The 51,866-nt window shown below is 72.5% G+C and carries 46 protein-coding genes; 19 read left to right on the top strand and 27 right to left on the bottom strand.

Going from position 1 to position 51,866, the window contains the following annotated elements; all coding sequences use genetic code 11:
• Positions 1-125 precede the first annotated feature (125 nt).
• Positions 126-1,688, bottom strand: coding sequence for a dGTP triphosphohydrolase (dgt, locus tag ABZ215_RS24225; RefSeq protein WP_027936326.1), 1,563 nt, complete (start codon positions 1,686-1,688; stop codon positions 126-128).
• 110 nt (positions 1,689-1,798) lie between these two features.
• Between dgt and ABZ215_RS24220 the strand changes: the two genes are divergently transcribed.
• The 3 genes from ABZ215_RS24220 to ABZ215_RS24210 all read left to right on the top strand — a co-directional run bounded on the left by ABZ215_RS24220 (position 1,799) and on the right by ABZ215_RS24210 (position 4,951).
• Positions 1,799-3,502: a GGDEF domain-containing protein gene (locus tag ABZ215_RS24220; RefSeq protein WP_354951775.1), complete on the top strand. Its 1,704-nt coding sequence runs from the start codon at positions 1,799-1,801 to the stop codon at positions 3,500-3,502.
• Positions 3,503-3,795: 293 nt separating this feature from the next.
• A complete protein-coding gene (locus tag ABZ215_RS24215) occupies positions 3,796-4,263 on the top strand; it encodes a hypothetical protein (RefSeq protein ID WP_354951773.1) in 468 nt (155 codons plus the stop codon).
• 295 nt (positions 4,264-4,558) lie between these two features.
• Positions 4,559-4,951 carry a hypothetical protein gene (locus ABZ215_RS24210; RefSeq protein ID WP_354951771.1) on the top strand — a complete coding sequence of 131 codons (393 nt, stop codon included), beginning with the start codon at positions 4,559-4,561 and terminating at the stop codon, positions 4,949-4,951.
• Here ABZ215_RS24210 and ABZ215_RS24205 read toward each other — a convergent pair.
• From ABZ215_RS24205 to ABZ215_RS24175, 7 genes are all read right to left on the bottom strand, one after another.
• Complete coding sequence (locus ABZ215_RS24205; protein ID WP_020421256.1) at positions 4,948-5,340, bottom strand: metal-sulfur cluster assembly factor; 393 nt, start codon at positions 5,338-5,340, stop codon at positions 4,948-4,950. The genes ABZ215_RS24210 and ABZ215_RS24205 overlap by 4 nt on opposite strands.
• Positions 5,337-5,780 (bottom strand): Fe-S cluster assembly sulfur transfer protein SufU, encoded by a 444-nt coding sequence (gene sufU, locus ABZ215_RS24200; protein ID WP_017982994.1) that lies wholly within the window; start codon positions 5,778-5,780, stop codon positions 5,337-5,339. Before sufU ends, ABZ215_RS24205 begins: the two co-directional genes overlap by 4 nt.
• Complete coding sequence (locus ABZ215_RS24195; protein ID WP_020421257.1) at positions 5,781-7,067, bottom strand: cysteine desulfurase; 1,287 nt, start codon at positions 7,065-7,067, stop codon at positions 5,781-5,783.
• A gap of 120 nt (positions 7,068-7,187) precedes the next feature.
• A complete protein-coding gene (gene sufC / locus ABZ215_RS24190) occupies positions 7,188-7,958 on the bottom strand; it encodes a Fe-S cluster assembly ATPase SufC (RefSeq protein WP_237339016.1) in 771 nt (256 codons plus the stop codon).
• Between the two features lie 41 nt (positions 7,959-7,999).
• Entirely contained in the window at positions 8,000-9,220 is a 1,221-nt protein-coding gene (gene sufD, locus ABZ215_RS24185; RefSeq protein WP_354951769.1) for a Fe-S cluster assembly protein SufD, read from the bottom strand.
• Between the two features lie 2 nt (positions 9,221-9,222).
• On the bottom strand, positions 9,223-10,671 hold the full coding sequence (gene sufB, locus ABZ215_RS24180) for a Fe-S cluster assembly protein SufB (RefSeq protein ID WP_020421260.1): 1,449 nt from the start codon (positions 10,669-10,671) through the stop codon (positions 9,223-9,225).
• The gene (locus ABZ215_RS24175; protein ID WP_354951767.1) at positions 10,668-11,435 is read right to left on the bottom strand and encodes a metalloregulator ArsR/SmtB family transcription factor; all 768 of its coding nucleotides are present in this window, start codon (positions 11,433-11,435) and stop codon (positions 10,668-10,670) included. The genes sufB and ABZ215_RS24175 overlap by 4 nt, the downstream gene beginning before the upstream one ends.
• 372 nt (positions 11,436-11,807) lie before the next feature.
• On the opposite strand from ABZ215_RS24175, the gene mptB reads away from it, so the two are divergent.
• The 5 genes from mptB to ABZ215_RS24150 all read left to right on the top strand — a co-directional run bounded on the left by mptB (position 11,808) and on the right by ABZ215_RS24150 (position 17,179).
• A complete protein-coding gene (gene mptB / locus ABZ215_RS24170) occupies positions 11,808-13,418 on the top strand; it encodes a polyprenol phosphomannose-dependent alpha 1,6 mannosyltransferase MptB (protein WP_354951777.1) in 1,611 nt (536 codons plus the stop codon).
• Positions 13,419-13,442: 24 nt separating this feature from the next.
• Positions 13,443-14,369, top strand: coding sequence for an ABC transporter ATP-binding protein (locus ABZ215_RS24165; RefSeq protein ID WP_020421263.1), 927 nt, complete (start codon positions 13,443-13,445; stop codon positions 14,367-14,369).
• A 65-nt stretch (positions 14,370-14,434) separates the two neighbouring features.
• Positions 14,435-15,160, top strand: coding sequence for an ABC transporter permease (locus ABZ215_RS24160; RefSeq protein ID WP_157358747.1), 726 nt, complete (start codon positions 14,435-14,437; stop codon positions 15,158-15,160).
• A 15-nt stretch (positions 15,161-15,175) separates the two neighbouring features.
• Positions 15,176-16,153 (top strand): COX15/CtaA family protein, encoded by a 978-nt coding sequence (locus ABZ215_RS24155; RefSeq protein ID WP_354951765.1) that lies wholly within the window; start codon positions 15,176-15,178, stop codon positions 16,151-16,153.
• A gap of 111 nt (positions 16,154-16,264) precedes the next feature.
• Positions 16,265-17,179 carry an acyl-CoA desaturase gene (locus ABZ215_RS24150; protein WP_020421266.1) on the top strand — a complete coding sequence of 305 codons (915 nt, stop codon included), beginning with the start codon at positions 16,265-16,267 and terminating at the stop codon, positions 17,177-17,179.
• Positions 17,180-17,182: 3 nt separating this feature from the next.
• On the opposite strand, the gene ABZ215_RS24145 is transcribed toward ABZ215_RS24150, so the two are convergent.
• The gene (locus tag ABZ215_RS24145; RefSeq protein WP_020421267.1) at positions 17,183-17,488 is read right to left on the bottom strand and encodes a hypothetical protein; all 306 of its coding nucleotides are present in this window, start codon (positions 17,486-17,488) and stop codon (positions 17,183-17,185) included.
• Between the two features lie 78 nt (positions 17,489-17,566).
• Between ABZ215_RS24145 and ABZ215_RS24140 the strand changes: the two genes are divergently transcribed.
• Positions 17,567-18,538, top strand: coding sequence for a quinone oxidoreductase (locus ABZ215_RS24140; protein WP_354951763.1), 972 nt, complete (start codon positions 17,567-17,569; stop codon positions 18,536-18,538).
• Here the strand turns inward: ABZ215_RS24140 and ABZ215_RS24135 are convergent, their stop codons facing one another.
• The 3 genes from ABZ215_RS24135 to ABZ215_RS24125 are packed head-to-tail and all read right to left on the bottom strand — an operon-like array spanning position 18,539 to position 21,768.
• Complete coding sequence (locus ABZ215_RS24135; RefSeq protein WP_354951761.1) at positions 18,539-19,795, bottom strand: MFS transporter; 1,257 nt, start codon at positions 19,793-19,795, stop codon at positions 18,539-18,541.
• The gene (locus tag ABZ215_RS24130) at positions 19,753-21,108 is read right to left on the bottom strand and encodes an MBL fold metallo-hydrolase (RefSeq protein ID WP_354951759.1); all 1,356 of its coding nucleotides are present in this window, start codon (positions 21,106-21,108) and stop codon (positions 19,753-19,755) included. The genes ABZ215_RS24135 and ABZ215_RS24130 overlap by 43 nt, the downstream gene beginning before the upstream one ends.
• A gap of 6 nt (positions 21,109-21,114) precedes the next feature.
• Positions 21,115-21,768: a methyltransferase domain-containing protein gene (locus ABZ215_RS24125; protein WP_354951757.1), complete on the bottom strand. Its 654-nt coding sequence runs from the start codon at positions 21,766-21,768 to the stop codon at positions 21,115-21,117.
• A 90-nt stretch (positions 21,769-21,858) separates the two neighbouring features.
• Here ABZ215_RS24125 and ABZ215_RS24120 point away from each other — a divergent pair, with 90 nt between their 5' ends.
• Positions 21,859-22,506, top strand: coding sequence for a metalloregulator ArsR/SmtB family transcription factor (locus ABZ215_RS24120; protein WP_354951755.1), 648 nt, complete (start codon positions 21,859-21,861; stop codon positions 22,504-22,506).
• 49 nt (positions 22,507-22,555) lie between these two features.
• The gene (locus ABZ215_RS24115; RefSeq protein ID WP_354951753.1) at positions 22,556-22,957 is read left to right on the top strand and encodes a hypothetical protein; all 402 of its coding nucleotides are present in this window, start codon (positions 22,556-22,558) and stop codon (positions 22,955-22,957) included.
• Between the two features lie 36 nt (positions 22,958-22,993).
• Here the strand turns inward: ABZ215_RS24115 and hpnH are convergent, their stop codons facing one another.
• From hpnH to hpnC, 7 genes are read right to left on the bottom strand one after another with little or no spacing between them, the layout of a single operon-like run.
• Entirely contained in the window at positions 22,994-23,998 is a 1,005-nt protein-coding gene (gene hpnH, locus ABZ215_RS24110) for an adenosyl-hopene transferase HpnH (protein WP_020421274.1), read from the bottom strand.
• 3 nt (positions 23,999-24,001) lie between these two features.
• Positions 24,002-25,474 (bottom strand): 4-hydroxy-3-methylbut-2-enyl diphosphate reductase, encoded by a 1,473-nt coding sequence (gene ispH, locus ABZ215_RS24105; protein WP_354951751.1) that lies wholly within the window; start codon positions 25,472-25,474, stop codon positions 24,002-24,004.
• Entirely contained in the window at positions 25,471-27,372 is a 1,902-nt protein-coding gene (gene shc, locus ABZ215_RS24100) for a squalene--hopene cyclase (RefSeq protein ID WP_354951749.1), read from the bottom strand. The genes ispH and shc overlap by 4 nt, the downstream gene beginning before the upstream one ends.
• Positions 27,373-28,383 (bottom strand): polyprenyl synthetase family protein, encoded by a 1,011-nt coding sequence (locus ABZ215_RS24095; protein WP_020421277.1) that lies wholly within the window; start codon positions 28,381-28,383, stop codon positions 27,373-27,375.
• Positions 28,380-29,735: a hydroxysqualene dehydroxylase HpnE gene (gene hpnE, locus ABZ215_RS24090; protein WP_354951747.1), complete on the bottom strand. Its 1,356-nt coding sequence runs from the start codon at positions 29,733-29,735 to the stop codon at positions 28,380-28,382. The genes ABZ215_RS24095 and hpnE overlap by 4 nt, the downstream gene beginning before the upstream one ends.
• Positions 29,732-30,592: a presqualene diphosphate synthase HpnD gene (hpnD, locus tag ABZ215_RS24085; protein ID WP_237339003.1), complete on the bottom strand. Its 861-nt coding sequence runs from the start codon at positions 30,590-30,592 to the stop codon at positions 29,732-29,734. Before hpnD ends, hpnE begins: the two co-directional genes overlap by 4 nt.
• The gene (gene hpnC / locus ABZ215_RS24080; protein ID WP_084506185.1) at positions 30,589-31,485 is read right to left on the bottom strand and encodes a squalene synthase HpnC; all 897 of its coding nucleotides are present in this window, start codon (positions 31,483-31,485) and stop codon (positions 30,589-30,591) included. The genes hpnD and hpnC overlap by 4 nt, the downstream gene beginning before the upstream one ends.
• Positions 31,486-31,621: 136 nt before the next feature.
• Here hpnC and ABZ215_RS24075 point away from each other — a divergent pair, with 136 nt between their 5' ends.
• Entirely contained in the window at positions 31,622-32,839 is a 1,218-nt protein-coding gene (locus ABZ215_RS24075) for a PucR family transcriptional regulator (RefSeq protein WP_235716248.1), read from the top strand.
• Between the two features lie 4 nt (positions 32,840-32,843).
• Here ABZ215_RS24075 and ABZ215_RS24070 read toward each other — a convergent pair whose 3' ends face one another.
• A complete protein-coding gene (locus tag ABZ215_RS24070) occupies positions 32,844-34,805 on the bottom strand; it encodes a phosphatase PAP2 family protein (RefSeq protein ID WP_354951745.1) in 1,962 nt (653 codons plus the stop codon).
• 75 nt (positions 34,806-34,880) lie between these two features.
• Positions 34,881-35,471: a dihydrofolate reductase family protein gene (locus tag ABZ215_RS24065; protein WP_354951743.1), complete on the bottom strand. Its 591-nt coding sequence runs from the start codon at positions 35,469-35,471 to the stop codon at positions 34,881-34,883.
• 89 nt (positions 35,472-35,560) lie between these two features.
• Between ABZ215_RS24065 and ABZ215_RS24060 the strand changes: the two genes are divergently transcribed.
• Positions 35,561-36,013 (top strand): helix-turn-helix domain-containing protein, encoded by a 453-nt coding sequence (locus tag ABZ215_RS24060; RefSeq protein WP_020421283.1) that lies wholly within the window; start codon positions 35,561-35,563, stop codon positions 36,011-36,013.
• Positions 36,014-36,762: 749 nt separating this feature from the next.
• On the opposite strand, the gene ABZ215_RS24055 is transcribed toward ABZ215_RS24060, so the two are convergent.
• The 6 genes from ABZ215_RS24055 to ABZ215_RS24030 all read right to left on the bottom strand — a co-directional run bounded on the left by ABZ215_RS24055 (position 36,763) and on the right by ABZ215_RS24030 (position 43,397).
• Positions 36,763-37,449 carry a hypothetical protein gene (locus ABZ215_RS24055; RefSeq protein ID WP_027936334.1) on the bottom strand — a complete coding sequence of 229 codons (687 nt, stop codon included), beginning with the start codon at positions 37,447-37,449 and terminating at the stop codon, positions 36,763-36,765.
• A gap of 110 nt (positions 37,450-37,559) precedes the next feature.
• The gene (locus ABZ215_RS24050) at positions 37,560-38,537 is read right to left on the bottom strand and encodes a DMT family transporter (protein ID WP_020421285.1); all 978 of its coding nucleotides are present in this window, start codon (positions 38,535-38,537) and stop codon (positions 37,560-37,562) included.
• A 42-nt stretch (positions 38,538-38,579) separates the two neighbouring features.
• Complete coding sequence (locus ABZ215_RS24045) at positions 38,580-39,341, bottom strand: SDR family NAD(P)-dependent oxidoreductase (RefSeq protein WP_020421286.1); 762 nt, start codon at positions 39,339-39,341, stop codon at positions 38,580-38,582.
• A gap of 105 nt (positions 39,342-39,446) precedes the next feature.
• Entirely contained in the window at positions 39,447-40,034 is a 588-nt protein-coding gene (locus tag ABZ215_RS24040; RefSeq protein ID WP_020421287.1) for an FKBP-type peptidyl-prolyl cis-trans isomerase, read from the bottom strand.
• A gap of 9 nt (positions 40,035-40,043) precedes the next feature.
• A complete protein-coding gene (locus ABZ215_RS24035) occupies positions 40,044-42,332 on the bottom strand; it encodes an AAA family ATPase (protein ID WP_354712003.1) in 2,289 nt (762 codons plus the stop codon).
• A gap of 87 nt (positions 42,333-42,419) precedes the next feature.
• On the bottom strand, positions 42,420-43,397 hold the full coding sequence (locus tag ABZ215_RS24030; protein ID WP_027936336.1) for a heme o synthase: 978 nt from the start codon (positions 43,395-43,397) through the stop codon (positions 42,420-42,422).
• Positions 43,398-43,694: 297 nt separating this feature from the next.
• Between ABZ215_RS24030 and tkt the strand changes: the two genes are divergently transcribed.
• From tkt to pgl, 6 genes are read left to right on the top strand one after another with little or no spacing between them, the layout of a single operon-like run.
• Complete coding sequence (gene tkt / locus ABZ215_RS24025; protein ID WP_020421290.1) at positions 43,695-45,800, top strand: transketolase; 2,106 nt, start codon at positions 43,695-43,697, stop codon at positions 45,798-45,800.
• Between the two features lie 23 nt (positions 45,801-45,823).
• The gene (gene tal, locus ABZ215_RS24020) at positions 45,824-46,933 is read left to right on the top strand and encodes a transaldolase (RefSeq protein ID WP_020421291.1); all 1,110 of its coding nucleotides are present in this window, start codon (positions 45,824-45,826) and stop codon (positions 46,931-46,933) included.
• A 4-nt stretch (positions 46,934-46,937) separates the two neighbouring features.
• The gene (locus ABZ215_RS24015; protein WP_354951739.1) at positions 46,938-48,554 is read left to right on the top strand and encodes a glucose-6-phosphate isomerase; all 1,617 of its coding nucleotides are present in this window, start codon (positions 46,938-46,940) and stop codon (positions 48,552-48,554) included.
• A complete protein-coding gene (gene zwf / locus ABZ215_RS24010) occupies positions 48,551-50,083 on the top strand; it encodes a glucose-6-phosphate dehydrogenase (RefSeq protein WP_020421293.1) in 1,533 nt (510 codons plus the stop codon). Before ABZ215_RS24015 ends, zwf begins: the two co-directional genes overlap by 4 nt.
• Positions 50,080-51,066 (top strand): glucose-6-phosphate dehydrogenase assembly protein OpcA, encoded by a 987-nt coding sequence (gene opcA, locus ABZ215_RS24005; RefSeq protein WP_020421294.1) that lies wholly within the window; start codon positions 50,080-50,082, stop codon positions 51,064-51,066. The genes zwf and opcA overlap by 4 nt, the downstream gene beginning before the upstream one ends.
• On the top strand, positions 51,066-51,845 hold the full coding sequence (gene pgl, locus ABZ215_RS24000) for a 6-phosphogluconolactonase (RefSeq protein WP_354951737.1): 780 nt from the start codon (positions 51,066-51,068) through the stop codon (positions 51,843-51,845). Before opcA ends, pgl begins: the two co-directional genes overlap by 1 nt.
• Positions 51,846-51,866: the final 21 nt, after the last annotated feature.

The following is a 51,866-nucleotide window of genomic DNA, read 5'->3' as shown; positions in this document are numbered from 1 at the left end:
CGTGCCTTGACAACCCTGGTCGGCGACTAAAGATCGGCTGTGGATCGGGGGCGGGGGAGGTCTGGTTGGGGTGGTCGGTGGCGTTGCGTTGCCGGCCGGCGGTTGGTTGCTGGGTGGTGTGCTGGTCAGAGCACGAAGCTGTCCGACCACGGCTGGCCGGATCGGCCGGACAGCGCGTCCAGCAGGCTGACCGCCTGCTTGTCCGTCAGCGACGACACGAAGTCGATCACCGCGCGGCCCCTCGCCAGCCCGCGCACGGCGTCGGCGCCCGCGACCGGCTCGCCCGTCGCTCCGACCAGCAGTTCGGGCGCGTTCCGGGCCAGGTCCTCGAACTCCGACTGCGCCAGCTCGACCAGGTCGTGCAGGCGCCGCGGCAGGCGCGACACCTCGTCCCGGTCGGCGAGCCACGCGTCGAGCGCGTCGACCAGCGTCGTCAGCAGCGAGGCCTGTCCGCGCTGGTGGAGGGCCAGTTCCGGGCGCAGCAGCACGAACCGGCGGTGCACGAATTTGAGCACCTGTACCTCGTGCCACTGCGCGGTCCGCAGCGACACGTGCCCGGCCCGGGTGGACGGCGACGGCAGCACGATCACGCCGTCCACCAGCCGGTGCGTCCACCGCGCGGAGAACGCCGCCGTGGCCTGCTCCGCCTCGATCGAACCGTCGAACGGCTCCGCGAGCAGGCCGTCGACCAGCTCGGCCCGGATCCGCGACACCGCGTGGGCGAACGCGTCGTCGTCGACGATCCACGCGTCCTTGGCGTGCATGCGGCGCCGCAGCTGCTCCAGTGACCGGCCGGGGCGGCGGATCTGCGCGGCGAGCGTCGCGTTGTCCAGTCCGGCCAGCTCCACCGCGTGATCGAGCCACTCCCCCAGCTCGGCGGCCACCGGCGCGTGCTGCAGGACCCCGATGCGGTGGAAGTCCTGGATGTCGTGGATCGCGTAGGCGAGGTCGTCGGCGGTGTCCATCACGGACGCCTCGACGGTCTGCTGCCACGGCTCGATCCGCCCGGCGAACGGCCTGCGCGCGGCCACCACGTCGTCCAGCTCGGTGCAGTACGCGGAGAACTTGCTCGACCCGGTGCCCGGCGCCTCGTCCGGCTCGGCGGCGCCCCGCGGCGGGATGCGCATCGCGGCCGGGTGCGGGTCGGGCCAGTGCAGCCGCGCCCACGGGTACTTCAGCACCGCCGCCCGCACGGCCGCGGTGAGGTCCAGCCCGACCGCCGCCGGGCCGCGCACGTCGGTCGTGGTGATGATCCGGAACGTCTGCGCGTTGCCCTCGAACCCGTCCGGCAGCGAGAACCGGTGCCGGGCGATGCGGTCCAGCACCTGCTCCCCCAGGTGCCCGAACGGCGGGTGCCCGAGGTCGTGGGCGAGCGCGGCGGCCTCGGCGACGTCCGGGTCGAGCCCGCCGAGCTTGCCGATCAGCTCGGCGGAGTCCACCGAGGACAGCAGCCGCTGCGAGATGGCGCGGGCGACCTGGGCGACCTTGAGGCTGTGCGTGAGCCGGTTGTGCAGCAGACCGGACCCGGCCGCGCTGACCACCTGGGTCACGCCGCCGAGCCGCGCGAAGAACGGCGACACCACGATGCGGTCCCGGTCGGCCCGGAAGGGGTTGTCGGCCAGGTCGGACCACGCCGGTTCGCTGGCGTTCTCCCGGCGTAGCGTCCGCGGATCGGGTTCCATGCGCATCACCGTATCTGTCCCGCCCGTACCCCCGCGGGAGTACGCTGACCGCCCCGCAGGTGAACATCAGTCGACATCTCTTTCAATACGACCACCTCACCAGCGAAGATCGGTCCGTGCGCCCAGTCCGGTTCGCCTTCCAGCCGCTCTACAGCCTGAACACCGGCGGCATGGTCGCGCTCGAAGCGCTGGCCCGCCCCGCCGAGGGGTCCGTGCACGAACTGCTCGACACCGCGCGCCGCGAACGGCGCCTCGTCGAGACCGACATCGCGCTGGCGTGCGACGCCGTCCGCGCGGAAGCCGACCAGCAGACGCTGCTGCCGCTGCACCTGAACATCACGGCCGCCACCGCGGCCGCGCCCGCAGTCGATCCCCTGCTCGACACCCTCGCCCGCGTCGGCAAGCGGCCGCGCGAGGTGGTGCTGGAGGTCGGGCCGCCGTTCTGCTCGGTGTGGCCCGAACAGCTGCTCGCCGGCCTGCACCGGCTCGGCGAGCTGGGTTTCCGGCTCGCGCTGGACGGCCTCGGCCGCGGCGACCTGCCGTTCGCGATGCTCGCGGCCGCGCCGGTGGACGTCCTCAAACTCGACCGCAGCGTGCTGCGCGGACTGCCCGGTGACGCCGGCTCGGTCGCGGTCGTCGAATCCCTGCTGCACTTCACGTCCCGGACCAACGCGCGACTGGTCGCGACCGGGGTCGAGACGGAAGCGCAGCTGGGAGCGGTGCGCCGCCTGGGGGTGCGCATCGCTCAGGGCAACCTGTTCGCCCCCGCCCGGGACGGGGTGAACCTCGGGCACCTGCTCACCCCGGCGATCCCGGACCCGGAGGAGCGCCTCACGCCGGGGCCGCTCACCACGCCGCGCGTGCGGGACTTCCTGCGCCCGGCGAGCACCCTGCCGCACGACGCGACCTGCGACGACGTCCGCACCGCGCTGGCCGCGGGCGACGCGCCGAGCGGCATCGTCGGGATCGACGCCGACGGTCGGCCGCGGTGGTCGATCGACCGCACCCGGTTCCTGGTGTCGGTCACCGGGCCGTACGGGCACGCCCTGCACGCGAAGCGCAGCGCGGAACGGCTCGCCGACAGCCCGCACACCATCCACGCCGACGCGGGCGCGCTGGAGCTGCTGGAGCTGGTGACCGACGCGGACTGGGGCCGCACCGGCGACGACGTGGTGGTGGTCGACGACGCGGGCCGCTGCCTCGGTGTGGTGCTGGTGACCGAGGTGGTGCGCGGGGTGGCCGAGGCGAAGGTCGAGGAGGCGGCGGCGCTGAACCCGCTGACGCGGCTGCCGGGCAGCGACACGGTGGCGCGGGACGTGGACCGGCGGATCGGCAGCCGGGAGGCGTTCGTCGCGGCGTGGCTGGACGTCGACTCGTTCAAGGCGGTCAACGACAACGCCGGTTTCGCCGCCGGGGACGACCTGATTCGCGCCATCGGCCGCACCCTGACGGACCTGGCGTCGCGGCTGCCGAGGATGGTGGTGAGCCACGTCGGCGGCGACGACTTCCTGATCGCCTGCGACGTGGACGAAATCGGCACGATCGCGGGGGCGCTGCTGGACACGCCGTGGAGCGCGGAGGGCAGGCCGGTGACGGTGTCGCTGGCGACGCTGGTCTGCGCCACGGCGACGATCGAGTCCTACCGCGAGGCGTCGCGGCTGCTGGCGCCGCTGAAGAAGCAGGCCAAGTCGGTGCCGGGGTCGAGCTGGGTGCTGGGCCGTCCTGGTTCGGAGCGGGTCGAGGTGCTGCGCGGCCGTTCGCGGCACGCGCTGCCGGAGCAACGCCCGGCGGGGCCAGTGGGGTTGAGCCGCGCCGGGTAGCGGTGCGGCGGCGGGACGGTGCTGCTCTGCACACGTGCGGCACCGCCGAAGCAGCGGCCGGGCGGTCCGGTCGAGTTGAGCCGCGCCGGGTAGCGGTGCGGCGGCGGATTGGCGCTGCAGAGGTGGTCGCGGTGCGAGCCAACGGCCAGCGGGGCCAGTCGGCTTGAGCCGCGCCGGGTAGGAGCGCAGCCCGTCAGCCGGTACTGCACAGGTGGTCGCGGTGGGCGTTGCCGGAGCAGTGCCGGGGAGGCGTGCAACCGGCGGGCCGCGTGGTCCGTCTGGGAAGCATGCGGATGTTGCCGGTGTTGGCGCTCGGGCTGGCTGTGCTGACGGCGTGCGGGGCGTCGGAGGGTGCGGCGGGCGGTGACCGGGCCTGCACGCTGATCGGTGCGATGCCGGGGATCAGTCTCGACGTCGCGCCGCGGGCGGATGTCGCGGGCGCTGAGGTGACCGCCTGCTGGGGCGCGGACTGCCGCACATGGCGGCCGGACCTGCACCGCGCCACGGCTGCCGAACCCCAGGGCTGCACCGGCACCGGGCCGGACGACACGTGCTCGGCGCGGGTGGTGGAGACCGGTGGCTGGTACGCCTTCGTCGACGTCGCCGACCTGCGGGAGGGGCCGGTGGAGATCACGGTGGTGCTGACGAACGCGGCCGGGGTGGAACTGGCCCGCACGACGCAGGCCACCGCCGCCGAGCTGGTGTACCCGAACGGCCCGGACTGCGGTGGCGGCGTTCCGCAGGCGAACATCCGGGTGTAGACGATGCGGAACCACCCGGCACTGCTGCTGGCCGCCCTGGCAGCCTGCAGCGGCGTTCCGCACGCGAACGTCGGGGGTAGACGGTGCGGAACTGCCCGGCACTGCCGGCCTGCGGCGGCGTTCCGCAGGCGAACATCCGGGTATAGACGATGCGGAACCACCCGGCACTGCTGCTGGCCGCCCTGGCAGCCTGCAGCGGCGTTCCGCACGCGAACGTCGGGGGTAGACGGTGCGGAACTGCCCGGCACTGCCTGCCTGTGGCAGCGCTCCGCAGGTGAACAACCGGGGGTAGACGATGCGCGGGGCACTCCTGCTGGCGCTGGCCGTCCTCGTGGGCTGCGGCGGAGCGCCGCACACCACTGAGGCCCTCCGGCGGCCGTGTCCCGCCGTGGCCCTGGTTCCCGGGATCTGGCTCGACGTGGGGCCACGGCCCGGCCAGGTCATCACGGCCGCGACGGTGACGGCGTGCCGCGACGGCGTCTGCCGGACCGAGCAGGCGTCACTCGCTCCGCAGGACACCGGGTGGGCGGGGTTCGCCGCGTTCGACGACCTTCGCGTCGGTCCCTACGAAGTCACCGTCGTCCTGCCGGGCGGCACCCCCACAACGCAGAACACCGCCGCGTGGCTCGAGTTCCCTGGTGGGCCCGAGTGCGGCGGCGGTGTTCCGCGGGTGACGCTCCAGCTCTAGACGGTGAAGCCCAGCGCCCGGAGCTGCTCCCGGCCGTCGTCGGTGATCTTTTCCGGGCCCCACGGCGGCATCCAGACCCAGTTGATCCGGAAGTCCTTCACCACGCCGGCCTGGCCGACCAGCACGGACGCCGTCTGGTCCTCGATCACGTCGGTCAGCGGGCAGGCCGCCGACGTCAGCGTCATGTCGATCGTGGCGGTGTTGTCCGGCTCCACGCGGATGTCGTAGACCAGCCCGAGGTCGACCACGTTGATGCCGAGCTCGGGGTCGACGACGTCCCGCATGGCCTCCTCGATGTCCTCGATCTTGGCCACGTCCGCGGCGGGCGGCTGCGCCTGCTCGGGCAGGTCCTCCGCGGTGCGGCCCTCGCGCGTCTGCTCCTCGGTCACTTCTCGGCTCCGTTCGTGCGGGTCAGCGCATCCTTGAACGCCATCCAGCCCAGCAGGGCGCACTTCACCCGCGCCGGGTACTTCGACACCCCGGCGAAGGCGACCGCGTCCTCCAGCACATCCTCGTCCGGCTCGATCTGGCCGCGGCTCTGCATCATCTCCACGAAGGTGTCCATCGTGGACAGTGCCTCCGACACGGTGTGACCGGTCACCAGATCGGTCAGCACCGACGCGGACGCCTGGCTGATCGAGCAGCCCTGCCCCTCGTAGGAGACGTCGGCGACCTTGTCGCCCTCGACCTTCAGCCGCAGGGTGATCTCGTCGCCGCAGGTCGGGTTCACCTGGAACGACTCCGCGTCGAAGGGCTCCCGCAGGCCGTGGCCGTGCGGGTTCTTGTAGTGGTCCAGGATGATCTCCTGGTACATGCTCTCCAGGTTCACCTACGCCACCCCGAAGAACTTCTGCGCCTCGCGGACACCACCGAGCAGCGCGTCCACTTCGGACAGATCGTTGTACAGGTAGAACGTCGCCCGCACGGTGGCGGGCACCTGGCAGACCCGGTGCAGCGGCCACGCGCAGTGGTGTCCCACGCGCACGGCGATGCCCAGGCTGTCCAGCACCTGGCCGGCGTCGTGCGGGTGCACGCCGTCGACGACGAACGCCACGGTCGCGCCGCGGTCGGCGCTGTCCCCGGGACCGATCAGCCGGACGCCGGGGATCTCGGCGATCCCGGCCAGCGCGGCCTCGACGAGCGCGTGCTCGTGCGCGGCCACCCGCTCCATGCCGATCGCGGTCAGGTAGTCCACCGCGGCGCCGAGCCCGACGGCCTGCGACGTCATCGGCACACCGGCCTCGAACTTCTGCGGCGGCGGCGCGAACGTGGTGCGCTCCATGGTGACCAGCTCGATCATCGACCCGCCGGTGAGGAACGGCGGCATCGCCTCGAGCAGCTCACGCCGTCCGTACAGCACGCCGATGCCGGACGGCGCCAGCATCTTGTGCCCGGAGAACACCGCGAAGTCCACCCCGAGGGCGTGGAAGTCGACCGGGAAGTGCGGCACCGACTGGCACGCGTCCAGCAGCGTCAGCGCGCCCACCTCGCGGGCCCGGCGGACGATCGGCTCGACCGGGTTGATCGTGCCGAGCACGTTGGACTGGTGCGCGAACGCGACGATCTTGGTGCGCTCGTTGACCAGCTCGTCCAGGTTGGACAGGTCCAGCCGGAACGTGTCGGTGAGGTCGAACCACCGCAGCGTCGCGCCGGTGCGCTGGCACAGCTGCTGCCAGGGCACCAGGTTCGCGTGGTGCTCCATCGCGGTGATGACGATCTCGTCGCCCGGCCCGATGCGGAACCGCTCGGCCTCGGGTCCCGCGGTGGCCGCGTTGCTCATCGCGTACGCGACCAGGTTGATGCCCTCGGTGGCGTTCTTGGTGAACACCAGCTCGCCCGGGTCCGCGCCGACGAACTCGCCGGTGCGGGCACGGGCGTACTCGTAGGCGTCGGTCGCCTCTTCGGCGAGCTGGTGCGCACCGCGGTGCACCGCCGCGTTCGAGGTCTCCAGGAACCGGCGCTCGGCGTCCAGCACCTGGGTGGGCCGCTGCGAGGTGGCGCCGGAGTCCAGGTACACCAGGGGTTTCCCGTCGCGCACGGTGCGCGACAGGATGGGGAAGTCGGCGCGCAGCGCAGCGACGTCCAAAGGCGTGTTGGCCGCGGCTGTGGTGGTCATGCGCGCCAACTCCTCTCTCGCGGTGTCAGTTCGGGCTCGGAGGCACATCCGGGCGAAAATTGCGAAGCCGCCTGGATGTGCCGACCGGGTGCGGGTGTCCCGCACAACACAGCAACAACGTCAGACCGCCGCGGCTTCCTTCTTGCCGGTGTACTTGACGTAGCCGTTCTCCTCCAGCTCGTCCGCCAGCTCCTTGCCGCCGGACTCGACGACCTTGCCGTCGGCGAAGACGTGCACGAAGTCGGGCGTGATGTGGCGCAGGATCCGCGTGTAGTGCGTGATCAGCATGACGCCGACCTCGTTGTTGGCCTTGTACTCGTTGACGCCCTCGGAGACGATCCGCAGCGCGTCGACGTCCAGGCCGGAGTCGGTCTCGTCCAGGATCGCGATCTTCGGCTTGAGCAGCGCCAGCTGCAGGATCTCGTGGCGCTTCTTCTCACCGCCGGAGAAGCCCTCGTTGACGCTGCGCTCGGCGAACTCGGCCGAGATCTCCAGCTTGGCCATCTCGTCCTTGACTTCCTTGACCCAGTGGCGCAGCTTCGGCGCCTCGCCGCGCACGGCGGTGGCCGCGGTGCGGAGGAAGTTCGACATGGACACGCCCGGCACCTCGACCGGGTACTGCATCGCCAGGAACAGCCCGGCGCGCGCACGCTCGTCGACGCTCATGTCGAGCACGTTCTCGCCGTCCAGCAGCACCTCGCCGGAGGTCACCTCGTACTTGGGGTGGCCGGCGATGGCGTAGGACAGGGTCGACTTGCCCGAGCCGTTCGGGCCCATGATCGCGTGCGTCTCACCCGAGCGGATCGTCAGGTTGACGCCCTTCAGGATCTCCTTGGCGCCCTCGTCGGTGGTGACGCTCGCGTGCAGGTCCTTGATTTCCAGTGTGGCCATGGCCCTTTTTCGTCTCTGTCTCTCGTGGTGGAAGGAGTGGCTCAGCTGCCGACGGCTTCGAGTTCGGCCTCGATCGCCTCGGCCAGGCGCTCGCGGACCTCGGGAACGTCGATCTTCATCAGGATCTCGTGGAAGAACCCGCGGACGACCAGACGCCGCGCCTGCTCCTCCTCGATCCCGCGCGACTGCAGGTAGAACAACTGCTCGTCGTCGAACCTTCCCGTGGCGCTCGCGTGCCCGGCGCCGGCGATCTCACCGGTCTCGATCTCCAGGTTCGGCACCGAGTCGGCGCGCGCGCCCGTGGTGAGCACGAGGTTGCGGTTGAGCTCGTAGGTCTCGGTGCCCTCGGCCGCGGCCCGGATCAGCACGTCGCCGATCCACACCGCGTGCGCGTCGTCGCCCTGCAGCGCGCCCTTGTACATCACGTTCGACTTGCAGTTCGGGACCGCGTGGTCGACGAAGAGGCGGTGCTCCTGGTGCTGCCCGGCGTCGGCGAAGTACAGGCCCAGCATTTCCACGTCGCCGCCGCGGTCGGCGAACGTCGCGGTCGGCGAGACGCGCACCAGGTCGCCGCCCAGGGTGACCACGATGTGCTTGACCGTGGCGTCCTTGCCGAGCCGCAGGTGCTGCTCGGAGACGTGCACCGCGTCGTCGGCCCAGTCCTGGACGCTGACCACGGTGAGCTTGGCGCCCTCGCCGACGACGAACTCGACGTTGTCGGCGTAGGTGCCCGAGCCGAGGTGGTCGAGCACGACCACGCCCTCGGCGTAGGCCTCGGCGCGCACCTGCACGTGGCCGTAGGCGGTGTTGCCCTCGCCGGGGCCGGTCAGCCGCAGCACGGTCGGCTTCGACGCCTTGGTCTCCTTGGGCAGGGTCACCAGGGTCGCCGCGGCGAACGAGCTGTACGCCTGCGCGGCGATCCGGTCGCTCGGGACGCCGGCCTGGCCGAGGCGCTCGTCCTCGCGGCCGACGGTCTCGACGCGCACCTCGGGGGCGGCGTCGACGTCGACCTTGACCTCGCCGGAGGCCGTGGCGGTGCCGTCGTGCAGCCCGCGCAGCCGCTTCATCGGGGTGAAGCGCCAGTTCTCCTCGCGGCCGCTGGGGACCTCGAAGGCCTGGACGTCGTACCCGGTGAAGCGCTCCGCGCGGGAGGCCGCCGGAACGACGGCCTCCGCGGCAGCGGCGGTGTTTTCAGCAGCCACCGTCCTCTGCCCCGCCCCCGCCCGCTCATGGTGGCGCTGGCGCGCCGCTGTGTTCCCCATGGTCAGCCGACGGCTCCTTCCATCTGCAGTTCGATCAGGCGGTTCAGCTCGAGCGCGTACTCCATGGGCAGCTCGCGCGCGATGGGCTCGACGAACCCGCGCACGACCATCGCCATGGCCTCGTCCTCGGTGAGACCGCGGGACATCAGGTAGAACAGCTGGTCCTCGGAGACCTTCGACACCGTCGCCTCGTGGCCCATCGACACCTCGTCGTTGCGGATGTCGACGTAGGGGTAGGTGTCCGAGCGGGAGATGGTGTCGACCAGCAGGGCGTCGCACTTCACCGTGGAGGCGGAGTGGTGCGCCCGCTTGGCGACCTTGACCAGGCCGCGGTAGGAGGTGCGGCCGCCGCCGCGCGCCACCGACTTCGACACGATGGTCGAGGAGGTGTGCGGCGCCAGGTGCTCCATCTTCGCGCCGGCGTCCTGGTGCTGGCCCTCGCCCGCGAAGGCGATCGAGAGGACCTCGCCCTTGGCGTGCTCGCCCATCAGGAAGACCGACGGGTACTTCATGGTCACCTTGGAGCCGATGTTGCCGTCGATCCACTCCATGGTCGCGCCCTCTTCGCACTTGGCGCGCTTGGTGACCAGGTTGTAGACGTTGTTCGACCAGTTCTGGATAGTCGTGTAGCGGCAGCGGCCGCCCTTCTTCACGATGATCTCGACGACGGCCGAGTGCAGCGAGTCCGACTTGTAGATCGGCGCGGTGCAGCCCTCGACGTAGTGCACGTAGGCACCCTCGTCGACGATGATCAGGGTCCGCTCGAACTGGCCCATGTTCTCGGTGTTGATCCGGAAGTAGGCCTGCAGCGGGATGTCCACGTGCACGCCCGGCGGCACGTAGATGAACGACCCGCCGGACCACACCGCGGTGTTCAGCGCGGAGAACTTGTTGTCACCGGCCGGGATGACCGAGCCGAAGTACTCCTGGAACAGCTCCGGGTGCTCCTTGAGGCCGGTGTCGGTGTCCAGGAAGATGACGCCCTGGGCCTCGAGGTCCTCGCGGATCTTGTGGTAGACGACCTCCGACTCGTACTGGGCCGCGACGCCGGCGATCAGGCGCTGCTTCTCCGCCTCCGGGATGCCCAGCTTGTCGTAGGTGTTCTTGATGTCCTCGGGCAGCTCGTCCCAGCTGGCGGCCTGCTGCTCGGTGGAGCGGACGAAGTACTTGATGTTGTCGAAGTCGATGCCCGACAGGTCCGCGCCCCAGTTCGGCATCGGCTTGCGCTCGAAGAGCTTCAGCGCCTTTTGGCGCGCCTCGAGCATCCACTCCGGCTCGCTCTTCTTCGCGGAGATGTCAGCCACCACGTCGGCGTTCAGCCCGCGGCGGGCGCTGGCGCCCGCGGCGTCCGGGTCGGCCCACCCGAACGCGTAGTTGCCCAGGGACTCGATGGTCTCTTCCTGGGACAGCGGCGTCGTGGTGGGATTGCGCTGCTCGGCAGCGGCAGTCATTCGCGTTCCCCTCCGTCCGGAGCTTTCGCTTGCAGACCCGGCGGATTTTCCGCAGGGACGTGTGTCGTGCACGCGGCGTCACCGCGTGCGATGGTCGCCAGCCGCTGGACGTGGGTGCCCAGCAGCTTGGCGAACGCCTCGGTCTCCGCCTCGCACAGCTGCGGGAACTCAGCGGCGACGTGGGCGACCGGGCAGTGGTGCTGGCACAGTTGCGCGCCGGCACCGGTGGCCGTTGCGCCCACCTGGCGGGTGGACGCAGCGTAGCCTTCCCTGGTCAGGGCGGCGGCCAGGGCCTCCGCCCGGTGTGCGGGGCCGTCGGCCGCGTTGACCGCGGCCCGGTGCGGCTCGACCAGGGCGGCCACCCGCCGCTCCGCGAACGCCCGCACCGCGTCCTCGCCCGCGTGCTCGGCGAGGAACCGGATGGCGGCGACCGCGAGGTCGTCGTAGGCGTGCCCGAACCGCGCCCGTCCCGTCTCGGTGAGCAGGAAGAGCTTGGCCGGGCGGCCCCGGCCACGCGGTCCGCGCCGGGGCGCGTCCCGCGTCTCGGCCTCCCCGTCGGCGACCAGGGCGTCCAGGTGGCGGCGCACGGCGGTCGGGCTGATGCCCAGCCGCTCGGCGACGACACCCGCCGTCATGGGGCCGTCCTCCAGCAGGAGGCGGGCGACCTCGTGGCGAGTCCGCCCTTCCGGGGTGGCCTGAGCGGGCACCACGGCACCGGGACGGCTCGCGCCGTCCTCGTGCTGGGTGGTCCCGCTGTTTTTCACAACATAAGTGTGTCGTATTTCGGGCGGGGAGGCAAAGAGTGGTCATCTCACGGTGAGCGGGGTCACTGCGCCGGAGGCGTAGGCGCTGGTCGGGGCCGGTCGGCGAGGTCGGCCGGATCACTCTGGTGGGTGAGCGCGGCGTGCCAACCGCCGCCGGACGTGCGCCCCGGCCGCTCGGCTCGCGCCCGCGCCCGCCGCGAGCTCCGCACCCAGGGGCGCGCGCCCGACCCACCACCGCAAGTCCCCCAGGGCTCGCGTACCGCGCCCGGAGCGGCGGCAGCCTGCTCCACCGCACGTCAGACACGGTGTTCGCGCTCGTGAACTGCCCTTCACCACAGCCCTTCGCGGCGTCGATACCCTCTCTGTGTGGCATTGGGCGAGCAGAGCACCGGTGGCGGTGCGGTGGCGGTACCGCTGTCCCCGGTGCGGCCCCCCGAGGCCGGGCCGCTGGAGCAGCGCGAACTGCGCGCGCTCGACATCATCCGCCGCCTCGGCACGATCGGCGCCCTGCTGCTCGCGCTCGGCTCGCTGGGCGCGGGGGCGGCCCCGGTGCTCAACCCGGTCCAGGACATCCCCGTCCTGCGCCTGTTCGCCCGCATCCCCACCGTCTCGCTGGCGATCTGCTTCGCCGGCATGGGCATGCTCGTCGTGGGCTGGCTGCTGCTCGGCCGGTTCGCGCGGCCGGGGCGCGCCCGCCTCGCCACGCGTGCGCAGCTCACCCGCACCCTCGTCATGTGGCTGACGCCGCTGATGTTCATCCCGCCGCTGTTCTCCCGCGACGTCTACAGCTACCTGGCGCAGAGCGAGATCGTGCACCGCGGCATGGACCCCTACTCGCTGGGCCCGGCGCAGGCCCTCGGCGTCGCCGACCCGCTCACCAGCGGCGTGTCCAACATGTGGCGCGAGACCCCGGCCCCCTACGGCCCGCTGTTCCTCAAGCTGGGCAGCTGGATCTCCGCCGTCGTCGGCGACAACATCGTCGCCGGGGTGCTGCTGCAGCGCGCGCTCGCCCTGGCCGGCGTCGCCCTGATCATCTGGGCCCTGCCGCGGCTGGCGCAGCGCTTCGGCGTCGAACCGGCCACCGCGCTGTGGCTGGGCGCGGCCAACCCGCTCGTGTTGTTCCACCTGGTCGCCGGCGCGCACAACGAAGCCCTCGGCATCGGCCTCATGGTCGCCGGCCTCGAGCTGGGCATCCGCCGCCTCCCGGTGCGCGTCACCGGTGACACGGCGCCGCCGCTGGCCCGCGGCGAGGTCCTGTTCATCGTGCTCGGCGCGGCCGTCATCACGCTCGGCGCGGCGGTGAAGATCAACGCCATCATCGCGCTGGGCTTCTTCGGCGTGATGATCGCCCGCCGCTGGCACGGCCGCATCACCGACCTGCTGCGCGCCGCGGCACTGGTCACGGGCGTGTTCGCGGTGGTCATGGTGGCCGTGTGCCTGGGCACCGGGCTGGGCTTCGGCTGGGTCGGCGCCCTCGGCACGCCGGGCCTGGTGCGCAGCTGGATCTCCCCCACCGCCGAGCTGGCCAACCTGGGCGGCGTGCTGGGCATCGCGCTCGGCCTGGGCAACCACACCAACGCGCTCGTGTCCATCCTGCAGCTGGCCGGCACCGCGCTGGCGGGGCTCATCACGGCCAAGTTCCTCTGGGACAGCTTCCGCTGGCGCTACCGGCCCATCATCGGCCTCGGAGTGTCGCTGGGCGCGTTCATGATGCTGCACGTCGCGATGCAGCCGTGGTGGCTGCTGTGGGCGGTCATCCCGCTCGCCGCCGCGGCGGGCACCTCCCGCTTCCGGGTCGCCGCCAGCGTCGCCAGCGTCGCGCTGGCGTTCCTCGCCGCGCCACCGGGGAGCACGTTCGACGGCCGCTCGTTCGTCGTGCCGCAGGCCTACCTGGCCGCGGCTCTCGTCGTCGCCGTCGCGGTGGTCGTCGTGTGGCGCAGGGCACCTCTTCTACTGAAGAGGGATCCGCAGCCGGTGGCCTGAGCCGAGGTCGTACGCTTGACAGTCGTGAGCACACCTGCCGTCGAGATCACCGGGCTGGTGAAGCGGTACGGCTCGAAGACCGCGGTCGACGGCCTGGACCTCAAGATGGACCGCGGGCGCCTGCTCGCGCTGCTCGGTCCCAACGGCGCCGGCAAGACCACCACCGTCGAGATCTGCGAGGGCTTCCGCCGCGCCGACTCCGGCTCGGTGCGGGTGCTGGGCCTGGACCCGGTCCGCGACGGCGCCGCGCTGCGCCCCCGCATCGGCGTGATGCCGCAGGGCGGCGGCGCCTACCCCGGCGTCCGCGCCGGCGAGATGCTGGGCCTGGTCGCCGCCTGCGCCGCCAACCCGCTCGACCCCGCGTGGCTGCTCGACGTCCTCGGCCTCGCCCCCGCGCGCCGCACCCCGTTCAAGCGCCTCTCCGGCGGCCAGCAGCAGCGCCTGTCGCTGGCCTGCGCCCTGGTCGGGCGGCCGGAGCTGGTGTTCCTCGACGAGCCGACCGCGGGCATGGACCCGCAGGCCCGCCGCCTGGTGTGGGAGCTGCTGGGCGCGTTGCGGGCCGACGGCGTCAGCGTGCTGCTCACCACGCACCTGATGGAGGAGGCCGAGGCGCTGGCCGACGACGTGGTGATCGTCGACCACGGCAAGGTCATCGCCGAGGGCACGCCGAGCGCGCTGACCGCCGACGACGCCGACACCGCGCAGCTGCGGTTCAAGGCCCGCGCCGGGCTGGACACCGACCTGCTCTCCGCCGCGCTGCCGGAGGGCTACCACGTCAAGGAGTCCGCGCCGGGCAGCTACCAGGTCTCCGGGAAGGTGAACCCGCAGGTGGTGTCCACGGTGACGGCGTGGTGCGCGCAGCAGGGCGTGCTGGCCGAGGAGCTGCACGTCGGCAAGCGCGACCTGGAAGAGGTCTTCCTCGAGCTGACCGGACGGGAGCTGCGCTCGTGACCGCACCGGCCCGGTTCCCCGCCGGCACCTTCACCCCCGCGCCCGGCGCGGGCAGCCGCGCGCGCATGCTGCTCACCCACGCGAAGCTGGAGACCAGCCTCACGCTGCGGCACGGCGAGCAGATCCTGCTCACCCTGCTCATCCCGCTGGCCCTGCTGATCGGCCTGACGCTGCTGGACATCCTGCCGTCCGGCGACCTCGCCGGAGTGTCCAAAGCGGACTGGGTGACGCCGCGGATCTTCGCGCTCGCGGTCATGTCGTCGGCGTTCACCGGGCAGGCCATCGCGCTCGGCTTCGACCGCCGCTACGGGGTGCTCAAGCGGCTGTCGGCCACCGCCATCCCCCGCTGGCTGCTGGTCGCGGGCCGGATCGTCGCGGCCCTGGTCGTGGTGCTGCTGCAGGTCGTCGTGCTCGGCGTGGTCGCCGCATTCCTCGGGTGGAGCCCGTCGCCTGCGGGCATCGCGGAGGCGGTGGTGCTGCTGGTGCTCGGCACGCTGAGCTTCGGCGCGCTGGGCGTGCTGCTCGGCGGGTCGCTGCGCGCGGAGGCGGTGCTGGCGCTGGCCAACATCGTGTGGTTCGTGCTGCTGCTCGCGGGCGGCATCCTGCTCGCGCCGTCCACGCTGCCGTCGGCCGCCGCGACCGTGATCGAACTCCTGCCGTCCGGAGCGCTGGCCGAGGGACTGCGCGCCGCGCTCGTCGACGGGCAGTTCGCCGTCGGCCCGGTTCTCGTGCTCGCCGTGTGGGGCGTGCTGGCGGCAGCGGTGGCCGCGAAAACGACAAAACTGACATAACTCTAGGATGTTGCTGTGGCCCTGAGCTCCCTGATCGCCCGTCTGCCCTACCCGTCGCGCCCGGTGCAGCGCGCGATCGCCGTCGCCGCGATCGTGGCCCAGGCGGGCATCGGGGTCACCGGCTCGGTCGTCCGGGTCACCGGTTCGGGCCTGGGCTGCCCCACCTGGCCGCAGTGCTTCCCGGGCAGCATGGTGCCGGTCGCGCACCCCGAGTTCGACACGCTCAACCAGTGGATCGAGTTCGGCAACCGGCTGCTCACCGTCGTGGTCGTGCTGGTCTCCGCGCTGGCGGTGCTCGCCGCGTGGCGCGTGCAGATCGCCCACCCCGAGCGCAAGCGCCTGGTGAAGCTCGCCTGGACGATGCCCGGCGGGGTCGTGCTGCAGGCCGTGGTCGGCGGCATCACGGTGCTCGCGAAGCTCGAGTGGTGGACCGTCGCGATCCACTTCCTCGCCTCCACCCCGCTGGTGTGGCTCGCGGTGCTGCTGCTGCGCGCGTTCAACGAGGGTGACCAGCCGGCCCGCTGGCTCATCCCGCCGCTGGCGAAGAAACTGCTGGTCACGCTCGTCGTGGCGCTGTGGGCGATCCTGATCGCCGGCACCACCGTGACCGGCGCGGGCCCGCACGGTGGCGACCCGGAGACCCACCGGCTGGACGCGCCGATCGAGGTCCTCGCGCAGGTCCACGGCGGCCTGCTGGTCGCCTACCTGCTGGTGCTCGCGACCTTCGGACTGGTGCTCATGCGCGGCGGCACGCCGGCCGCGCTGTGGCGGCGTTACGCGATCGTGTGGGTGGTCGCGCTGGCGCAGGGTGTGCTGGGATCGGTGCAATACGCCCTCGGCATCCCGGAGGCGCTGGTGTCGCTGCACGTCCTGGGCTCGGCGCTGGTGATCGTGGCGACCGCCGCACTGTGGTGCGGCTGCCGCGACCGCGGCCCGGTCACCTCGGCCGGCCCGGCGCCGCGCGAGCCGGAGCTGACCGCGGCCCGCAGCTGACCGCGGCTGGGGCGAGGTTTCGTCGCCCGTCATGCGGTAGTAACGCCCGAGGGGGGTATTCGCCAAGACGGCTCCGTACGGTGGGGCCGGAGAGAGAGGTTACTGCCGCCCATGACGAAACCGCTGATCTCGCATCGCCGGTCCTCCGGTCAGATGATCGTGCTCAAAGCGTTCCTGCTGATCCCGTTCCTCGCCCTGATCACCGCTGTTCCGCTGGCGTGGGGCTGGGGCCTGACCTGGCTCGACCTGGGCCTGGCGGTGTTCTTCTACGTCGTCGCGACCCTCGGGGTGACGGTCGGCTACCACCGGTACTTCACGCACGGCGCGTTCAAGACCGGCCGTCCGCTGCGCGTCGCCATGGCGATCGCCGGCAGCATGGCGGTGCAGGGGTCGGTCATCTTCTGGGTGGCCAGCCACCGCCGCCACCACGCGTTCGCCGACCGCGAGGGCGACCCGCACTCCCCCTGGCTGTTCGGCACGAGCCCGGCGGCGCTGCTGCGCGGCTTCTGGCACGCGCACATGGGGTGGATGTTCCAGCGTGAGGTGACCAACTACGAGCGGTTCGCGCCGGACCTGCTGGCCGACGACGACCTGCGCGTGGTCAACCGGCTGTTCTGGCTGTGGATCGTGCTGAGCCTGGGCCTGCCGACGCTGCTCGGCGGCCTGCTGAGCTGGTCGTGGTGGGGCGCGGTGACCGCGTTCTTCTGGGCCGGGCTCGTGCGGATCGCGTTCCTGCACCACGTGACGTGGTCGGTGAACTCGATCTGCCACATGATCGGCGACCGGCCGTTCGCCAGCCGGGACAAGGCGGCGAACTTCTGGCCGCTGGCGATCCTGTCGATGGGCGAGTCCTGGCACAACTCCCACCACGCGGACCCGACGTGCGCCCGGCACGGCGTGCTGCGCGGGCAGGTGGACGTGTCGGCGCGGGTGATCTGGATCTTCGAGAAGCTGGGCTGGGCGCGCGACGTGCGGTGGCCGCGCGCCGAGCGCCTCGCCGCGAAGCGGCTCGAACCCGCTTCCTAGTTCCTACAGGGCGTGCCCGGCCATCCGGCGACGGTGGCCGGGCCCGATCCGCGTGGAGTTGACGGTCTCGGCGTCCCACTCGGCCGGTTCCAGGTCCTCCACGGCCTCGACGAGCTTCTGACCGGTCTCCACGGACGGGACGACGACGTCGCCCATCGCGCCGTCGTGGCCGACGAGCACCACTCGTGCCCCGGCGCGGCCGATGTTCTCCACGACGGCCTTGGCCGGCTTGCCGTGCTCGGCGACGAAGCGGCGGGCGGTCGTAAGCTGCTTGGCGGTGGGCGCCGGTGCCTCGGTCTCTTCAGCCATGTCGGCATCTTAGGGAAGATCCGTGCGGCCCACCCGGTTGTGCGAGGTGAACCCGACCACGTCAGGAGGACACAGGCGATGCCCACGGCAGTGCAGATTCGGCAGACCGGCGGACCCGAGGTGCTGGAGGCCGGTGACGTCGAGGTCGGCGATCCCGGGCCGGGCGAGCTGCTGGTCGACGTGGCCGCCGCGGGCGTGAACTACATCGACACCTACCAGCGGAGCGGGATCTACAAGATCGACCTGCCGGTCACGCTGGGCATGGAGGGCGCCGGGACGGTCGCCGCGGTCGGCGAGGGCGTGACGGGCTTCTCGGCCGGTGACCGGGTGGCCTGGCAGGGCGTGCTCGGCGGGTACGCGCAGCGGGCCCGGATCCCGGCGAGCGCGGCGGTGCCGGTGCCCGAGGGCGTGTCGCTGGAGACCGCCGCGGCGACGATGCTGCAGGGCATCACCGCGCACTACCTGGTGCGGTCCACGTACGAGGTGCAGGAGGGCGACACGATCCTGCTGCACGCGGCCGCGGGCGGCGTCGGGCTGCTGCTGACGCAGCTGGCGAAGGCGCGTGGCGCGCGGGTGATCGGCACGGTGTCGACCGAGGAGAAGGCGGCGCTGGCCCGCGAGGCCGGTGTGGACGAGGTGATCCGGTACGACCAGGTCGATTTCGCCGAGGAGGTCCGGAAGCTGACCGGCGGCGAGGGTGTGGCCGCGGTGTACGACGGGGTCGGCAAGTCCACTTTCGACGGAAGCCTGGCGAGCCTGCGGGTGCGGGGTTTCCTGGTGCTGTTCGGGGCGGCGAGCGGGCCGGTCCCGCCGGTCGACCCGCAGCGGCTGAACTCGGCGGGCTCGGTCTACCTGACGCGCCCGACGTCGGCCCACTACGTGCGCACGCGCGAGGAGCTGGAGTGGCGCACGGGCGAGTTGTTCGAGGCAGTCACCTCGGGCGCGTTGCAGGTCCGTGTGGGCGCCAAGTATGCGCTGTCCGACGCCGCGAAGGCGCACGAGGACCTGCAGGGCCGCCGCACGACGGGCAAGGTGCTGCTGATCCCGTAGTCAACCGGGGCGGGTTTCGGGCATGCGGATCGCGACCGCGATCCCGGAGGCGGCGGTGAGCACGGCGACGAGCGCCACCGCCGCCCGCACGCCCCACAGATCGGCGGCCACCCCGGACACCACCGCCCCCACCGCGAAGCCGCTGTCCCGCCAGAGCCGGTAGACACCGACGGCGCGGGCCCGCCACGCGGGATGCGCGACGTCGCCGACCACCGCGAGCAGCGTCGGGTAGACCATCGCGGTGCCCGCGCCGAGCAGCACCATCGCCACCGCCCAGGTCGCGAAACCGGTGGCGAGCGCGGTCAGCCCGAGCGCGGCGGCCTGCACCAGCATGCCCGCGGTGATCAGGTGCCTGCGGCCCCAGCGGTCCGACAACGGGCCGGTGACGAGCTGCCCGGCGCCCCAGACCGCGGGGTAGAGCGCGGCGAGCACGCCGGCGCCGGCCACGGACAGCCCCGTGGCGACGAACAGGATCGGGAACAGGCCCATCGCGAGGCCGTCGTTGAGGTTGTTCACCAATCCGGCTTGGCTGGCCGCGGACAACGCGCGATCCCGCACGCTGGTGCGAGCGAACACGGCCCAGCCGCTCAGTTCTCCGGTGGCGGCGTGGGCGCGGGACTCGAAGCGGGCGTGGCCGCGTGTCTCCCGCACGAACACCGCGGTCAGGCCAAGGCCGAGCGCGACGTAGGCCGCGCCGAGGAGGAACGGGGCGGGGCGCAGGCCGTAGTGCGCGGCGAGGTAGCCGGTGGCGGCCGCGGTGATCGCCAGCGCGCCGTACCCGGCGGCCTCGTTGAGTCCCATCGCCAGTCCGCGCCGTCGCGGGCCGGCGAGGTCGATCTTCATGATCACGGTGGTCGACCAGGTCAGCCCCTGGCTGAGGCCGAGCAGGACGTTGGCGGCGACGATCCAGCCCCAGTCCGGGGCGAGAGCGAGCAGCGCCGGCGCCGGCACGGCGATCAGCCACCCGGCGAGCAGCACGGGTTTGCGCCCGTAGCGGTCGGACAGGGTGCCGGCGAGGTAGTTGGCGGCGGCCTTGGTGAGGCCGAACAGGAGCACGTAGGTGAGCAGGACGGTGTAGCCGGTCAGGCCGAACACCGGCCCCGCCAGCAGCGGGAGGACGGTCCGTTCCTGGCCCAGCACGCCGCCGACCAGCGCGTTGACCGCGACCAGGAGGCTGAACTGGGCGAGGTTGGCGCGCAGGCCCAGCCGGACCGTCACGCGCCGGTCACCAGGGCGTTCCCGGTCGCGCGGGCCCATTCGGCGGGGCCGCCGGCCAGCACCACCGAGATGTCCCGGTGGCCGGCCTGTTCGAGGAGGCTCGCGGCGCTCATCGCTCGTTCGCCGTGGCCGCACATCACCACCAGTGGTTCCCGCGGCAGCTCGCGCCCGTCGAGGCGGCCCAGCTCGCGGTGCCGGGCGCCGGGCAGGTGACCGGCGGCGAACTCGGCGTCCTGGCGCACGTCGAGCACCGGCCGCCCGCCGACCCCGTCGGCCGTGACGACCCGCGTGCGCCGCACCGGCTGCCCGGCGGCGGTCCACGCAGCGAGCCCGCCGTCGAGCTCGCCCGCCAGGTCGGTGCGGCCGATCTTGACCGCCTGCCAGGCGATTTCGGCCGCGTCCTGGTCGCCGCCGCGCACGACGACGATCGGACGGTCGGAGGGCACGAGCCAGCCGAGCCAGGACGCGAACGCCGGGCGCAGCGGGATCGACAGCGCACCCGGCACGTGCCCGGCGGCGAAGTCGGCGGCGGGACGCGCGTCGACCACCACCGCGCCGTCGGCGGCCAGCGCGCGCACCCGGTCCACGTCGAGGCCGGGCAGGACCGGATCACCGGGCAGGACCACGCCGCGGCGGTTGGTGTCGGCCAGTTCCCGGAAGTAGGACGGGAAGCTGCCCAGCGATCCCCGCAACGCGGCGACGAAGGCGTCCTCGTTTTCCGCGCGCAGCAAGGAGTTGCTCGCCTTCTCGGCGCCGATGGTGCTGGTGCGCCGCGCGCCGGGCGGTGCGGAGCAGAACGAGCCGGCGCCGTGGGTGGGCCACACCGCGACCTCGTCGGGCAGGGTCGCCAGCCGCCGCAGGGAGGCGTACTGCCGGCGGGCCAGCTCGTCGGTGCGGGCCGGGTCGACCAGGTCGGTGCGGGCCGCGGCCCCGACGATCAGGGAGCCGCCGGTGAACACCCCGACCGGGGCGGCGCCGTCGAGCAGGAGGAACGACAGGTGCTCGTGGGTGTGGCCCGGGGTGAACAGGGCACGCAGGCGCAGCCCGCCCAGGTCGGTTTCGTCGCCATCGCGCAGGCCGTCGTGGGTGAACTCGCGGTGCCCCGCGGCAGAGGCGAGGACGCGGGCGCCGTCGGTGGCCGCGAGCTGCCGGGCACCGGAGACGAAGTCGGCGTGCAGGTGCGTGTCGGCGGCGAAGGCGAGCCGCAGACCACGCCGCGCGGCCGCGCGCCGGGCGGCCCGCAGGTCCAGGCTCACGTCGACGACCAGCGCCCGGCCGTCACCGAGGTCGACCAGGTAGGCCGAGTTGCCGAGCCCTTCGTCCACGAGGGGCAGGACGTCTACAGTGGACATGATCGGTCACCGCCGGGGTTTGGTGGCCAGCACGGAAACGCTGCGCACGCCGTAGCTCGCGCCGGCGTCGCGATGGCGGTCCCGTGCGGCGGCGTTGCCCACCACGGATTCCGGCAGCGGCGGTTCGCTGACGATGTCGGCGACGCCCGGCCGCAGCACCCGGGCGGCCTCGGCGAAGACGGCTTCCTTGTTCGGGCACAGGTTGATCACACCGTTGGAGATCACGCAGTCGGCGCTGCCGTCCGCCAGCGGGAGGTGCTCGATGTGCGCGTCCACGAACTCCAGTGTCGTGGCGCCCGACTCGGCGGCGAGGCGGCGGGCCTTGGCCGGCTGGGCCGGGGTGAAGTCGACGCCGATCACGTGACCGGACGGGCCGGTGAGAGCGGCGGCGCAGAAGGCGTCCATGCCCCAGCCGCTGCCGAGGTCGACCACGGTCTCGCCGGGGGCGAGTGCGGCGAGGTCGAAGAGGTAGCCGACCCCGGCGAAGGACTCGACCGCGGGCGCCGGGACCGCGTCGAGCACCGCGGGGTCGTAGCCCGCCCGGACGGCGACCTCGCGCCCGAGCTCGAAGTGGAACCCCGCGCCCGGCTCCGTCGCGACCAGTTCGTACATCCGCTTGACCCGGGTCTCCAGGGCCCGGGTGTCCACGCCGGTGGTCATCGCACACCTCCGCGCTTGTTCAAGTGAGTTCTTGAATAAGAGACCTGCACCCGGTTGCTTGTCAAGAGTTCTCTTGAATATGCTGGTCGCGTGGGTGACCGAGCCGCGAAGACCGAGCTGTACGACGCGCTGGCCGAGACCGCGAAGGCGCTGGCCAGCGGGCGGCGCGCGGAGCTGGTGGACGTGCTCGTGCAGGGTGAGCGGCCGGTCGACGAGCTCGCCGCCGAGATCGGCCAGTCGGTGGCCAACACCTCCCAGCACCTGCAGCGGTTGCTGCGGTCCGGCCTGGTGCGGACCCGCCGGGAGGGCACGCGGGTGTTCTACTCACTGGCCGGCGCCGCGGTGGCGCAGCTGTGGCTGGCGATGCGCGCGGCGGCCGAGCAGCACGTCGAGGGCCTGGCCCGGCTCGCGGAGGACTACGTCGGCGACCGGTCCGGCCTGGACACCATCACGCGCGACGAGCTGGACCGGCGGCTCCGCGACGGCGACGTGGTGGTGCTCGACGTGCGCCCCGCCCCGGAGTTCGTGGCGGGCCACATCCCGGGCGCGGTGTCGATCCCGATCGGCGAGCTGCGGGCGCGGCTGACGGAGGTCCCGGACGGCGCCCAGGTGGTCGCCTACTGCCGCGGCCCGTACTGCGTCTACGCGGACGAGGCGGTCCGGCTGCTCACCGAGGCGGGCCGCCGGGCGGCGCGCCTGGAGGACGGCTACCCGGAGTGGGCCGCGGCGCACGGCTGATACCCGCGCGGGAATTGTCCGCAATCCCGGCTCCGGCGAAGCTTCCGCCATGGATCTTGTCGAACGCTATGTCGCGCTGTGGAACGAAACCGACGCGAGCGCGCGCCGGAAGCTGATCGAGCTGCTGTGGTCCGAGGACGGCGTGCACCTGCTGCAACCGCCCCGGGAGATGCGGGACCGGGCGACCGCCCTCGGATTCGACCGGGCGGTCCTGGCGGCCCGCGGTCACGCCGCCATCGAACAGCGCGTGCGCCGCGGCCACGAGGACTTCCTGGCGCCCGCCGGCGTCACGCTCAGAGCCCTCGGCAACACCGACCGCCTCGGCGACACCGTCAAGTTCAACTGGGAGCTCGCCGACGACACCGGGCAGGCGCGCAGCGCGGGACTGGAGATCCTGACCCTCGCCGCGGACGGGCGCATCGCCGTGGACCACCAGTTCTTCGAGAGCTGACCCCGCCCCCGGACGAGGAGGCGGGGCCGGACCAGCTCACACGCTCACGGCGGCGCGGATCGTCTCCTTCAGGCTGCTCGTCGTCGCGATCACGGCCGTCGGTTCGTAGCCGCAGTGCGCCATGCAGTTCGCGCACCTCGGGTCCTTGCCGCGGCCGAACTTGTCCCACTCCGTCTCCTCGATCAGCTCCCGCCAGGTCTTGGCGTAGCCGTCGTCGAGCAGGTAGCACGGCCGCTGCCACCCCAGCAGCGAGTACGACGGGATCCCCCACGGCGTGCACTCCAGGTCCCGCTTGCCCTCGATGAAGTCGAGGAACACGGGCGAGTGGTTGAGCCGCCACTTCTTGCGGCGCCCGTCGGCGAAGGCCTTGGAGAACAGCTCCCGCGTCTGCTGCACCCCGAGGAAGTGCTCCTGGTCCGGGGCCTTCTCGTAGGCGTACCCGGGCGAGAGCTGCATGTTGTCGACCTTGACCACGTCGTTGAGGTAGTCCAGCACGTCGATGACGTCCTGCGGGGTGTCGGTGTTGAAGAACGTGGTGTTCGTCATCACCTTGAAGCCCTTGGACTTCGCGAGCTGGATCGCGTCGACCGCGGCCTGGAAACCGCCCTCCTTGCGCACCGACGCGTCGTGCTTCTCCTCGAGCCCGTCGATGTGGACCATCCAGGTGAAGTTGCGGTGCGGCTTGAACTTGTGGATGTGCTTGGGCAGCAGCAGCGCGTTCGTGCACAGGAACACGATCTTGTTGCGCTCCAGCAGGATCCGCGTGATCTCGTGGATCTGCGGGTGCATCAGCGGCTCACCACCGGCGATGGACACCATCGGCGCGCCGCTCTCCTCCACGGCGCCCACGGCCTGCTGCACCGGCATCCGCTGCTTCAGCAGGTGCGCGGGCTGCTGGATCTTCCCGCAGCCACCGCACTTGAGGTTGCACGCGAACAACGGTTCCAGCTCGACCAGGATCGCAAACTTCTCCTTGCGCAGCAGCTTCTGCTTGGCCAGGAACGCACCCAGCCGGATCGACTGGCGTAGTGGCATGCCCATGGTCTAGCTCACCTCCCGGGGTAGTGTGAAAACCACGTCTTCATCGGCCTCCGCGCGCTCGGTCACCGTCGACCTGCCCAGCCCGCGAAGGCACCGCACCAGCTCCGCCACCAGGTCCGGTGGGGCCGAGGCGCCCGCGGTGATCCCGATCCGCTTCACCCCGGCCAGCCAGCGCAGGTCCACTTCGGACACGTCGTCGACGAGCCTGGCCCTGGTCCCCCGCCGCCGCGCCACTTCCACCAGGCGCACCGAGTTGGACGAGTTCGCCGAGCCGACCACGAGAACGAGGTCCGCCTCCTCGGCCACCGCCGTCACCGCGCGCTGGCGGTTGGTGGTGGCGTAACAGATGTCGTCGCGTCGCGGGCCCTCGATCCCGGGGAACCGCGAGCGCAGCACCGAGGCGATCTCGTCGGCCTCGTCCACGGCCAGCGTGGTCTGCATCGCGTAGGCCACGCCGCCCTCGGGCGCCCGCACGTGCGCGGCCGCTTCGGCGTCCTCGACCACCACGATCCGCTCCGGCGCCTCCCCAACCGTGCCCTCGACCTCCTCGTGGTCGGCGTGCCCGATGAGGAACACCTTGTCGCCGCGCCCGGTGTAGCGCTTGACCTCGGTGTGCACCTTCATGACCAGCGGGCAGGTCGCGTCGATCACGCGCAGGTCCCGTGCCTGCGCCGCGGCCCGCACGGCCGGGGCGACGCCGTGCGCGGCCAGCACCGTCGTCGCGCCGCGCGGCACCTCCTCGACCTCCTGCACGAACACCGCGCCCAGCGCCTCCAGCCGCCGCACCACGTGCGCGTTGTGCACCACCTGGCGGCGCACGTAGACCGGCGCGCCGTACCGCTCCAGCGCCCGCTCGACGATCTCGATGGCGCGCTCGACGCCGGCGCAGAACGAGCGCGGGCTGGCGAGCAGCAGTTCGCCCTCCCCCGCCGCCTCGCACCACTCGCGCAGCGCCGGGACCGCCGCCCGCAGCGACCGCAGTCCGCTCAGGCCACGCAGCACCGTGCCCGGCCGCCACAGCGGCTGATCCGGAGTGTCCACAATGGCCCGCACGACCGCGACCGGACCGGGCAGCGACGCGAACTCCGCGGACTCCATGTCGACAGCCAGCGCGCCGTTTCGCGCGTACCTGGCCCGTTCCGCACCGTCCACGACGGAGGGCGCGGACGCGATCGGTCCGAGGTGGACGGTCAGCCCGAGCCGCCGCAGCGCCGCGGCGAGCACCGGCGCCGAGTGCAGCGGAACCCGGCCGTCCGGGCCGTCGATCTCGGTCGCCACCACCAGGTCGCCCGGCCGCACCTCCGGCACGAGCGCCCCGCCGACCCCGGCGACCAGAACCGGCCGTCCGGCCTCGGCCAGCCGCTGCGCCGATTCCGCCGCGCGGCGCGGGCCCATCCCGCCGCGCAGCACCACCAGGCCCGGCGTCCGCAGCGCGGAGGCCTCGACGCGCATCGGCGCGACCACGACGCCGGTCATGACCGTTCCAGGTACCGGCCGAGCGCGGTCACCGGGAACACCAGCCGGTACAGGTGGTAGTTGATGTAGAAGTCGCCGGGGAAGCCGGTGCCGGTGAACTGCGGCTCGTCCCAGGTGCCGTCGGCGCGCTGGGTCTGCGCCAGCCACCGCACGCCGCGCGCGGTCACCTCCGAGTCCCGCTCCCCCGCCGCGAGCAGCGCCAGCAGCGCCCACGCGGTCTGCGACGCGGTCGAGTCGCCGCGCCCGGCCCACGACGGGTCGCGGTAGGACCGCAGGTCCTCGCCCCACCCGCCGTCGGCGTTCTGGTGCTCGGCCAGCCACCGCACCGCCCGCCGGATCGCGGTGGCCGACGCAGGCACCCCGGCCTCGACGAGTGCGGGCACGACGGCGCCGGTGCCGTACACGTAGTTGGCGCCCCAGCGGCCGAACCACGACCCGTCGGGTTCCTGGTGGTCCAGCAACCACTTCACGCCGCGGCGGCACTCCCGGCTGCCCGCCCTGCCCTCCTTGGCCAGCATCTCGACCACGTGCGCGGTGACGTCCGCGGATGGCGGGTCGATCACCGCGCCGAAGTCGCAGAACGGCAGCTTGGTGGTCAGTTCCTGGGTGTTGTCGGCGTCGAACGCGCCCCAGCCGCCGTCGCGGGACTGCATGCCGGTCACCCACGCCACGGCCCGGTCCAGCGCCCCGGACAGCCGCTCCCGGTCCGGGTGCGCGACGCGGCGCAGGCCGAGCACGACCTCGGCGGTGTCGTCGGTGTCCGGGTAGAGGTCGTTGGCGAACTCGAACGCCCAGCCGCCCGGGTCGAGGTCGGGCCGTCGCACGGCCCAGTCGCCGCGCACGGTGATCTCCTCGCCGAGCATCCAGTCGACGGCCTTGAGCACGTGCGGGTCGTCGGCGGGCGCGCCCGCGTCCAGCAGCGCGGTGATCGCCAGCGCGGTGTCCCACACCGGCGACTGGCAGGCCTCCAGCCGCCGCACGGTGCCCTCGGGCGTCTCCTCGCGGATCAGGAACCCCTCCAGCCCCTGCAGGCCCGCGCGCATCGCCGGGTGGTCCAGCGAGTAGCCGAGCAGGTGCAGCGCGAGCAGGGAGTACACCCACGGCGGCTGGATGCCGCCCCACCCGCCGTCGGCCTCCTGCCTGGCCAGGATCCACTCCGCGGCCTGCCGCATCGCGAACTCCCGCACCGGCTTGACCGCGACCTTGGCGTAGAGGTGCAGGGCCTTGTCGAGGTAGTGGAAGGCGCCGGACCAGGTCCACGGCGCGACGAGCCCGCCGCCGCGCTTCACGCCGGTGCGCAGCTCGTCGATGCCGAACGGCAGCGGGCGGACCGGCCGCAGGGTGCTGACCACGGTCAGCGGCACCACGGTCTGCCGCGCCCAGCAGCCCCAGTCGTAGACGTTGAGCGGCACCCAGGACGGCAGCAGCACCAGCTCGGGCGGCATGTTCGGCAGGTCGTCCCACGACCACAGCCCGAACAGCGCCAGCCAGATCCGGGTGAACACGCGGCTGGCCTCGACCCCGCCGCCCGCGCGGACGAACTCCGCCGCCCGCCGCATGTGCGGCTCGTCCGGCGAGTCCCCGGCCAGCCGCAGCGCGACCCACGCCTCCAGCGTGGTCGACAGGTCGCCGGGGCCGCCGTGGAAGGTGGCCCAGGTGCCGTCCGCGCGCTGCTGCGAGCGGATCCAGCGCGCGGCCTCCTCAGTCTCACGCGCGGTGCGGATGCCGAGGAACTCCCGCATCAGCAGGTCCTCGGCGTCCATGGTGACGTTGGTCTGCAGCTCGCCCTTCCACCAGCCGCCGTCGCGTTGCAGCCCCTTGAGGTGGGCGACCGCACGGTCCAGCGTCTCGGCGGCGCCGGCGGCGGATCTGGCCGCCGGGTCCGCGGTCTGCGTCATTCAGGCCTCCCTGGTCACGATGAACCGCGCGAGGGCCAGCAGCTCCTCGCGCACCCGTCCCGGGACCTCGGCGTCCTCGAGCTTCTGCCGTCCCGCCGCCATCCGGCGGTGGGCTTCCTCCAGCGCCCACGCCCGCCCGCCGGCCAGGTCGACCAGGTCGGCGGCGCGGCGCACGGCCGCGTCGTCGGCGACGTCGCCGCCGGTCAGCCACGCGGCCAGCTCCCGGCCGGGCGCGCCGCCGTGGGTGACGGCGTAGGTGACCGGCAGGCTCTTCTTGCGGGCTCGCAGGTCGGAGTGCACCGGCTTGCCGGTGACCGACGGCTCGCCCCAGATTCCGAGCACGTCGTCGACCAGCTGGAAGGCCAGGCCCAGGTCGGCGCCGAACCCGGCGAGCGCCTCGACCGTGCGGGCGGGCGCGCAGGCGAGCACGGCGCCGATCGCGGAGCTGGCCGACAGCAGCGCGCCGGTCTTGCCGCCCGCCATGTCCAGGCACTCGTCGAGGGTGACGTCGTCGCGCTGCTCGAAGGCCACGTCGAGGACCTGGCCGCGGATCAGCTCGCCGACCGCCTCGGACAGCAGGCGCGCCGCGGCGACCGCGCCCGGTCCCTCGGCGTCCAGCAGGACCTCGTTGGCCAGGGCGAGCATCGCGTCGCCGGTGAGGATGGCGCTGGCCGCGCCGCGCACCGCCCACACGGTCGGCCGGTGCCGCCGCTCGGTGTCGCCGTCCATCAGGTCGTCGTGCAGCAGCGAGAAGTTGTGCACCAGCTCCACCGCGACCGCGCCGGGCAGCCCGGTGGCCGGTGGCGCGCCCGCGGCCTCGGCGGACAGCAGCGCCAGCGCGGGACGCACGGCCTTGCCGCCGCCGGAGGTCGGGTTGCCGTCCAGGTCGGTCCAGCCGAGGTGGTAGTAGGCGATGGCGCGGCTGGCCGGGTCGAGCCGGTCGACGGCGGCCCGCATCGCGGGCAGGACGGCCTGCCTGCCCTGCTGCAGGGAATCGAGTACAGCGGTCATGCGGGTATCCCTTCCGATCGGCCCGGCGCCCCCGCGGGGGTCCCGAGCACGGCTTGGGCGGCCGCCTCACCGCTGCGCACGGCGCCCTCCATGGTCGCCGGCCACCCGGTGGCGGTCCACGCGCCGGCCAGGACCAGCCCCGGGGCGCGGGTGCGGGCCTGTGGGCGCAGCCCCGCGCTGCCCGGCGCGGGACGGAACGTGGCGTGCCGTTCTCGTGTCACGAAGAAGTCGAGCACCTCCGCGTCGCGTGCGGCGGGCAGCACCTCGCGCAACGCGGGCAGCAAGCGTTCCCGCAGCGCCCGCACCGGCAGGTCGATCTCCTCCTCGGCCGCGGACAGCGAGATCGCCAGGTACTGGCCGCGGTCGAGGCCGGCGGAGGCGGTGCGGTCGAACACCCACTGCAGCGGCGAGTCGACGACGGCGAAGAACGGCTCGTCCGTGACCGGGCGGTCGAGGACGACGTGCGCGTTGACGATCGGCGAGCTGCCCAGCGCGTCGGCGAAGTCCGCGGGCAGCCGGACCGCGCCCGCGGGCAGCAGTTTCGCCGCGACCGGGGGCGGCACGGCCAGCACGACCTGGTCGGCCTCGACCGGCTCGTCGGCCCCGATCCGCCAGGAGCCGTCCGCACGGGACAGCCCGGTCACCTTGGCGTTGAGCCGGACGGTGGCGCCCGCCTCGGTCAGCCGGGCCAGCGCGGGCTCGCCGTGCAGCCGCCGCAGCGGGACGGTGGCCCAGCCGATGTCGGCCGCGTCCGCGTCGGTCAGCAGGCCCACCTGGAAGACGGTCGCGGCCAGGCCGAGCGACGCCCGCTCCGCGGGGGCGTTCAGCGTCGCGATGCCCACCAGGTCCCAGAGTTTGGTGATCGCCTCACGGCTCTGCCCGTGCGCGGACAGCCATTCGCCGAACGTGCGCCGGTCGGAGCTGGGCGCGGCCGGGTCGACCGACTTCAGCGCGAACGCGGCGCCGGCGAAGCGCATCCGGTCGCCGAGGCCGAGCGGGGTGTAGCGCAGCACCGAGTCCGCGAGGTGCAGCGGCGCGGGCAACGGGTTGCGGCGCAGCCACACCGGACGGCGCAGCCGCGGCGAGCGCACCGGGATCTCCAGCCGCGGCTGGAGGTGCACGCGGTCCATCACCCCGAGCCGCCGCAAGAGATTCACGTACGCGGTGCAGCAGCGGAGGAACACGTGCTGCCCGTTGTCGACGTGCAGGCCGCCGCGGGTGAACGAGTGCGTCAGGCCGCCCAGCAGGCCGCGGGACTCCAGCAGCGTCACCTCGTGCCCGGCGTCGGCGCAGCGCAGGGCCGCGGTGATCCCGGCGAGACCGCCACCGACGACCGCGACCCGCTGCCTCATGCCGCCCGCCCGCCCAGCGCGCGGACCGCCACGCCCAGCTTTTCCCTGCCGGACAAGGAAAGACGCTTGTCGTACACCGCGGCGGGGTCGTCGGCGATCCGTTCCAGCAGCTGCCGGTAGATGCCGGCCATCGCCAGGCAGCACGCGCCGCTGCGGCGATCCAGCAGCGGGCCCAGCCGCATGCCGTCGGCGTACCACTCGCGGGCGCGGGCCGCGCTGTGCCGGATGAGGTTCGCCAGGCCGCCGTCCGGGTCGGCCAGCGCGCCGTCGGTGATCCGCAGCTCGACCCCGAACGCGTCGAGGTCCTCCTTCGGCAGGTAGATCCGGCCGCCCAGGAGGTCTTCGCGGATGTCGCGGAGGATGTTCGTCTGCTGCAGGGCGATCCCGAGCGCGTCGGCGTAGCGGGCGGCCTGCGGGTGCGGTTTGTGCCCGAACACGCCCAGGCACAGCCGCCCGATCGACCCGGCCACGCACCGGCAGTACTCGGTCAGCTCGTCGAAGGTGCCGTAGCGGCGGCCCTCGATGTCCATCCACACGCCGTCGAGCAGCTCCTCGAACGCCTCCAGCGGCACCGGGTAGCGGTGGGCGGCGTCGGCGACCGCGACCATCACCGGGTCGGTGCTGCGGTCGAGCGCGGCCAGCTCCTTGCGCACGATCTCCAGCTGCGCGGCCTTCTCCTCGACCGGCAGGTCGCCGTCGCCGATGTCGTCGACGCGCCGCGCCAGCGCGTACACCGCGCACAGCGCCGAGCGGCGCTGACGGGTGAGCAGCCGGATGCCCCAGTAGAAGTTGCGGGCCTCCGTCCTGGTGATGTCCTCGCAGGTGGCGTAGGCCTGGTCGATCGTGGGTGTCGTCATGTGAGCCGACCACCTTCCCGGATCCGTCGGACATGGGCGGACGGGCGCACCAGCAGGGCGGTCAGGTGCGCCAGGACGTCGGTCTTGCGCGGGCGCGGGGTGCCTGCCAGGACGTCCCAGCGGGCGCGGCGCAGCGCGTCGAGGGTGGCCAGCCCCCCGGCGATGTAGCCGGCCACGGCGAGCCGCGCCCAGCCGTGCAGGCGGTCCAGCAGCGCCGCGCCCTCGGTGAGGAGGTCGAGCGCGCGGGCGGTCTGGGCGGCGACGGCCAGCCGCACCGGGCGGCTCGTCGTGGTGGCGTCCAGGTCGGCCTCGGTGGCGCCGAACGCGGCCAGGCCGGTTCGCGGCAGGTAGACCCGCCCGTTGCGGCGGTCCTCGGCCACGTCCTGGCAGTGCTCGATCAGCTGGAGCGCGGTGCACACCCGGTCGGACAGGCGCTCGGCGACCGGGTCGCGCACGCCGAAGACGCGCAGCACGATCCGCCCGACCGGATCGGCGGAGAGCACGCAGTAGTCCTCCAGTTCGGCCTGCGTGGCGTAGGACGCGACTCGCTGGTCCTGGAGGTTCGCCCGCACGAGGCGATTGAACGGGTCGAGTTCCAGATCCCGCCGGTGAATCGCGGGAAGAAGATCACGCAATACCCGTTCGTGTGGTTGATCCCCCCGAAAGGCGCGTTCCAGATCGCGCTGGAATCGCAATAACCCGGGCGTGCGGTCCTCGATTGCTGACTCATCACCCAGATCGTCGATGACCCGGGCGACGTCGTACACCGCCACCAGGTCCGCGCGCAGGTCACGGGGAAGTATCCGCAGTGCTACCGGAAAGTTCTCGGCCCGCTCCTTTTCACGCAGCACGCGGTCGCCGACCGTGCCGGGACCAGGGGGTGCGGGAGCCATCGCCTCATAATCACTCCGCGGCCGCGTTCGATTCTTCGCTCCGGAAACAAAAATGGAGAAGCCACGGTTGTCACGAGCTGACAGTATTGACCCGGACGATGGACGGCACGCGGGCAGGCGAGTGGGGGTCCACGACATGGCGGGCAGACGAACGGAGACCAGCGACGGCACGCTGGCGGATCTGGCGAAGGCGACCTCGGAACGGCTGCCGCGCATGCTGGACGACGTGGCGCGGCTGCTGAACGAGCACTGGCCGGACTACGCGGAGTTCATCGTCACCGAACGGGACGAGGTCCTGGTCTCCGCCAACATGTTCCTGCAGCGGCTGCTGCGGATGGCCAAATGGGACATCGCGGAGCTGTCCGGCATCACCGACCACGGCGCGGACCGGTTCGGCGAGCAGCCGCTGTTCGAGGAGATCGGGCGGGCGCAGTGGCAGCAGGGCCGCGATCTGACGAGCCTGCTGTCGGCCTACCAGATCGGCGCGCGGGTGGCGTGGCACCACGTCGCCGAGGTCGCGCTCGAGGTCGGTGTCCCCTCCGACATGTTCGCCTCGCTGGCCGAGGCGGTGTTCATCTTCGTGGACCAGCTGTCCTCGGCGTCGGCGCGCGGTTACGTGCTGGAGCAGTCCGAATCCGCCGCGATGCGGGAGCGGTTGCGCGACGAGCTGGCGGACATGCTGCTGTCCGACCGATCCGATTCCGCCGCGATCCGCGCCGCCGCGGCCAGGGTGGACTGGCCGCTGCCGCGGCAGGCGGCGGTCGTCCTGGTGGAGCCGGACAATCCGGTCGGCAGCGCTCTGCTGGGGCGGCTCGGGAACTCGTCGCTGCACGTCCGGCGGCAGCGGCTGGTCTGCGCCATCGTGCCCGATCCGGACGGACCGCAGCGGCGGGAGCGGCTGGCGTCGGCGTTGCGCGGCGCGGGCGCGGTGGTCGGGCACGCCGTGCCGCTGGAACGCCTGCCGGCCAGCATGCACGTCGCCGAGCTGGCCGCGCAGCTGCGCCGCACGCACGTGCTGGAGGACGATCCGGTGTTCGTGGACGAGCACCTGGACTCGATCATCGTGCACCGCGACGCGAAGCTCTTCGACGCGATGCGCCACCAGTGTCTCGCTCCGCTGGCGCACCTCGGGCCGGTGACGCGCAAGCGGTTGTGCGAGACGCTCGCCTGCTGGCTGCGGCACCTCGGCGACCGCCGCGCCATGGCGGAGGAACTGCACATACACCCGCAAACGGTGCGCTACCGGATGGCCCAGTTGCGCGAGCTGTTCGGCGAGAGCCTGGACGATCCGGACAACCGCCGCCGCCTCACCCTCGCGCTCGCCTGGGGCACTTCGGACCCCGGCGACGTGTGACGCGTCAGTCCAGTTCCGCCAGCACCACGCGGAATTCGGCGAGGAAGCCGTCCACGCTGTCCACCAGCGCCGCGTCCACGGTGGCGCTCATGGAGAACGATCCGTACCACCCCAGCACGCCGATGGTGAACGGGGTGCCCGGCGCGAGCGGAATGATGGCGAACGCCGTGCGCAGCGGGAAGTCGCCGAAGTCCACCTGCCACGCGGCACCGGGCATGTTGGACACGGTGCCGTTGAAGAACCGTTCGTTGTAGACGGTCCGGGCGAACCAGCGGTGGAAGAACGCCGGCATCAGCCCGGCCAGCGTGTGCTGCACGAACCGGGACGCGATGACCCTCGTGCCGGTGCGCAACCGCTTGGTGGCCTTGGCGATCCGCTTCAGGCGCTCGGCTTCGGGCATGTCCCCCAGCGGGATGTCCACCATGACCGCGGCGGTGACGTTGCCCTCCGCGCCGGGCCGCGGCTCGGCGGCCATCAGCGTGACCGAGGTCAGCATCGACTCCGGCAGCGGCGCCACCGCGACCCGCCGCAGCGCGCCGGCCACCCCGCCCAGCAGCAGGTCGGTGACCCGCACGCGGTGCTTGCGCGCCAGCTCGCGCACGTCGTCGAGCGGGATCTGCAGAGTGGCGTAGCGACGGTCCGGCGGGTCGCCCGCGGGCAGCCGCGTCTTGGGGCGCCCGTCGGTGGCCAGCTGCGCCAGGCCGACGGCGCCCGCGGCGGCCTTCTGCAGGGCGTTGGGCCGCTTGGTTTCGTTGAGCCCCTCGAGCAGGCTGGGCGAGTCGAACAGCTCCAGCATCAGGCTGATCGTGCCGATGCCGTCCGCCACCGCGTGGTGCACCAGCGAAATCACCGCCGCGGTGTTCTCCTCCACACCGCGCACGACGGCGAACCGCCACAGCGGCCGGTCCCGCGGCAGCGGCTCGCACTGGAACCGCGCGACGAGCTTGTGCAGCTCCCCCATGCCACCGGGCGTGCCGTCCGGGCGGGTCAGGTCGAAGTCGGGGACGTGCCAGTCCCAGTCGATGTCCGGGTGCGGCACCCAGTGCTGGCGGCGCCAGGGCGAGTAGTCCGACAGGCGCTGCGCGTAGCGGGGCATCGCGGGCAGTTTGTCGCGGATGGCCTGCTGCACCCACTCCCGGGTCGGCCCGGCGGGGTGGGCGGTGGTGTCGAGCATGATGAGCCCGCCGACGTGCTGCGGGTACGCCGGGGTCTCGACGTGCAGGAAGAACGTGTCGGAGGCGGACACCCGGTCGACCGGCCGGGCGACCTGCGCGAGCCAGGTGGCCGCGGCGATGAACACCACGGCGGCGGCCGCGTCGATCCAGTAGTGGTTGCCGGTGGCGATGATGACCGCGAACGTGATGGCGACGTGCACCGCGCTGACGATCTGCACGACCCAGCCGCCGCGGATGCGCGCGAGGACCACCGAGACCCACAGCGCCCACCCGACGTGCAGGGACGGCATCGCGGCCAGCTGGTTGGCCCCCTGGAGCATCGGCGAGCCCCAGGACAGGAACGTGTTCCCGAGCCGCACGGTGTCGACGAACCCGGCGCCGTCGAGCATCCGCGGCGGCGCGACCGGGTAGAGCCAGAAGCAGGCGAGCGCGAACAGGTTGAGCCAGACGAAGCTGTTGCGCACCGAGCGGTAGTGGACCGGGTGCCGGGCGTGCACCCAGATCAGCAGGATGATCGCGCTCGCGATGTAGGTGATCGCGTACTCGTAGTTGGCGAAGACGCGGATCCAGCCCTGCTCGGCGAGCCACAGGTTGACCGGGAGCTCGAAGTCCAGGTGCATCCAGCGTTCGAACGCCAGCAGCGCTTCGCCGTTGGCGTGCGCCCGCGGTTCGCGGCCCGGCAGCGGGAACGCCTCGACCAGCAGGTAGATCCCGAACAAGCCGAGCCCGAGCAGCAGTTCACCCCACCAGCCCGGACGCTGGACGGCCGCCGCGCGGGCGTCCGGGACCACCGGGGACCGTGAGGTGGAACCGACGGTGAGCACACCGTCATATACCACGCTTCGTGGCCGGAGCGCTCGCGCGAATCACCGCTCAACCGCGTAGTGCAGGTGGGTGACGCCCGGCGCCGGGACGACTTCGACGAGGCGGAGCCGCACGTGCGCGGGCAGTTCCCGGAAGTAGGGCCGTCCCGCGCCCAGCAGGACCGGGACCTGGTGGAGGACGATCTCGTCGACGAGGCCGGCCGCGAGCGCCGAGGTCACCACGCCACCGCCCATGAGGCCGACGTCCCGGCCGTCGGCGGCGTCGCGGGCCTGGGCGATCGCGTCCTCGATCCCGGTGGTGACGAGAGTTTGCCGGGTGCTGGTTTCCGCGGGCCGGTGGGTGAGGACGACGAGCCGCGCCTTCGGGTGCGGGCTGCCGCCGCCGAAGCGGTCGGAGTCCTCGTAGGTGGTGCGCCCGGCGACGATGGCGCCCACCCGGCCGGCGAGTGCGTCGAACACCCGGGCGCTGGGCTCGCTCAGCCGGAAGCCATCGAAGACGCCACTCGGGGTGTCGCCGTCGAAGTACCAGTCGAACAGCATCCCGCCGTCGCCGAGGCCGTGGCCGGGGCGCGGGTCGCGGCCGGTGATGAAGCCGTCGACGGAGACGGCGTGGGCGGCGATGACCTTGCTCATCTCGGCGCTCCTTACGGGGTTCCTTCAAGAGACTCCGACGGTAGCAGTCTGAGTTCCTTCAGGGAACCCCAATTGCTAGAGTCGGGTCCATGCAGCGGACGAACTTCGGCGGGATGGCGTGCTCGATCGCGCGCACGCTGGACGTCATCGGGGAGCCGTGGTCACCGCTGGTGCTGCGGGACGTGTGGGCGGGGATGACCCGGTTCGAGCAGATCCAGGCCGACCTGGGCATCTCGCGGAAGGTGCTGACCGAGCGGCTGAACCACCTGGTGGAGCGCGGGGTGCTGGAGCGACGGCCGTACGACCGGCGGCCGCGCTACGAGTACGTGCTGACGGAGCGGGGCGCGGAGCTCGTGGAGGTCCTGATGGCGATGGCGCACTGGGGCGACCGGTGGCTGGCGGGCGAGGCCGGACCGCCGGTGGTGTACCGGCACCGGACGTGCGGGTCGGTCAGCGGCGCCGGACTGCGCTGCGACCACTGCGGCGAGGCAATGCGCGCCCAGGACGTCGACCTGCTGCCCGGCCCCGGCGCGGCGGCTTGACCGGGTGCCGCCGGGCGGACCGTGGCCCGCACAGTGGGGGTGGGCGCGGGGCTGCCGCGAGGGGGCGCGGGGCTCGCACCCTGGAGCGCGGGGCTCGGCCGCGGGAGCGGGGAACGGGCCGCGGGCGTGGGGCGCGCGCGGACGTGGGCTCGCGCGCGGAGCGTGCGTGCGGGAACGCGGAACTCGCGGGCGGGAGCACGGCGCTCGGCACCCTGGAGCGCAGGGCTCGGCCGCAGGAGCGAGGAGCTGGCGCGGGGGCGTGGGTCTCGCGCGCGGCGCGTGCGTGCGGGAACCCGGAACTCGCGGGCGGGGGCACGGGGCTCGGCACCCTGGAGCGCAGGGCTCGGCCGCAGGAGCGGGGAGCTGGCGCGGGGGCGTGGGGCTCACGCGGGGGCGTGGGGCTCGCGCGGGGGCGTGGGGCTCGCGCGGGGGCGTGGGGCTCGCGCGCGGAGCGCGTGCGTGCGGGAACCCGGAACTCGCGGGCGGGGGCGTGGGGCTCGGCCGCTGGAGCGCGGGCTCTCGCGCGCGTGGCCCTCTCGCGCCGGTGGAGCTCGCGGTGGGAGCGTGCGCTCGCCGACAGGGGCGCCAGGCCTTGCCCGGGCATGCGGCTCGCCCACAGGGCGCGGGGCCTCTCGCCCGGCAACCTCGCCCGCGGGCGGGTGGGCCTCACCCACCCGAGCGCGCGGCTCTCGCGCACCGGCGCGGCTCGTCCGCGGGAGCGCCGAACTGCCCCCGAGCGGACGGCGGCGTCAGGCGGCAGCCGGTGCGGGGCTGTGGCGGCCGGCCAGCCGGAGCGTCACGCCGTCGCGGCGGAGTTTGCGCCATCCGTGGCCCACGCAGGCCGCGACGGTCAGCGCGGTGAGCAGCCCGCTGAGGATGCCGCGCGACATCAGGCCCGCCTCGACGCCCCAGTGCAGGAACCCGATGGTCATCGCGGCGTCGATGAGCCGCGAGCCGCCCCAGAGCAGTGCCACCTCGATGAACACGCGGTTCACCGTGCGGTGCTTGAACAGCTCCGCAGGCAGCCGCACGAAGTCCTTCGCCAGGCGCGCCGTGATGGGGCGCCCGATCATCGCGCTGCCGACGAAGATCAGGAACATCAGCACCGAGCCGACGGCCGGTTGCAGCACGTACACCACCGCACTGGACGTGACCAGCGCGAACGCCGCCCGTCCGACCAGCATCGCCGTGCAGAGCAGCAACGTGCGGGGCATGTCGCGCTTCATCAGGCGGCGCGCGCCGATCACGACGGCCGCCCAGCCGAGAACCGCGCACAGCGCGGGAACCAGGCCGACGAAATGCAACAACAACGCCAGCAGAACCGACGGGACGACGACCGTTTCCAGCAACAGGATCGCCGCATCCTTGATCGTTTTCCGCAGGTGCGGTATTTCGATCACCAAATGGCGGTCGCCGGACGACGCTCGGTGGTGCACGGGCTCCAGCCTCCAAGGGTCTGCCCTGGGTGCGCGGGGGCAGCGCACTCTCGACAGGCTCTGTAGGTTCCACCGCCCGCCGGGCCCGAAACCTACGCCGGATACCTGAATTAATCCTGAGCGAAGGAGTCCGAAGAACGGGACCGGGAGGGAACGGTTCCCGAGAATTTACCACTTCCGGGATAAACCCCGTGTTGGGCCGACCGGGTCGTCTCCGCCTGCACGCTCGGCGAGTGCGCGAGCCCGAACACGCCGAGGATCAACAACAGGGCCGCGCCGGCGGTCGCCGCGAGCGGGCCCGGCTCGGTCACCAGCGTCGCGTTGAACGCCAGTAGTCCCAGGAAATAGCTGGCCGCGGGGTTCACGATGGACATCACGGCGATCGCCGCGGACAGCGAACCCGACCCGTACGCCTGCTGCCCGAGCAGCAGCCCGGAGAAGGTCGACAGCGCCAGCACGTACCCCGGCCAGGTGAGCGCGGTGTGAGCGACACCCTCGTTCAACAGCAGGTCGGTGGTCACCTTCATCATGGCCGCGCTGATCGCGTAGCAGATGCCTGCCGCGGTGGCGATGAGCGCGCTGTGCAGCAGCGGGCCCCGGTTCTGGGCGACCTGCACGAGGGTGACGACGGTGGCCGCGGCGATCAGCACCGCGATCAGCAGGCGGCCCTGGTCCGGCGACCCGCCCAGCGGCGCGGTGCCCTCGACCGCGAGGAACACCACCACCCCGCCGGTGATGGCGAGCCCGGCCAGCCAGTCCCGCAGCGGCGGCCAGCGGCGGATCGCGGCCGAGGCCATCGGCAGCGCGAAGAGCAGTTCGGTGACCAGCAGCGGCTGCACGAGCGCGATCGACCCGAAGTGCAACGCGGCGGCCTGGCTGAAAAAGCCCAACAGGTTCGTGGCCCATCCCGCGAGCCACACCCTCTTGCGCAACAGCTTGCGGATCAGCCACAGTACGGGGACGCGATGTCGCGCGGCGCGCCCCTCGACGTCACTGTCGGCAACCTCGATCACCGCGCGTCGCTGCAGCGCGGCTGACGCCGCGAACAGGAACGCCGCGGCGAATCCGAGGAATACCGGGACTAACACGTCACTTGTCAGCGCTTCCAGTGGCGGAAAGATTCCGGGAACTCAGTCCGAACCCCCGAACCGGGCAGATAGTGCACGGTACACCGAGGGCACGGTCCCCCGCACCGCAATTGGCAATCTCAGCCAGCGCGGCACGTACTGCTCGGCCCGGTCCGCCGTGATCGCCGCCAGCACCGCCGCGGCCACCTTGTCCGCGGGCACCGGCCTGGGGCTGCGCCGCTGGTAGGGACGGCCGCGGCGGGCGAAGAACTCGGTGTCCACCACCCCGGGCACGACCACCCCGACCCGCACCCCGGTACCGGCCAGTTCCAGCCGCAAGCTCTCGGCGAAAACGTCCACCCCCGCCTTCGTCGCCGAGTACACCGACTCCCCCGCCACCCCGGCCCGGCCCGCGATGGATGTGACGAAGACCACCGCCGCCCTGGGCCGGTCGAGCAGGGCGGGCAACAGGGCACGGGTCAGTTCGACGGGTGCGGCGAAGTTCACGGAGAGCAACCGCCGCACGTCGGCACCGGACATGCCGGACACGGGGCCGGCGTAGCCCATCCCAGCGTTGTTGACGAGCACGTCCACCCGCCCGGCCCGCGCGGCGATCTCCTCCGCGGCGGCCTCGACCGCGCCGGGCTCGGCGAAGTCGGCGCGAACGGCGACGCCGCCGGTGCGCTCCGCGAGCGCGTCCAGCCGGTCGCCGTCACGCCCGTGCAGCACGAGGCGAGCACCTGCCTCGTGCAGCCGGAGCGCGGTGGCCGCCCCGATGCCCGACGAGGCGCCGGTGACCACCGCGACCGCTCCGCGGACGTCCATGGGTCAGCCTCCGATCCGGGCGGCGTTCCCGCCCGCCGAGCCCAGAGCCGCGAGGGACGAGCCCGGCTGCCTCCGGTCAGGCTCCCCCGCGGCTGCCACCGGACGTCAGCCGGCGACCTGGACCGCGTCGACGACGAAGACGAGCGTCTCGTTCGGCTTGATCGGGCCGTTGCCGCGGGCGCCGTAACCGAGGTCCGGCGGGATGACCAGCAGGCGGCGGCCGCCCTGCTTGATGCCTTCCAGCCCCTGGTCCCAGCCCGGGATGGCGGTGCCCTCGCCCAGCGCGAACGAGAACGGCGCCGAGCCGAACGAGTTCTGCTGGTCGACCTTGTCCGACCAGGTCACCAGGTCGTAGTCCATCTGCAGCGTGCTGCCCGCGTGGGCGGTGGCGCCGGTGCCCGGCTTCAGGTCCTTCGTCAGCAGCCTGGTCGGCGCGCTGCAGGTGTCCGGGATCGTGATCGTCGGCTTGGCGCCGAAGTCACCGGTCACGGTGATGTCGTCCGCGGTGCACTCGTGCGCGGCGCTGCCCGTGTCGTGCCCCGCCGAAGCGCTCGCGGACGCCCCCGCCGGCTCGGGAGCCGGGTAGGTCGGGCCGCCTCCGGGCGGGAAGGACGACGGTTCCTGGTCGGGCGCGCAGGCCCCGAGAGCGAGGGCGGCTGCCGCCGCGAGCACGATCTTGCCAGCGTTACGCATGGCGACACCTTAACCGGGCGTTGACGTCGGCCGTCCGGCGGAGTACAAGATGCCGAGCCGTTGCGTGGCACGGGTGTAGGCGACGTAGAGGTCGTTCCAGCCGCGCGGCGACTCCGCCACGATCTCCTCCGGCGCCAGCACCACGACACCGTCGAACTCGAGCCCCTTGGCCTCGGCGACGGTGAGCACCGACACCGCGTCGCCGTGACCGTCCAGTTCGGACCGGACCGCGCCCAGCCTGGCGGCCGGGACCAGCACCGCGACCGTGCCGCCGTCCGCGGCAGCCACCTCTTCGTCCACGATGGACGCCAGCGGGCGCTCGCCGAGCGGCGCGCCCCACGGCTCGACACCGGTTTCCCGCACCGACGTCGGCACCCGCAGGTCCGGGTCCACCTCGCGCAGCGCCTCGGCGGCGCGGTTCATGATCTCCACCGGGGTCCGGTAGTTGACGGTCAGCTCACGCAGCCGCCAGCGGTCCCCGACGTAGTGGCCGAGCATGTCCCGCCACGACGACGCCCCGCCCGGCGCGCCGGTCTGGGCGACGTCCCCGACGACGGTCATCGACCGGCTCGGGCAGCGGCGCATCAGCAGCCGCCAGTCCATCGCCGAGAGCTCCTGCGCCTCGTCGACGATGACGTGCCCGAACGTCCAGGTGCGGTCGCGGGCCGCGCGCTGCGCCGCGGTCAGGTGGCTGCTGCGTTCCTGCCGCTCGGCGAACAGCTCGGCGTCCAGGATGTCGGCGATGTTGATCTGGTCCTCGTCCAGGAGCTCCTCGTCCTGGTCCATGATGTCGAGCACACCTTCGGCGTAGGCGCGCTCCTCGCGCTCGCGCCGCTCGCGCGCGGCGCGCTCGGCCTCGTCGTCCTCGCCGAGCAGCTCGGCCAGCTCGTCGAGCAGCGGCACGTCGCCCGGCGTCCAGGGCGAGCGGGCCGGGCGCTTCAGCGCCGCGCGGTCGGCGTCGGAGAGCAGCCCCTCGGACGCGGACAACAGGCGATCCGGCTCGGCGAACAGGTCGCGCAGCAGCCGCTGCGGCGTGATCTTCGGCCACAGCTCGTCGATCGCGGCGGCGACGGTCTCGGATTCGGCGAGCTCCTTGCGGATCTCGACCCGGTCCCCCGCGTCCAGCACCGGCGCGTCGGCGTCTTCGCCCTCGGCGAGCGGGATGTCGGGGACCCCCTCGAAGAGGTCGACCTCCATGCGCACCGCGGCCCGCTCGGTCAGCGCGTCCAGCATCGCGTCGACGAAGACGCGGCGCGCCAGGTTGTGCGGGCGGCGGGTGCGCCGGGCCTTGGCGCGCGCCCGCTCGACGACGGCGCGGTCGAGCACCAGCACGTCGTCGTCGAAGGCGACCTCGAACCGCTCCTCCGGCACCCGCTGGCGGTCGGCGACGGCCCTGGTGAGCACGTCGACCATGGCCAGCCTGCCCTTGACCTCGGCGGCCGCGCGGCTGTCCGCGCCGCGCGCCCGGATGCCGGGGAACAGCTGCCCGATCGTGGACAGCAGCACCCCGGTCTCGCCCAGCGACGGCAGGACCTGGCCGATGTAGTGCAGGAACGTGCTGTTCGGCCCGACCACGAGCACGCCGCGGGAGGCGAGCTGCTGGCGGTAGGTGTAGAGGAGGTAGGCGGCCCGGTGCAGGGCCACGGCGGTCTTGCCGGTGCCCGGCCCGCCCTGGACCACGACGACGCCGCTGAGGTCGTCGCGGATGATGTCGTCCTGCTCTGCCTGGATGGTGGCGACGATGTCGCTCATCTCACCCGTGCGCTTGCGCTCCAGTGCGGCCAGCAGGGCGGCCTCGCCTGCCAGGCCCAGGTCGGCCTGCTGCCCGTCGACGGCGCGCAGGTCGAGGATCTCGTCGTCGAGGCCGACGACCTTGCGGCTCAGCGTGCGGATGTGCCTGCGGCGCCGCACGCCCTCCGGCGAGGCGGCGGTGGCCAGGTAGAACGGCCGCGCGGCCGGCGCGCGCCAGTCCAGCAGCAGCGGCTCGTAGTCGCCCTCCTCGTCGAACAGGCCGAGCCGCCCGATGTAGGCGGGCGCCTGTTCGTCGTGGAAGTCGAGCCTGCCGAAGCACAGGCCCTGCTCGACGGAGCCGAGCTGCGCGAGCCGCTCGTGGTGGAGGCTGCTGGCGGCGTCCCGCTCGGCGCTCTCCTGCGGGGTTTCGCCGTGCGAGCGCAGCGCCCGCTCCAGGCGCCGCTCGGCGGTGGTGCGCTCGGCGTCGAGCCTGCGGTAGAGCATGGACACGTAGTCCTGCTCGTGCTGAAGGTCGGTCGTGTTCTGGGGTTCCCGGTCCTCAGCCACGGACAAGAGCAACCTGCTTTCGGCATCGGGTGACAAGTCGGCCTGGAACCCAACGAAGGCGAGCGCCGGAAGATTCCCGGCCGCGCGTCAGAACGGCAGGCCGAGCGTGGGCAGACCGATCGCCGAGTCGACCGCGAGCGCGCAGAACAGGATCATCAGGTACGTGTTCGACCGGTGGAACAGTGCCATCGGCTTGGTCTCCACGCCGCGCTTGACGCCCGAGTAGAGGCGGTGCGCGTAGAAGAGGAACCAGGACCCGGCCAGCACCGCGAAGCTCGCGTACAGCCAGCTCGTCGCGGGCAGCAGGAGCAGCGTCCAGCCGACCATCACCCACGAGTAGATGAGGATCTGGCGGGCCACGTGCTCCGGCGTGGCGACCACCGGCAGCATCGGCACGCCGGCGCGCTCGTAGTCGTCGCGGTACTTCATGGCCAGCGCCCAGGTGTGCGGCGGCGTCCAGAAGAAGATGACGGCGAACATCACGAACGCGGGCCACTGCACCGTGCCGGTGACCGCGGCCCAGCCGATCACCACCGGCATGCAGCCCGCCGCGCCGCCCCACACCACGTTCTGCGCGGTGCGCCGCTTGAGCACCAGCGTGTACACGAAGATGTAGAACAGGATCGTCGCGATCGCCAGCACGGCGGCCAGCAGGTTCACCGTGAAGTACAGCATCGCGAACGAACCGGCGCCCAGCGCCAGCGCGAACACCAGCGCGTTGCGCCGCGGCACCGAGTCGCGGACCAGCGGGCGCCGCTTCGTCCGGTTCATCACCTTGTCGATGTCGGCGTCGATGACGCAGTTCAGCGCGTTCGCGCTGCCCGCCGCCATGGTGCCGCCGACCAGCGTCGCCAGGATCAGCCACGGCGACGGGATCGTGCGCGCGGCGAGGAACATCGCCGGGATGGTGGTGACCAGCAGCAGCTCGATGACCTGAGGCTTGGTCAGGGCGACGTAGGCGCCGACGATCCGGCTCACGCGCCGCAGACCACGCGGGCGCTCGCCTCCGGGGTCGACAGCGCTGGTGCTGTCACTGCGCCCGTGCGCAGCGTTCACCAACGACAATTCCGCTCCCTGAGTCAGATTCGGGGGCACCGGGGCAGCCCGGCACCGCAACCGATCGTAATCGCCGGGTTCGCACCCCGCGCGCACCGGGGTGGGCCAGCCGCGTGTGTCGGCCCCGGAGGCGCCGGGTACCCGACCTACTAGGCTGGCGCCGGGGGTTGCGCTTGTGGTCGTGCGCACGCCCGCTAGCAGGAATATCGTCTCTTCGGGATCGATTGAGATGAGTGGAGCCTGCGCGCGCGAAGACCCCCACGAACAGAAGAGTTGCCACCGAGAAGGACGGGGAGTTCGAGTTCAGTGTCCGATATCGCCTCCATCAGCGAGAACAACCCACTGCTGCGGCGGAACCTGCCCGCCGACTGGACCGACCTCGACACCCGTGCGGTCGACACCGTCCGGGTGCTGGCCGCCGACGCGGTCGAGAACTGCGGCAGCGGTCACCCCGGCACCGCGATGAGCCTGGCGCCGGTGGCGTACTCGCTCTTCCAGCGGATCATGCGCCACGACCCGAGCGACCCGGAGTGGCCGGCGCGTGACCGGTTCGTCCTGTCCGCCGGGCACTCCAGCCTGACGCTCTACATCCAGCTGTACCTCGCCGGCTACGGCCTCGAACTCGAGGACCTCAAGCAGCTGCGCAAGTGGGGCTCGCAGACCCCGGGCCACCCGGAGTACCAGCACACCAAGGGCGTGGAGACCACCACCGGCCCGCTCGGCCAGGGCCTGGCCAACGCGGTCGGCATGGCGATGGCCGCCCGCCGCGAGCGCGGCCTGCTCGACCCGGACGCCGCGCCCGGCGAGAGCATCTTCGACCACCACATCTTCGTGATCGCCTCCGACGGCGACATCGAGGAGGGCGTGACCTCCGAGGCGTCGTCCATCGCGGGCCGCCAGGAGCTGGGCAACCTGGTCGTCATCTACGACGACAACAAGATCTCGATCGAGGACGACACCAACATCGCGCTGTCCGAGGACACCGCGAAGCGGTACGAGGCCTACGGCTGGCACGTCCAGGTCGTCGAGGGCGGCGAGGACGTCGTCGCGATCGAGGAGGCCATCGCGGCCGCCAAGGCGGAGACCACCCGCCCGTCGTTCATCCTGCTGCGCACCGTGATCGGCTACCCGGCGCCGAACAAGATGAACACCGGCAAGGCGCACGGCGCCGCGCTGGGCGCCGAGGAGGTCGCCGCGGTCAAGGAGATCCTCGGCTTCGACCCGGAGCGCAGCTTCCAGGTCGACGACGAGGTGATCGCGCACACGCGCAAGGCACTGGACCGCGGCAAGCAGGAGCGCGCCGCGTGGCAGGAGCGCTTCGACGCGTGGGCCGCCGCCAACCCGGAGCGCAAGAAGCTCGCCGACCGGCTGGCCACCCGCGACCTGCCCGAGGGCTGGGCCGAGAAGCTGCCGAGCTGGGAGCCCGACGCCAAGGGCATCGCGACCCGCAAGGCCTCCGGCGAGGTGCTCAACGCGCTGGCCGACGTGCTGCCGGAGCTGTGGGGCGGTTCGGCCGACCTGGCCGAGAGCAACAACACCACCATGAAGGGCGCCGACTCGTTCGGCCCGGAGAAGGCCTCCACCGGCATGTGGCAGGCCAACCCCTACGGCCGCACGCTGCACTTCGGTGTCCGCGAGCACGCCATGGGCTCGATCCTCAACGGCATCGCGCTGCACGGCGGCACCCGGCCCTACGGCGCCACCTTCCTGGTGTTCAGCGACTACATGCGCCCGCCGGTGCGGCTGGCCGCGCTGATGCACGCGCCGGTCATCTACGTGTGGACGCACGACTCGATCGGCCTCGGCGAGGACGGCCCGACGCACCAGCCGATCGAGCACCTGGCCTCGCTGCGCGCCATCCCGGGCCTGAACGTGGTCCGGCCCGCGGACGCCAACGAGACCGCGGGCGCGTGGAAGGCCGCGCTGGAGGACAAGCGCCACCCGTCGGGCCTGGCGCTGACCCGCCAGAACGTCCCGGTGCTCGAGGGCACCGCGGCGGACAAGGTCGCCAAGGGCGCCTACGTGCTCGCCGACGCCTCCTCCGGCACTCCGGAGGTCGTGTTGATGGCGACCGGTTCGGAGGTCCAGCTGGCCGTCGAGGCCCGCAAGACGCTCGAGGCCGACGGCGTGCCCACCCGGGTCGTGTCGGTGCCGTGCGTCGAGTGGTTCGAGGCGCAGGACGAGGCGTACCGCGAGTCGGTCCTGCCCAGCGGGGTGAAGGCCCGCGTGTCGGTCGAGGCCGGCATCGCGCAGCCGTGGTACCGCTGGGTCGGCGACGCCGGTGAGATCGTCTCGATCGAGCACTTCGGGGCCTCGGCCGACTACCAGACCCTGTTCCGCGAGTTCGGGTTCACCGCCGACGCCGTGGTCGACGCCGCGCGCCGCTCGCTCGCCAAGACCAAGAACTCCTGAATCACCGCAAAGGGGATGAAGTCATGAGCGACAACCTTGCTCAGCTGACGCAGGCCGGCGTGTCCATCTGGCTCGACGACCTGTCGCGCGAACGGCTGAACTCCGGCAACCTGGCCGAGCTCATCCGCGACCGTCACGTGACCGGCGTGACCACCAACCCGACGATCTTCGCCAACGCGCTGGCCGACGGCGAGTCCTACGACGCCCAGGTCCGCGAGCTGGCCGCCCGCGGCGCGGACGTCCACGCCGCCGTCCGCGAGCTGACCACCACCGACGTGCGCAACGCCGCGGACCTGTTCCGCGACGTCTACACCCGCACGAACGGGGTGGACGGCCGCGTGTCGATCGAGGTCGACCCGCGCCTGGCCCGCGACGCCGACAAGACGGCCGCCGAGGCGCAGGACCTGTGGAAGACCGTCGACCGGCCGAACATCCTCGTGAAGATCCCGGCCACCGAGGAGGGCCTGCCCGCGATCACCAAGACCCTGGCCGAGGGCATCAGCGTCAACGTCACGCTGATCTTCTCGGTCGAGCGCTACCGCAAGGTGATCGAGGCGTTCTTCGCCGGGCTGGAGCAGGCCAAGGCCAACGGCCACGACCTCGCGACGATCGAGTCGGTCGCCTCGTTCTTCGTGTCCCGGGTGGACAGCGAGATCGACAAGCGGCTGGACGCGATCGGCACCGACGAGGCCAAGGCGCTGCGCGGCGAGGCCGCCATCGCCAACGCCCGCCTCGCCTTCGCCGCCTACGAGGAGCTGTTCGCCACCGACCGCTGGCAGGCGCTGGCCGCCGCCGGCGCCCGGCCGCAGCGCCCGCTGTGGGCCTCCACGGGCGTGAAGGACCCGTCCTACTCGGACACCCGCTACGTCGACCAGCTCGTCGTGGCCGGCACGGTCAACACCATGCCGGAGAAGACGCTGCTCGCCGCCGCCGACCACGCCAAGGTCGAGGGCGACAAGGTCACCGGCACCGGCGCGCAGGCGCAGGAGGTGTTCGACAAGCTCGCCGCGGTGGGCATCGACATCCCCGACGTCTTCCGCACGCTGGAGGACGAGGGCGTGGAGAAGTTCGACAAGTCCTGGGCCGAGCTGCTGGAGACCGTCACCGGGCAGCTCGAGAAGGCGAAGGGCTGACGCCGTGGTGGGGGAAGAGCTGACCGTCACGATCAGCGACGAGGAGCTGGCCGCGCAAGCGGCCCCGCTGGTCGACGAGCTCGTCGCCGACCAGGTCGCGTCCAAGGTCGCGGCGCAGGACCCCACCCTGTGGGGCGCCGACGCCGAGTCCGAGGCCTCGATCCGGCTGTCCTGGACCACGCTGCACAAGTCGTCGCGCCCGCTGATCGGCGAGATCGAGGCGCTGCGCGAGGAGCTGCGGAGCGAAGGCGTCGACCGGATCGTCCTGGCCGGCATGGGCGGCTCGTCGCTCGCGCCGGAGGTCATCGCGGCCACCGAGAACGTCGCGCTGACCGTGCTGGACACCACCGACCCCGGCCAGGTCGCCGACGCGCTCGCCGGCGACCTCCAGCGCACGGTGCTGGTGGTGTCGTCGAAGTCCGGCGGCACGGTGGAGACCGACAGCCACCGCCGGATCTTCGCGAAGGCGTTCGCGGACAACGGGATCGACGCGGCGCGGCGGATCGTCGTTGTCACCGACCCCGGTTCGCCGCTGTCGGAGCTGGCCGAAAAGGAGGGGTACCGCAAGGTGTTCCTCGCCGACCCGCACGTCGGCGGGCGCTATTCGGCGCTCACCGCGTTCGGGCTGGTGCCGGCCGGGCTGGCCGGGGCGGACATCGCCCGGCTGCTCGACCAGGCCGCGGCCGCCGCGCAGGTCCTCGGCGCCGACAGCGCGGACAACCCGGCGGTCAAGCTGGCCGCCGCGTGGGGCGCCGCGCACAACGCCGGCGCGGAGAAGGTCGTGCTGGCCGACACCGGCTCCGGCATCACCGGCTTCGCCGACTGGGCGGAGCAGCTGATCGCGGAGTCCACCGGCAAGCTCGGTACCGGCCTGCTGCCGGTCGCCGTGGACGGCCCGGCCGCGCCCGGCTTCGCCGACGCCGGCGCCGACGCGACCCCGGTCGCGATCGGCCCGGTGACCGGCGCCGCCAAGGTGGCCACCACCGGCTCGCTCGGCGCGCAGTTCCTGCTGTGGGAGTTCGCCACCGCGATCGCCGGGCGGCTGCTGAAGATCAACCCGTTCGACCAGCCGGACGTGGAGGCCGCGAAGAAGGCCGCCCGCTCGCTGCTGGACGACCCGTCGAAGCTGACCGGCGGCGAGACGCCGACCGCGGTGGACGACGCGGTGGAGATCTTCGCCCCGGCCGGGGTCTCGGGCGACAGCTCCCTGTCCGACGTGCTGCGGGAGTTCCTGGCGACCGCGCCGGAGGGCGGCTACCTCGCGGTGCAGGCCTACCTGGACCGGCTCGACGACGCCTCGGCGGCGCTGCTGCGTCCCGAGCTGGCGAAGCGGACCGGGCTGCAGACCACCTTCGGGTGGGGGCCGCGGTTCCTGCATTCGACCGGCCAGTACCACAAGGGCGGTCACCAGAACGGCATCTTCCTGCAGATCACCGGCGCGAACGAGGACGACCTCGACGTGCCGGACCGGCCCTACACCCTGGGCCAGCTGCAGCACGCGCAGGCGCTCGGCGACGGCCAGGTGCTGACCGAGCGCGGACGTCCGGTGCTGCGGCTGCACCTGACCGACCGGGCCGCGGGCCTGGCTGAGCTCATGCGCGCGGTACAGGAGGCTGAGTGAGCACGAAGGGGTGGAGCAACCCGCTGCGGGATCCCCGCGACAAGCGGCTGCCGAGGATCGCCGGGCCGTCCAGCCTGGTGATCTTCGGCGTCACCGGTGACCTCTCCCGCAAGAAGCTGATGCCGGCGATCTACGACCTGGCCAACCGCGGGCTGCTGCCCGCCGGGTTCTCGCTGGTCGGCTTCGCGCGGCGGGACTGGGAGAACGAGGACTTCGGGCAGCTCGTGCACGACGCGGTCGCCGAGCACGCCCGGACCCCGTTCCGCGAGTCGGTGTGGAACCGGCTCGCCGAGGGCATCCGGTTCGTGCAGGGCACGTTCGACGACGACGACGCGTTCGACCGGCTCGCCCAGACCGTGCGCGAGCTGGACGCCGAGCGCGGCACCGGTGGCAACACCGCGTTCTACCTGTCGATCCCGCCCAGCGCGTTCCCGGTGGTGACCAAGCAGCTGGCCCGTTCGGGCCTGGCGCAGTCCGACGACGAGTCGTGGCGCCGCGTGGTGATCGAAAAGCCGTTCGGCCACGACCTGGCCAGCGCCAAGGAGCTCAACGCGATCGTCAACGACGTCTTCCCCGAGGAGTCGGTGTTCCGCATCGACCACTACCTCGGCAAGGAGACGGTCCAGAACATCCTCGCGCTGCGCTTCGCGAACCAGCTGTTCGAGCCGATCTGGAACGCCAACTACGTCGACCACGTGCAGATCACCATGGCCGAGGACATCGGCCTCGGCGGTCGCGCCGGGTACTACGACGGCATCGGCGCGGCGCGGGACGTGATCCAGAACCACCTCCTCCAGCTGCTCGCGTTCACCGCGATGGAGGAGCCGCTGTCGTTCGAGCCGCGGGCGCTGCGGGCGGAGAAGATCAAGGTCCTGCGGGCCACCAAGCCGATGCAGCCGTTCGCCGAGACGACGGCGCGCGGCCAGTACACCGGCGGCTGGCAGGGCGGCAAGAAGGTGCCGGGCCTGCTGCAGGAGGCCGGGTTCGCCAAGGACTCGACCACCGAGACCTACGCCGCGGTGTCGCTGGAGGTGCAGAACCGCCGCTGGGCCGGGGTGCCGTTCTACCTGCGCACCGGCAAGCGGCTGGGCCGCCGCGTCACCGAGATCGCCGTCGTGTTCAAGCGGGCGCCGCACCTGCCGTTCGACTACACCTCGACGGAGGAGCTGGGGCAGAACGCCCTGGTGATCCGGGTGCAGCCGGACGAGGGCGTGACGCTGCGGTTCGGCTCGAAGGTGCCGGGCACCACGATGGAGGTCCGCGACGTCACGATGGACTTCGGCTACGGGCACGCGTTCACCGAGTCCTCGCCGGAGGCCTACGAGCGGCTGATCCTTGACGTGCTGCTCGGCGAGCCGTCGCTGTTCCCGGTCAACGAAGAGGTCGAGCTGTCCTGGCAGATCCTCGACCCGATCCTGGAGTTCTGGGCCAAGAACGGCGCTCCGGAGCCCTACGCCCCGGGCACCTGGGGCCCCGACACGGCCGACGAGGTCCTGGAGCGCAGCGGCCGGAACTGGAGGCGCCCGTGATCATCGACCTGCCTTCGACCACGACCTCGCAGGTCAACCGCAAGATGGTCGAGTTGCGCGAGCGCGGTGGCGCCGTCGCGCTGGGCCGGGTGCTGACGCTGGTGATCGTCGACGACGACGGCGAGCACCTGGAGGAGCACATCGACGCGGCCAACGAGGCCAGCCGCGAGCACCCGTGCCGGGTGATCGTGCTGGCCCGCGGGTCGCGCACGGCCGCGGCCCGCATCGACGCGCAGATCCGCGTCGGCGGCGACGCCGGCGCGAGCGAGGTCATCATCCTGCGGCTGTACGGGCCGCTCGCGTCGCAGGGCCAGAGCGCGGTGATCCCGCTGCTGCTGCCCGACGCGCCGATCGTGGCGTGGTGGCCCAGCTCCGGCCCGAAGGTGCCGGCGCAGGACCCGATCGGTGAGCTGGCGCAACGCCGCATCACCGACTCGGCGGCGGAGCGCAACCCGATAAGGGCCCTGGCGGCGCGCCGGAAGGCGTACGTGCCGGGCGACACGGACCTGGCCTGGACGCGGCTGACCAACTGGCGCGCCCAGCTGGTCGCGGCGCTGGACCTGCCGCCGTACGAGAAGGTCACCGGCGCCACGGTGACCGGTGAGGCCGACTCGCCGTCGACGGAGCTGCTCGCCGGCTGGCTCGCCGAATACCTGAAGGTGCCGGTGCGCCGGGTCAAGACGACCACGGCGCAGGGCATCGTGTCAGTGGAGCTGGAGCGCCGGTCGGGCGCGATCGCGCTGCACCGGCCGGACGGCAAGGTGGGCACGCTCATGCAGCCGGGCCAGCCGACGCGGCGGATCGCGCTGCACCGGCGCAACACCAAGGACTGCCTGATCGAGGAGCTGCGGCGGCTCGACCCGGACGAGGTGTTCGAGGCGTCGCTGCAGGGCCTGGACAAGCTGGCCTCGGGTTCGGCGGGCGCCGCCAAGAAGAAGGCGCCCGCGAAGAAGCCGGCGAAGTCGGCGAAGGCGAGCGCGTGATGGCCTCTTCCGAAGTGGTGGTCTACGCCAACGGCGAGCTGCTGGCGGCCGCCGCGGCAGCCCGGCTGGTGACGCGGCTGGTGGACCTGCAGGCCGCGAAGGGTTCGGCGTCGCTGGTGCTGACCGGCGGCGGCACCGGGATCGCGGTGCTGGAGCAGCTGCGCCGCTCCCCCGCCCGGGACGCGGTGGACTGGTCGCGGCTGGACCTCTACTGGGGCGACGAGCGGTTCGTGCCCGCGGACGACGACGAGCGCAACGAGAAGCAGGCCCGCGAGGCGCTGCTGGACCACGTGCGCGTCGATCCGAAGCGGGTGCACGCGATGGCGGCCTCGGACGGCGAGTTCGGCGACGACGTGGACGCGGCCGCGGCGGCGTACGCGCAGGTGCTGGCGGACAACGCGCGGCCGGAGGACCACGGCGACGTGCCGCAGTTCGACATCTGCCTGCTGGGTCTCGGCGGCGAGGGGCACACCGCGTCGGTGTTCCCCGAGTCGCCGGCGGTGTACGAGACGGAGCGGTCGGTGGTCGCGGTGCGCAACTGCCCGAAGCCGCCGCCGACCCGCGTGTCGCTGACGCTGCCCGCGATCCGGCGGTCGCACGACGTCTGGCTGATGACGACGGGTGAGGCGAAGGCCGACGCCGTCGCGCTGGCCCTGTCCGGCGCGGGCGAGGTGCAGGTGCCCGTGGCGGGCGCCCGCGGCCAGCGGCGGACGCTGTGGCTGCTGGACCGCACGGCGGCGAGCAAGCTGTCGAACGTGTACCAGCCGCCCACGGCGTGATCTGAGCCAGAAACGAAGGCC

Source organism: Amycolatopsis sp. NPDC006131 (assembly GCF_040614175.1).
GTDB classification, from domain to species: domain Bacteria; phylum Actinomycetota; class Actinomycetes; order Mycobacteriales; family Pseudonocardiaceae; genus Amycolatopsis_E; species Amycolatopsis_E tucumanensis.
Note: the sequence above shows the minus strand (reverse complement) of the source record. Positions and strands in the feature narration are given on the sequence as shown.

Bases quoted from the DNA above. Each gene is read 5' to 3' on its own strand.
- dgt (WP_027936326.1), bottom strand. From the start codon at position 1,688: ATGCGCATGGAACCCGATCCGCGGACGCTACGCCGGGAGAACGCCAGC.
- ABZ215_RS24215 (WP_354951773.1), top strand. From the start codon at position 3,796: ATGTTGCCGGTGTTGGCGCTCGGGCTGGCTGTGCTGACGGCGTGCGGG.
- ABZ215_RS24210 (WP_354951771.1), top strand. From the start codon at position 4,559: ATGCGCGGGGCACTCCTGCTGGCGCTGGCCGTCCTCGTGGGCTGCGGC.
- ABZ215_RS24195 (WP_020421257.1), bottom strand. From the start codon at position 7,067: ATGACCACCACAGCCGCGGCCAACACGCCTTTGGACGTCGCTGCGCTG.
- sufC (WP_237339016.1), bottom strand. From the start codon at position 7,958: ATGGCCACACTGGAAATCAAGGACCTGCACGCGAGCGTCACCACCGAC.
- sufD (WP_354951769.1), bottom strand. From the start codon at position 9,220: ATGGGGAACACAGCGGCGCGCCAGCGCCACCATGAGCGGGCGGGGGCG.
- sufB (WP_020421260.1), bottom strand. From the start codon at position 10,671: ATGACTGCCGCTGCCGAGCAGCGCAATCCCACCACGACGCCGCTGTCC.
- ABZ215_RS24160 (WP_157358747.1), top strand. From the start codon at position 14,435: ATGCTGCTCACCCACGCGAAGCTGGAGACCAGCCTCACGCTGCGGCAC.
- ABZ215_RS24150 (WP_020421266.1), top strand. From the start codon at position 16,265: ATGACGAAACCGCTGATCTCGCATCGCCGGTCCTCCGGTCAGATGATC.
- ABZ215_RS24145 (WP_020421267.1), bottom strand. From the start codon at position 17,488: ATGGCTGAAGAGACCGAGGCACCGGCGCCCACCGCCAAGCAGCTTACG.
- ABZ215_RS24140 (WP_354951763.1), top strand. From the start codon at position 17,567: ATGCCCACGGCAGTGCAGATTCGGCAGACCGGCGGACCCGAGGTGCTG.
- ABZ215_RS24135 (WP_354951761.1), bottom strand. From the start codon at position 19,795: ATGGGCCCGCGCGACCGGGAACGCCCTGGTGACCGGCGCGTGACGGTC.
- ABZ215_RS24130 (WP_354951759.1), bottom strand. From the start codon at position 21,108: ATGTCCACTGTAGACGTCCTGCCCCTCGTGGACGAAGGGCTCGGCAAC.
- ABZ215_RS24125 (WP_354951757.1), bottom strand. From the start codon at position 21,768: ATGACCACCGGCGTGGACACCCGGGCCCTGGAGACCCGGGTCAAGCGG.
- ABZ215_RS24115 (WP_354951753.1), top strand. From the start codon at position 22,556: ATGGATCTTGTCGAACGCTATGTCGCGCTGTGGAACGAAACCGACGCG.
- hpnH (WP_020421274.1), bottom strand. From the start codon at position 23,998: ATGGGCATGCCACTACGCCAGTCGATCCGGCTGGGTGCGTTCCTGGCC.
- ispH (WP_354951751.1), bottom strand. From the start codon at position 25,474: ATGACCGGCGTCGTGGTCGCGCCGATGCGCGTCGAGGCCTCCGCGCTG.
- shc (WP_354951749.1), bottom strand. From the start codon at position 27,372: ATGACGCAGACCGCGGACCCGGCGGCCAGATCCGCCGCCGGCGCCGCC.
- ABZ215_RS24095 (WP_020421277.1), bottom strand. From the start codon at position 28,383: ATGACCGCTGTACTCGATTCCCTGCAGCAGGGCAGGCAGGCCGTCCTG.
- hpnE (WP_354951747.1), bottom strand. From the start codon at position 29,735: ATGAGGCAGCGGGTCGCGGTCGTCGGTGGCGGTCTCGCCGGGATCACC.
- hpnD (WP_237339003.1), bottom strand. From the start codon at position 30,592: ATGACGACACCCACGATCGACCAGGCCTACGCCACCTGCGAGGACATC.
- hpnC (WP_084506185.1), bottom strand. From the start codon at position 31,485: ATGGCTCCCGCACCCCCTGGTCCCGGCACGGTCGGCGACCGCGTGCTG.
- ABZ215_RS24075 (WP_235716248.1), top strand. From the start codon at position 31,622: ATGGCGGGCAGACGAACGGAGACCAGCGACGGCACGCTGGCGGATCTG.
- ABZ215_RS24065 (WP_354951743.1), bottom strand. From the start codon at position 35,471: ATGAGCAAGGTCATCGCCGCCCACGCCGTCTCCGTCGACGGCTTCATC.
- ABZ215_RS24060 (WP_020421283.1), top strand. From the start codon at position 35,561: ATGCAGCGGACGAACTTCGGCGGGATGGCGTGCTCGATCGCGCGCACG.
- ABZ215_RS24045 (WP_020421286.1), bottom strand. From the start codon at position 39,341: ATGGACGTCCGCGGAGCGGTCGCGGTGGTCACCGGCGCCTCGTCGGGC.
- ABZ215_RS24040 (WP_020421287.1), bottom strand. From the start codon at position 40,034: ATGCGTAACGCTGGCAAGATCGTGCTCGCGGCGGCAGCCGCCCTCGCT.
- tal (WP_020421291.1), top strand. From the start codon at position 45,824: ATGAGCGACAACCTTGCTCAGCTGACGCAGGCCGGCGTGTCCATCTGG.
- pgl (WP_354951737.1), top strand. From the start codon at position 51,066: ATGGCCTCTTCCGAAGTGGTGGTCTACGCCAACGGCGAGCTGCTGGCG.